The following is a 57,671-nucleotide window of genomic DNA, read 5'->3' on the forward strand; positions in this document are numbered from 1 at the left end:
ACAACCACCTTGAAAAACGCCGGCATGGCACGTTTGGTGATAGCGTGTGGGGCTTCTGAGGCTTTAGCATTGCTGCCGCCTCCGCCCAAATCGGCTTACGCCCATGGCTAAATTTTGTAGCACAGATCCACATCTGACAGCTGGCGGCGATTCGGACGCTACTAACTGATTGTGCCCTTCGATTTTACAAAATATTGATATGCGCCATTGTAACGCCACCATTTAGTGTTAGGATCCAAAATTTACCATGGATGGAACACACAGATGAAGGCGCTCATCGACGTTATACCTTCGGCTGAGCAGCTTGCGCTGTTCTCCCGAGTCACCTCTGGCGTTGATGTCATTCGAGGAGCTGCAGGAAGCGGGAAGACGACTACAGCCCTCCTCAAGCTGCGCACGAGCGTGGCGTTCTATTTGAATCGCGCGCGGCGGCAGGCCGAACCTCGACCTGTCAAAGTCTTGGTGCTGACATTCAACAGAACGCTTCGTGGCTACATAAACGAACTCACCGAACGGCAATTGGGTCAAGAGCCTCTCATTTCGCTAGAAATTGCCACATTCAACAAGTGGGCACAGCGCTTGACCGGCGCCCGGAACATTCTCGATCTGGAAGTTGCATCAGCCCATCTCCGACGACTCGCGGCTGCCGCAGGGCTTGAGTCTGAATTCGTTGTTGAGGAAGCTCAGTACGTTCTTGGTCGTTTCCACATTGATGAATTGGACGACTACTTGTCTGCACGTCGAGATGGACGAGGCGTGACGCCTCGGATGGAACGTCCGGCCAGGCAGCAGCTCCTTGAGCTCGTCATCCGACCCTATATTGAATTCAAAGCAGAGCATGAACGGGTAGATTGGGGGGATCTGGCGTGCGACCTAAGCAACACCCAGCTTGAGCAATACGACGTAATCGTGGTGGACGAGACCCAGGATTTCTCGGCAAATGAGGTACGAGCGGTGCTCAATCAGCGCTCGGCGGACGCCTCAGTGACCTTCGTACTCGATAGTGCTCAACGCATCTATTCACGCAACTTCACGTGGGTTGAGGTCGGGGTAAACCTGCGCCCGGAAAAGAGCCATACCCTGCAGACCAACTACCGGAACACCCGTCAGATTGCTCAGTTCGCGAGTGCCATGCTCACAGGGCTCCCGATCGACGACAACGGGACGATGCCAAATTACGCCACCGCAAGGGCTGATGGGCCAAAACCGATCGTCTTGAGAGGCTCGTACCCGAATCAGGTACGCGGAGCGATAGAGTTCCTTCGCGACATTGATCTCACCCAACAATCTGTAGCGTTTTTGCACTACAAAGGCTGGTTTCGGGATCTGATACCCGCTCTGAATCGTGCGGGTCTGCCCTTCGTCAATCTGACCGGCTCTCCTATATGGCCAGATGGGCCTGAGAACATTGCATTGTGTACGCTGCACTCCAGTAAGGGCCTGGAGTTCGATCACGTCATCATGATAGGCCTAGACGGTTCTGTTCTTCAGGTAGACATGCCTGATGATGAGGATCAAATCGATGTGGCAGAACACGAACCATCAGCGCGACTGCGCCGCCTGGTCGCAATGGGCGTGGGAAGGGCCAGGGAAAGCGTCCTGATTGGATTCAGGCCATCCGACGCGCCGGACATTATGCATTTCGTAGATGATGATCTGTATGAGGGCCGGGACGTATGACTATTCAGCAGCTTATTGCGGAGCGCGGCATCGAGTCCATCCTCCACTTCACCACCAATCGCGGCTCCCTTGGGCTCTTTGCATCAAGGGCGCTCAAATCTCGCCAGCGCCTTAACGCAGATCAACAGCTTAAGCACATCTTCCAACCTAATGCGCGCTACCGAGACAAGGATCGGGCCTGGCTGGATTATGCCAACCTTTCCGTCAGCCAAATCAATACTGCGTTCTTCAGAACGTGCTCCGGTAGCTGGCACAGGGAGAAGGATTTTTTCTGGTGCATTCTGGATTTCACGCCTGAAATACTGCTTCACGATGATGTCTGGTTCACGACGACGAACAACATCTACACCAACGTCGAGCGTGCAAAGGGCCCTGAAGGGTTGGAAGCCATATTCCAGACCCCAATTCATCAGTACCTAGCAAATTACTCACATCGTCTCGCCAATCATCCGAGTAATCTCCCGACCTGCAACCAAGCCGAGATCCTGTACCCCCAAGAACTGTCGACAGACCATTTGCAACATATCTACGTGCGTTGCGACAATGACAGTGACGAGCTAGCGGGTCAGATGGCTGCAACGGGGCATTCCCCTGTCAACGTAGTGGTTAGGCCAGAGCTGTTTGAAGGGATCAGGTGAGTAGAGCAATGTCAGAAAATAGGCTGCAACGCACAATTTCATCGGCGCTATGGGCAGCCTACGGCGACGCCATGGGATTCCCGACGGAGCTCGCTTCCGAAAACCTTGTCAGCGAACGACTCAGTCAGCCACGCTCAACCAGAACGGAGCAATGGCAGAGGATTATCGGCGGAAGATTCGGCGCTCAGGTCGTCCTTCCCGCAGGAAGCTATTCAGACGATACTCAACTGCGTCTTTCGACCAGTCGCGCGATCTCAGGTCAAGGATATTTTGATGTAGAGGCATTTGCCAAAATAGAACTGCCTATTTGGCAGGTCTATGCGCTGGGAGCCGGACGAGGAAGCAAGTCAGCAGCGAGCTCACTCTGCAATCGGAGCACGAACTGGTTCAGCAACTTCTTCAACGGGTATGTGAATGGCGGCGGCAACGGTGCAGCGATGCGCGTCCAACCTCACGTATGGGCCGCTGCAGACGTTTCAAACAAGCCTTCGTATCTGGTTGATGTCATCCGTAACGCCATTTGTACTCATGGCCACATGCGGGGTATCGCGGGGGCTGTTGTGCATGCAGTTTCTCTAGCTCACGTATTCCAACACGGGCGTGTGCCCAGTGAAACAGAGTGGTTCCAATTTACATCCGATATCCGGAGTATCCCTTCTCTGATCAGAAGCGATTCGGAGCTCGCAACGTTCTGGGCGCCTACGTGGGAAAAGGCTAGTAACACGTCGCTTCAAATTGCTGTGGATCAGGTTGCGGCTGAATGGGAAGCTTCTGTTGGTAACGCGGTTAATTGCCTGGACAACAAATCGGCATCACCTGCTGAGCTTTATGTTGAGATAGTCACCAGCGACAAGGGACTGAGCGCCGAAGAAAGAGGCTCAGGACTCAAATGTGCCCTGTTCGCTAACGTCGCAGCACTTCTGGGCCAGCGAGTAGGCTCCCAAGAGATCATTGAGCAGGTAGTCAATTTGCTTAACAGCGATACTGATACGATCGCGACCATGGCGGGTGCATTGATAGGCGCTGCACACCCAGATGTCAGATGCTTGGGTGAAATCCAAGATGATACTTACCTGCGCCAAGAAGCAAAGCGCCTATACGCTATCAGTCAAGGTGGACGTGCTGAGAGCTTCACCTACCCAGACATGCTCTATTGGCAAGCCCCTAGGGCTGTTATTGATTCGTTGGAAGCCACGCCAGCAGGCCTCGAACTCTTGGGCTTGGGCAAGGTTAAACCGTCTGGCCGAATCTTCTCCGGCAAACAAAAGTCGGCAGTGTGGCAATGGTTTACGGGTGATTGGGGTCAGACATTGCTCATTCGCCATCGCCCTGCACTGTTAGGTAACGAAGATGCCGTAGTCGACACTCGGAAGGCATCGCGCCCGGTGAGTAATACGGTCGACATGTTTGATGAGCCCACTACGGTCAGTGAGAAACAACCAGCCGTTGAAGCGCCTATTCAACGTCACAATGTATTGCCCGAGGTGAGTGCTCCTCCTTTAGAGTCGGTACAGCCTGTACAATCGATACAGCCCGTACAACCGATACAACCCACGGCGCATGCTGACTACGTCGCTCCGCGCGAGACGGGATCTCTTGAGCCTGGCAGTCACCACTACGGTGGCCAGCCACAAGAGAGCATCGCCCCGCCCGACCTGGATGCACTGACCAATGAGGCGATCAAGACATTTGATCCAACGGTCATAGGCCAGCACCTGTTAGACCTTTCTGAATTCCCCAACGGAATTTATCTCTGTGTGGCCTACTCATCGATCATCGCGAAGGCACGTGTGGCGCGTCTGCGCAGCAAACGTAAAGAGCAGGTCTGACTGACTCAGGAAGAATTCGTTGGGGATCCTCGTCATTGGGGATCCAGGTCATCCAGGATGCGAATGCTGGATGACCTGAGCAGGATATGGAGCGCGCCACGAATACACCGGTACGTGTCACATTTCCTGCGGATCTTCCCCCTATCCGGAATGAGTTCTGACAAGTCGAAGCGGGGAAACCGGTATGTTCAGCAAATACCGTCCTCTGACCCATTCAGGCGTCAGTCCCGATGCAACCAGCACCCTCCTCCAACTGGCGTAGTCGAGCAAGTCCAAAGCCCGCTGGACGAGCATGGGAGCCTCCAATGGGAGAAGATCGTCGTACTCTTCAAACTTGGTAAATCCTTTGCGACTGAGGTGGGTGAACCCTGATTTCGCCTGCTCAGCAGTGAGCAGATCAAGCGCCCTACCCCGATAAATCAGCGCCTTGAAACTCACCTTCCAGCGTAACTTGAGTTCCTTCAAGGCATGCCAGTTCAGGTACCGACCTCGCATTGCAGGGAATTCAGAAGCAAAGCTTGCTCGCGGCATCAACAGCGCACTTGCGAATTGGTTCGCCTGGTCTTCGGTGTGTCGGCAGCCGGTCTCGATGCCTTGATGCATCACCAGATGACCGAGTTCATGAGCCAGATCAAAGCGCTGGCGGCCTGGGCTGCTTTTGGCAGTGCTACGAACGATCAAGGGCCGTTTGTTGAACAGTGAAAACGCATCCACACGCTCGTCGACATCGGCGAGATTGACGACGAGGACACCCACTTTTTCCGCCAGCTTGGTCATGCTGGATATAGGGCCTAGGCCCAGGCCATGGTCGCGGCGAAACTTCTCAGCGATTCTCTCAATCTCGTCTGCCGGAGGCGTCGGCCCGTCGTAAGGTTTGAAACTTACAGGCGGGAAGGCAACCTCCTTCTCAAGCTCATCGACCAGTAGCTCAAACATTTCCACCTGAGCGGCAACGGTCTTCTTCAGCGTTTGGGATGAGGAACGCACGCTACGAAAATGGCACTGTTCAAGGTCTACGGAACCCCTGCGTGTAGTGAAAAAAAATCTCTCATCAACGCCCAGTAGATCGCTCAGCTGCTTGAGCTGAGTGGGAGAAGGAATCGCATTGATTTCAAGCTTGTGAGCGTACTGCCGGGTGACATCGAGCAGGTCGCCGATTTCAGCCAGTGAACGGCCCGCAGCACATCGCGCGAGCCGAAGCTTGTCTGGGGAGAACTCATCCCCAAGCGGCAAAAAGCCATTCCTATCATTCATCGATCTGGTCAGCGTCTATCGGTACATTCCGGTTGGCATCTTTGTCCCTGCGAGTAGGGAATTGTTCCGGGATATCCACTTCCTCGGGCAAATCGATCGTGCGAACGGACTGAAGTGGTGTGTAGTCATGCATCCATTGGCAAACGACATTTAGATTGGTATCAAGTCCGAGCACCGTCACCGTGAGCTTTGGATCTTCCATATTGCCATCACTGTCGACGTATAGGCGCCAAGTCAGATTGCTATCGTTCGAAGGGCCCAGCAGACTCGCTTGATACAGCTCGACTCGACTAGCCACCATGCGGTGCGCTTTCTTGCGCACATCAGGATCATCCATAACGACCTGCATCAGCACACCATTGACGCTCGGGGTGTAATCCATCGTGCTGTTGGCGAGCCGAAACCATGGCAGCGACTTATCGCGATGCATGGTTTTGAAACGACCATGCACACGCCCGTAAAGCAATGTCCCAACCGTCCAGTTCGTGTCGTCTTCCGTTGATGCCGCTGCCAAAGCGCGATAGGCCGCTTGGAGTACGTTCTGGCATACGATCCCCAGGTATTCGGAGGTCAACTTAGGTTCGAAATCACTTGGATGTTGGGTTTGGGGCATGCATAACACTCCTAAAAGCGTGCAGATATGGATGACTGTCAACCGGCATTTTTGTGCAAAAATCCGAATATGTCAACTGCATTGACATCGAACGCTGGAGGCTAAAGATAAGGCTACTGCTATAGCTGGGCTACGTGCTGCGGAGACTCAGTCGAGCGGACTTAGACGACTGAGCGTTCAGGAGCACTCAATGCACATACCAGCCAGTCGCGACTGACCAGCTAGTGGTTTTAGGTACTCAGGAAAGTTGAGCGAAGGCCCGCGAGCCCGACAGGAGCCGCAGCTCGAAATCGCGGTCCACAGTGTCGAACATCGTGCTGGAGGCACCCCAGGCATGTTTCTGGACGACATCATCCTAAAGTCGCCAGATATAGCAACTTTCCAGATCGTATATCTGACCCGGAATACCCTCGCCGAAACATGCGAATTTTTGTAACCTGTAGATGCCCAACTCCGCACTTGACACGTTTGCCAACATCAGGACATAAACACTTGACAAGCGGCGACTGATCGCTCCTGCTAAGCTATTAGCACAACGAAGTAATTTTCCACCGAAAATTCTAGGTGATAAATGGAACTGAGAACATACATCGATACCCTGATAGACGCCGAACTTGAAAAAAACATCGCCTTGTTGGGCCCAACGGAAGTAGCTCTAAATTTTTTGTTAGAGCTGGTAGAACAGCAATACAGTCATGGAAACTTTGAAGCAGGTGAGACTTTACGTCCCGCTCTTGATATTTATACGCCAAAAATCATTAATGGCCTCAAACCTGAACCCGCTTCCACGGGCCTTACGACGCTGGATTGGCCTAAGATTTTTTCGTTTTCTTCAGCGTATTATCATATACGCGATCTTATCTATTTGTCGTTCGACAACCCAGAAGCTGTTGAATGGTCTAAAATTGATTCTACGATAAGTATAAAACTGCGAGATACTAGTTTCTCTGAGCAAATTGTATATGAGCACCAGCTATTTGCACTCAACTCAGCAGAACTCTTGGACGAAATATCTTTGTCAGAAGACGAGTTCCACGAATTACTCAGCACCACTGGGCGCTGGGACTATCACAACCCCAACATGGAAAAAATACTTACCGAAATCACTTTCAGAACCAACAAGAAAATACAGGGATTTTTCTCTTACATCTCAGAGGATAGCGAAGCCAGCCTGGGGACTTATAGCTACAGCGAATTCTATAAGGTTTATCACAGCCTACTGACATTCGCCATGTACGAAAGATACCACGCCTCAGCTAATAAATTATCATGTGTCATCACCTTGACCGAAGCCGAAATCAGCCACGAAGTAAGCAATATCACCAATGTCTCACTCGAAAAATGTTCAACTATTTTGAAAGACATCGCCATCAGCTCGCGCGGAACTTTCAACCACATACCCAAAAAAAATAAATATTTCTTATTACCTTTCAGCTTTTCTTTGAAGGATGGCATTTCGTCGATACTGAAGCACTGCGCTGGCAGAAACGCCGATCATTTCTCTGGCCAATTCGCCGGCATAATCGGCGACGCTTTAGTAGAGGAAGTATCTCAACTATTTTCTCAGTTCAGAAATTTTAAAACTGAAAAAGAAATTCTTCTTCAAAGCTACGACACATCCCTGCCCGACATCGACGTTCTCGCACTATCTTACGAGCCATCGCTGGGGTTTCATGCATTTGCTTGCGAGGTGAAAAACAATCTACCCGCTACGTGGGCCAAAGAGTATTTAAAATCAAAAGGTAAGAAAGGCGCCATAACAAAAGCGCTAGAGCAAACTGAAAAATTAAAGGATTTCTTGCAAACAGCTCCGGGCATTGAGCTTTTGCAAGTGTTAATCCAGAAAAACTTTGCTCATCTCGACTTCAACAGACTCTTCCCAACAGGCTATTGCATCACGGTCGACTTCTTGATAGTCACATCCCAAAGCATGGGGGCTTTTTTCCAGGATCGCGCAACCGCCATACTTAACAACACGATGCTGAGACATATCGTATCTCGAAGCGATGGCGATACAAATTTTATTTTGAGCCATCTCTGGGATATGCAGCGCTACATCAGATCTACCTACGAAGAAAAAAGTGAGTCAATTGATTTAGAAGCTACCACCGTCAAATTTAGCACCCCATGTATCAAAGCTTACATGAAGATTGAGCAGCACAAGTACCTTTCAGACGGAAAACTTGAGAGTCTCGAAGATAAGTCACTAAGTTCAGGCTATCGCTTCATTGACACTCTCGGCCTCATTGACATAGCCGAGCATCAGAAATTCTTTATCACCATTCGTTAGCACGCGAACATACACTGAGGACGAACCACGGACTCATGAGCTGATTTCTGCTGGTGATGGCGCTGAAATCTGTCCATCTAATTATCAACGGGACAGATCACAGGCTCAATGAGCATGACCCAACCTAACTGGGCTCGCAGCTGGGCCATATCAATGAACGAAATGCCACTCCCAAGCTGCACCTAAGTTCGCATTGGAAAATGCGGCTAAAATACCAGTTAAAGAACTTATTTTAATGATTTCAAAGGGGCGTAAGACCATTCATCCTTTACACAACTACACACCACTAAGTAATTCCACCGGAGTAATGGTTCGATTCCCTCTACCCGCTCCATATCACCTCAGTTCAAGCACCTCATTTCCGAGCCTCCAATCAGCGGTACTCAACCTTGCCCTGCCCAAGGCAACTGCGGCTTGCCCCCTTCTGTGTAGAGGTAGCGTGCAGTGTTGCTCACCAGGAACCGTCGAAGCTGTATCAGGGTTTGCGGATCACCGCTGATCCCTTCCGGGACCGCGGCGAAGTGCTGACCTTGCCACTACTTGTAATATTGTTCAAACACCGCCAATTGTTCGGGCCTGATCAACTGAAACGGCACCCATACATCCGTTTCTACAGGCTCTCCCTTGATCATCTTGAGCGCTGATTGCACCGCGCTGGTCGCCTGGGCTCTGGGATCCTGGAATACCGAAGCGACCAGCATTCCGCGTCTGATTGCCGCCAGACCGTCAGGCAAACCGTCGATTCCGATAATCGCAATCTCGCCCTTGGCTTTACCGGCCTGTTGCAACGCCATAGCTGCACCGATAGCCATCTCGTCGTTGTTGGCGACGATGGCATCGAAACGACTACCAGCCAGCAACCAGTTGCTGGTCAGGTCCATCCCTTTGTGGCGTTGCCATTCAGCACTTTGCTGCTCGACAATCTTGATCCCTGGATATTCCTTAAGTACCTGTTTGACGCCTTCGGTGCGGTCGCGGGTGGCGTTTTGCGCCAGATCACCCATGATGATCGCGAGGCTGCCTTTGCCTCCAAGCTTTTCAGCCAGGTACCGCATTTGTAACTGCCCGGCCTCAATGTCATTAGAGGCCACTGTAACGACGCCTTTGGGCAGGTTGCGCTCGTCCGGGTGACGGTTGACGTAAACCAGCGGTATCTTCGCCTCGACCGAGGCGCGCGTGATGTTCGCCGTAGCGGAGGTGTCCACCGGCAGGACAATAATCGCGTCGACTTTCTGGTTGAGAAAGCCTTGGACCTGGTTAAGTTGGCGCACTACATCGCCTTGGGCGTCTTCAAACTGAATCTGCACGTTTTCCTTTTTAGCGGCGTCAGCCAGCCCGTTACGTACGTAGGTCATGAAGTTGTCGTCGACTCTGGCGATGCTTACGCCGATGCGATAGTCGGCGACGGCCCATTGACTTAAAAACACTAGCAGGGTGGCGAACAGCAGTGTGCAACGACGCATGATGGTTTTCCTTTTGTTGTTATAGGTTGAAACGTCATCAAGAGATAAAAATGTGTAATGCTTACGAGCGGTATTCGTTGAAACGATGGGGTTACCCTTCAAGCGTAAAGGCCTGTCTGAAACGCTCAAGCGCGACCTCGCTATCACCGCTGGCCCAGCTTTCAAGGCCGACAACACCGCTATATCCCATGCCGAACAAGGCCCTGGCAATCGCGGGATAGTGTATTTCGCCGGTGCCGGGCTCCATGCGCCCAGGGACATCGGCAACCTGTATTTCGCCGATGGCACTGCCGGCGCGCTGAATCAGTTCGATCAGGTTTCCCTCGCCGATCTGTGCGTGATAAAGGTCAAGGTTCATCTTCAGATGCGGGCTGCCCACGGCCTCGATCAACGCCAGGGTATCGTCAGCGCGAGCGAACGGCGTGCCCGGATGATCAACTTCAGTGTTGAGGTTTTCCAGCAGGAACACCCGACCCGCGTCTTCGCCCAGACGAGCGATTTTTTCCAGCGTCTGGCATGCACTCAGCCACATGCGCCCGGTGGTCTGAGTGACCGGTTTAACCGGCAAGCCCTGGTCACCGAGACCTGTGCCATGCAGGTTAAGACTTGGGCAACCCAGCTGAGCGGCAACCGCCAGGGACTCCTGTGCGCTGTCCAGCAGGTGCCGGATACCATCAGGCTCGGTCAGGTTGCCGGAGATGTAGCCGGTCATGGAGGTGAAGTCCGCGCCGGTCGCCGCAAGGGCCTGAATGTCTTTGGTCGTCCAGTTCCATATCTCAACGCTGAAACCCAATGCATGGATACGTTTGACGCGCTCGATGAAGGGTAAATCAAGAAAGACCATCTCGGCGCTGATCGCCAGTTTGAACGGTGTCAAACTCATGAAAGAGCTCCTTGCACACGCACCGTTTTGCCCTGCTGAAAGGATTCGATACAGGCGCGGGCGATAGCCAGTGCCGCTCGTGCGTCTTCGCCGCTAGCCAACGGTTTTTCTCCGCTACGAACACAGTGAACGAAGTGATTGAGCTCGGCTACATACGTATCACGCAGCAAGTCGGTGTCCATGCGCCGGGTGTCGGCCTGGACCCCATTGGCCAGGTACCGTAGCAGGTCAGAGTCGTTGACATTCCCCATCGTCAGCATGCCTGCGCTGCCGAACACTTCGCCCCGAACATCGTAGCCATAGACCGCCTGGAAACTGGCTTCGGCAGTGGCGATGGCACCATTGTCGAATCGGATCGTGACCACCGCCGTATCGAGAAATCCTCTCTCCTTGTAGCTTGGTGCGATCAGGGCATCAGCCATCACAAAAACCTCAACCGCTTCGGCACCTGGATTCAGATAGCGCAGAGTGTCGAAGTCATGGATCAGGGTTTCCAGGAAAATCACCCATTGCGGTGACGCTGCCGGATTGTTCAGAGCAGGATCGCGGGTCAGCGAACGCAGCAGTTGTGGCGTACCGATCCGACCGGCAACTACGTCCAGATGAGCGGTGCGGAAGCTCTTGGCAAAGCGACGGTTGAAGCCGACTTGCAGCGTCACTCGTGCATCGGCTGCGGCGTTGATCGCGCGATCAGCCTCGTCGAGGGTGATCGCCATCGGCTTTTCACAGAAGACACCTTTGCCGGCGCGGGCCGCACTGATGACCAGTTCGGCATGGCTGCGGGCCGGGGCGGCGATCAGCACGGCGTCGATATCCGGGTCATCGAGCAATTGCTGGGGGTCGGTGTAGACCTTCTGCACACCAAGTTCTGCCGCAAGGCGTTCAGCCTGGCCGGGGGTAGGGTCAGCGATGGCGGTAAGGTTCGCGCCGGGAACATGACGGGCGGCGCTAAGGCCGTGAAAGCTACCCATGCGGCCAGCGCCGATGAGACCAAGGCGGATGATTCTGGTTGCACTCATGAAAAAATGACTCCCTTATTGTTTTTATGACTCGGCGGTAAAGTCCTCGTCTGGTTATGCAGGGAGCAATCACTGTGCCAATAAATAATTCATTGATATTTAAGGTTTTATTTATTTATCTGGATTGAGCAGTGTTCATTTTGATGACATGTCTATACTGGCATGTCAAAAATATCGACATAGAGTTGAGTGATGAATCAGCCACCTGCCGCATTGAGTGCCGAAGACCGAGATTACCTCACAGCACTAGGCCCAGCTTCTTTGAATGCAGGACCGGGCAGCGCGCTGGATCAAGCCTGGCAAGCGTGCTTGCAGGGGGCGATCGATCGTCCTCCAGGCGTCAGGCAGGTGGTTTGGGAGTCCTGGTTGCGCAGCGTCAATGCCGGGCTTGATCCAGAGGATGGTAAATACCGTTTTGTGACGCCCGCCGAGCTGGATGCAACGCAGTCAGCCAATCGGGTGCTGATAACAGTAGCGGCACAAGTCATGCGAGGTTTACTTGCCTATAACCCCAAAGGCCATATCAACCTGACCGATGCCGAAGGCACGACATTGTATTTCTGTGGCCTTGACCTGACCCCCGTAGGCAGTCGATTGCTGGAGTCGGTGCAGGGCACCAATTGTACCGGGCTGGCGATAATCGAAGATCGCTTGGTCTATGTGCTCGCCGAGGAGAACTTCGGGCTTGGCCTGCGCCAGCGCCGCATGCATTGCGCCGCCGCGCCAATCCGTGATGCCCAAGGCAGGACGCTGGGTATGTTGACCTTGACGGCAGAGCCAGGCTGGTTTCATTTCCATACGCTGGGTACTGTCCAGTCTGCCGCAGAGGCGGTTTCGCGGCAGATGGCGCTGCAAGCCTTACTGGAAGAGCAACAGACTGTGCTTGAAGTGCTCAACGAGGGCTTGGTGGTACTGGATGATCAGGGCTGTATCAAAGCGCTCAACCATTACGCCCGACAGTTGTTCCGCGTTGGCCGCGACCTGCTCGGCAGTCCATTCAAAAGCCTGGGGCAGAGCGAGTTAACCGACTCAGTCCTGCTCGGCAGCCAGGAAGGGGTGCGGGACCTGGATTGCACTTTCGAGCTGCACGACCGTAGTCATCTGGCGTGCCTGGTGTCGGTCTGCCCGCTAGAGCAAGGCGGGCGGATTGTATCGTTGCGCGAGAACCGACGTATTCGGGAAATCACCCGGCGAATCATTGGCACCCAGGCCAGCTACACCTTCGAAACCATCCTGGGCCGCTCTCAGGCGATTCAGAATGCAATGCATCTGGCCCGCATAGCCAGTCGCAGTGATTCGACCACGCTGATTCTCGGTGAGAGCGGCACGGGCAAGGAACTGTTCGCCCAGGCAATCCATAACGCCAGCGACCGGTGTGGGGGCCCTTTCGTGGCGGTCAACTGCGGAGCCATTCCCCGCGAACTGGTGCAAAGCGAGCTGTTCGGTCATGTAGAAGGGGCTTTCACCGGCTCGGCTCGGGGTGGCTCGGCAGGCAAGTTCGAATTAGCCGACGGAGGGACGATCTTTCTGGACGAAATCGGTGACATGTCCTTTGATGCGCAGGTCAGCCTGCTGCGCGTGCTGCAGGAAGGTGAAGTCACACGCGTGGGGGCAAAAAAATCTCTGCGGGTCAACGTTCGCATCGTCGCCGCCACTCACCGCAACCTGAGCCAGGCGGTGGCCGAGGGCGCCTTTCGTGAGGATCTTTACTACCGACTCAACGTGCTGAATCTGACGGTGCCGCCATTGCGGATGCGCCGCGAAGATGTGCCGCTGCTGGCACGGCATTTTCTGGCGCGTTGTGCCCGCTCGTTGCGCAAGTCGATGCAGGACCTTTCACCAGCAGCACTGGATATTCTTGGCACCTATCACTGGCCGGGCAATGTTCGCGAGCTGGAAAACGTCATTGAGCGAGCGACCAATCTGGCGATGACCGAATTGATAGAGCCGAGCGATCTGGCGCTGGAAATCAGGCAGAGTGGGCGACCCTCGACGAGGGGAATGGCGCCCGAGCCCCGAATGGCTCAGGACCTCGGCACGCATGAGATGAATGCGATCATTGCCGCCCTGAAAGACACGCGCGGAAATATCCGCCTGGCTGCTCAACGGCTGAATGTATCGCGCGGCGGGTTGTACAACAAAATGGGCCGGTTTGGACTCAACGTTGATACGTTCCGTTCTTGTGAGTAGCAACAAGGCTCGGGGCTTCATATCCCCTGGCTCAATGCCGCTGCCCGGCGCGCACCTTATCTCTCCAGCGCGCTGATCATCTGCGTAGGGGTGTATGTGGGCATCCACGGCTGGAACGGCCTGTATTCGTGAGATGACATCATGTTCGAGCTGACCAGTTATCTGGGTCTCTTTTTAGTGGCATTCGGTGCCGCCACGCTGCTGCCCTTGCAGTCTGAAGCGGTGTTAGTCGGCATGCTCCTTTCGGAGCGCTACGTGACCCTCCTGCTTTTGCTGACCGCTACGGCGGGCAATGTTCTAGGCTCGGTGGTGAACTGGTACCTGGGCCGCTCGATTGAACGCTTTCGCCATAAGCGCTGGTTCCCCATCAGCGAGCGTCATCTCGACAAGGCGCAAACGACGTATCGTCGCTATGGCCGTTGGGCATTACTGTTCAGTTGGGTGCCCATCATCGGCGACCCGATTACCATGATCGCCGGTGTCATGCGTGAGCCACTGTGGAGTTTCCTGCTGGTTGTCACACTGGCAAAAGCCCTGCGTTATCTGACACTGACAGTGATCACGCTGGGCTGGGCGCTGTAGGTGCCAAACACGACTGAGACTTCCACAAAGACTGTGTCGTAATCACCGATCCAGGCCTCATTCATAAGCCTTTTATAAAACACACAATCACGCGCATTTATTAACACATTATATTGCGTGTACTCGTATTTGCGCTGCTAGAAACTCGCATTGAATTATTAACTGCAAAAATCTCTAACTCATTGAAATTTAATACCAAACTGAGGCAAACGCGCATGAGTGCACTTCTAGATCGAGCTGAGCAAGCAGTGTCAGCTACAGCTATGGTTCGCGGCTTCAGTGCGAAACTGAAGAAAGTCACCAGCGGAGAAGTTTCGCATTTGGTGATATTCAAGGACAACGAACCAGCCGCAGTTTTGGTAGGTGTTGATGCCTATCAAGCCCCTGCAGGACGAGCTTGAAGACCTTCGCGCCGAGCGCTTAGCCATTGAGCGTCTGTCCACGCTGGATGAAAAGCATACTGTGAGCCTTGAAGACATGGAGGCTCGCTATAGATAGGCCCTACGATGAAATGGAGCGTCCGCTTTCACCCTGATGTTGATCAAGACCTCAAACAGCTGGGAACGGCTGATGCACGAAGGATCCTGAAAGTCATACGCGAACGGATTGCACAAGGAGAGCCTGACAAGATTGGAAAGCCGCTTCGCGGAGCGCTATCCGGTTTTCGCCGGGCACGAACGGGGGATGTTCGCATCATTTATCACGTCAACGGCACTGAAATCGTACTGGTTCTGTGCGTGGGTGCTCGACGTGATGACGAGTTTTACGAAGCCGCTTATCGGCGAGTCTGACTTCAAAGAACCGCTTAGGCTTTTTTTTGATTTCAGTTTTGTGGAAAACTGAAATCAAATCTCTGCCCAGTACATACCCCGTCTCAAATTTCAACAAATTTGAAATTATGACCACATCACCTTTCATCAACCCTCCCCACCCCCGCCTCCTCCGGCACCCGCGCCCTGGCCTCTTCCGCCGACACCGGCACCACCAGATACTGCCGATACGCCCGGAACGCTTCTAAAGCAGAGGCATCCTGCGGGCGATAATCTTCGCCACTCGACTGTTGCCGATTCGCGACACATGCCCTGCCGATCACACTCGTACAGGCATCGCTCGTGGCGACTGAAGCCGAATCGAACAGGGCGAACGCCGTGCCCGGTTGATCCACATAATTGAACAGCGGATGAGCCACGTTATCGAAGTCATTTCCTTCAACCAGCAACAGTGAAGACGACGTCCGCGACATGATTGCGCCTTGATAAGTCATGCGCTGGAAGACGTTGTTGACCAGTTGCGCACGAACTTGCGCATGGTTCATTCCTCCGGAATGAGGCGTTCTGCCGGAGGTATCGTGAACGTAGTTTCTCGACAGCGTCAGCGTGTCCTGGCTGCCGAGGAACAGCCAGACCCAGTAATGATGACCGTCGCAGGTAGACGAGTATGGCGTACGGCCATCGAATTCATTATTGGAGATGGTCACGTGGGACGCCGCTCCCCAGCCTGTCACGATCATCTGTCTGCCGACGCGTGCGAAGGTGTTGTGATCGATCCATACGCCATCGGCCTTGTTCAGGGTGAGTGCATCGCCGCCCCAAACGACACTTGGATTGATATCCGAAAGCGTCAGGTTGCGAATGATCACGTTATGCGCGCCGCCACCAATGAACAGCCCAGCGCCCTGAATGCCTGCCTTGTCGCCGACTCCGATCAGCGTCTTGTTCGAGCCGACTTTCAGGGGCTTCAACCCGGCGTTGTCGTAGGTCACTATGGATGGCGGCCTTGAGTGGCAGAAGTTATTGGCACCATTGAGTGCAAATTGCTCACCGCCCTGCGGGCAGGGTTTCACGATGCAGCCAGGCTCGGTGGTTTCGGCAAGGCCATTAACAATCACACTTCCGCGAAAATCGAACAGGTGGTCCAGGACAATCACTCGCGGCGTATCATCGGTGCAGACACCACGCGAGTTGCGAGATGCACAGAGCGCTGATCGAAGATCATCCAGGGTCGCGGGATGCACGGCGGCGGCAGAGCCACCGCCGGTTACCTCTTTGGCAAAGCCTTCCGGTTTGTCTGCTGCCTGCACGTACGACGCACCTGACAGGATAAAGGTGAACGTAACGGCGCATCTCACATAGCCGCAATGCAAAAGAGCGCGCAGTGGCCTCATCGGTTGACCTTTCAGACAGGTTCGCGGAAATCGCGAGGATGGGCTGAATGCTAAACGCACAGTGGCGTGACGTACTCGGGTTTTATGACTTTTGTCAGCTTTCGTTCAGGCATCTCGCTTACAAAAACGTCAGCTCCATCCTGAGGCTGTCAATCCCGCAACCATGCCCGTCGGCTTCCACCGAAACCACGGCAAAGCCCAGACTCGAGTAGAACCCCTGAACATGCTGGCTGGTGTTGATGTAAGCGCGGGTGACACCCGGCAAAGCACTCATGACGTCAAGCCGGGCCTGGGTGAGAAACCTGCCTAGGCCGCTGCCGTGGCGACTGCTGTCGACCATGCCCCAGGTCAGTTCAGCCACCGACGGGTCTGACAGCACCAGGTAGCCACCGCACGCCACGACCTCGCCATCTCGCTCGACAACGAAGTAGTGACCCAGCGGCGCCATCAGGAAACAGGCGAATTGCTCGCGCTCTGCCGGATCAAAATAACGCGGGACGTTGGTGTCGAAGATATCCAGACAACGATCCCGATCTGTTAGGGTCTGTTCCCGTTTCANAACGGGAACAGACCCTAGGGTGTAGGGCCGAAGCATGTCCATTTACAAGCCTGTACGGTGTCGATAATCAAAGCGCCTGGCGAAATATATCCTGAATCTGTTCAAGATCCGCCGGGCGCGGGTTGGTCAGCCCGCAGGCGTCTTTCAGCGCGTTGGCAGCAAGCATCGGGAAATCCTCTTCTCTGACGCCCAGCGCCGTCAGGCCTGGCGGAATGTCCACGTCGGCAGACAACGCACGGATAGCCTCAATGGCCGCCTGAGCGCCTGCTTCCGGAGACATGCCGCGACTGTTGGCGCCCATCGCATGCGCGACGTCAGTCAGGCGCGCAGCACTGACGCTGGCGTTGAAGCGCTGAACATGCGGCAGCAGAACAGCATTGCACACGCCATGCGGCAGATCATAGAAGCCACCCAACTGGTGCGCCATCGCATGCACGTAGCCCAGCGACGCGTTGTTGAAGGCCATGCCAGCAAGAAACTGGGCATAAGCCATGTTCTCGCGAGCCACGATGTTGGTCCCATTGTTAACGGCTTCACGCAGGTTGTTGGCAATCAGCGCCATGGCCTGCAACGCACAGGCGTCAGTGATCGGGTTGGCGGCGGTAGAGACGTAGGCTTCGATGGCGTGGGTCAGCGCGTCCATCCCGGTGGCAGCCGTGAGCGATTTGGGCATCGCTACCATCATGTTCGGGTCGTTTACCGACAACAGTGGTGTGACGTTGCGGTCGATGATAGCCATTTTCACGTGACGGGCTTCGTCGGTGATGATGCAGAAGCGTGTCATCTCGCTGGCGGTGCCAGCGGTGGTATTGATGGAGATCAGCGGCAATTGCGGTTTGGCCGAACGGTCGACACCTTCGTAATCGCTGATATGCCCGCCATTGCTGGCGCACAGCGCAATCCCCTTGGCGCAGTCGTGGGGTGAGCCGCCGCCCAGAGAGATCACGAAGTCGCATTGCCGCTCTTGCAACAGCGCCAGACCAAGCTCGACGTTTGCGATAGTCGGGTTGGGCCGGGCACCGTCATACACCACCGAGTCGATACCCTGCTCCACCAGCAATCCAGCTACCTGACTCGCCACGCCGGCCTTGGCCAGCCCGACATCAGTGACGATCAGGGCCTTGTGAAAGCCGTACTTGCGGATGGCTTGCATCGCTTCATTTATACAACCGGTGCCGATGATGTTCACAGCGGGGATGAAAAAGGTGCTGATCATGACGGACCTCGTGGCAGGCGCGGGTGCCTGGGTAATAGCCCAAGCATCCGCCTTGCGCGAGGTACAACCATTGATCCAGAGCAATGAAGCCGTCATTCGAAGAACCGCTGGTCGCAGACTGTCGGCCGCGACCGCTCTCTTCAGTCCGGATACTCTTCAGTTCAAGAACCCATCGGCCCGAAGCAGGGTTTCCAGGCAGTGCTCAGTGATGCCGTAAAACGTCTTGAGTTCTTCGATGCGCGCCAGCAGCGAGGCCGGTGTTTCAGGCCCGGCGCGTTTGACGGCGAGGATCATTTTGTTCTTGTTGGTGTGTTCCAGGGAGATGAATTCGAACACTTTGGTGTCGTAACCGCAGGCTTCCAGCAACAGCGCACGCAGGCTGTCAGTCACCATTTCCGCCTGCTGGCCCATGTGCAGACCGTATTGCAACATCGGCTTCAACAGCGTCGGGCTCTGGATCTGCAAGCGGATCTGTTTGTGACAGCACGGCGAGCACATGATGATCGAGGCGCCGGAACGAATGCCCATATGAATGGCGTAGTCTGTCGCGACATCGCAGGCGTGCAGCGCAATCATCACATCCAGCGCGCTGGGTGCCACAGTGCGCACATCACCATGCTGAAAAGTCAGGCCGGGGTATTCGAGCGCCGCAGCAGCGGTATTGCACAGCGTCACCATGTCTTCACGCAGCTCGACGCCGGTCACCTGGCCTTTGGCTTGCAAGGTGTTGCACAGATAATCGTGGATGGCGAAGGTCAGATAACCCTTGCCCGAGCCGAAGTCTGCGACCTTGATCGGCTGATCGAGCTTCAGCGGCGATGAACTCAGCGCATGGGAAAACACTTCGATGAACTTGTTGATCTGCTTCCACTTGCGCGACATGGCCGGAATCAGCTCATGCTGCCTATTGGTGACGCCAAGATCGGTCAGGAACGGCCGGGTCAGCTCCAGATAGCGCATCTTCTCGCGATCATGCCCTGCTGAAGGAGCCTGACGCTCCTGCTGAGCCTTGCTTTTGGCCAGCATGGTCTTGCCCTTCTTGCTGAATTCCAGCTGGACTTCGTCGCTCAATGACAGCAGGTGCGCGTTCTTGAACGATTCAGGTATCAGGCTGGCAATAACAGCCACCGCCTCGGCAAGCGAAAAGTTCTTGGTGATATCGCGCGTTTTGTAGCGATACACAAAGCTCAGGCACGGCTGCTCCTTGACCGTCAGCGGCTTGATGATGATCCGCTGCAAGTCGGTTTCGCTGCCCACGTATTTGGCCAGGACCAGCTTGATCAACGAGTTCTGCGACAGGCTGGTGTCCAGCAGGCCAAGGAACTGCGCACGGTGGTCGTACGCAGCGACGGATGACGTGGGGGTAATCACTGACATTAAAAATGTGCCTCAGGCGTCCCGTCCGGGACTCGAAAAATCAGACCGGCATTTTAGGCGCGTCAGCCCATCATGGGCACCCCTATTTTTCAGCGACTACACACACTGTTCGCACTGCCCTACACGCCAGGGCGAAACGCACACAATCGGTAAAATAATCCGTACCGAAAACCACGGGCCACTACTTGTACCGCACAAAAACATCTTTATAGTCGCCCTGACTGATTACACGTAATCAGATCACACCTCTGGAGACTAGTTACTCCAACAGAATAACCCGCACAAGGAACGTGCATTATGTTGAGTCAAGCAGCACTACTGGAAAACGAAGACATCGCACGGGTTACGTTAAAACCCGTAGAGTACTTGAGCGCCCTACTCGAAGCTAAAATAGAAGGCGGCCGGAGCGATGCACTTATTGTCACCAAGGAAGACATCCTCAGTCTGAAGCGTTACGAGCGTAACGCCCTGAATATTCCCACCTCGCTTACTCGTGTCGAACAGCAATTGGGTTTTAAGAGAAGTGGCATTCCCGGGCTTGAGCCTAAAGATATGCTGGTGACTTACCGGGCAATCAATAATCATGGCAAGAGCTGGCGGGGTATCGAGGATGCCATCAAACGTAGCGGGTTCGCCATTGACATGTTTGCCTCACAATTCCCGGGGCAGGGCCAACAGATCATCAACTACATCGAAAAGATGGACTTTGCCAGACAAATGGATCTGAGCATTGCCGACTTGACCATTGAAGAGGTTCGCGAAATAACGCCGTCTCCATTAGGTGAAACCGACCAAAGGGTCTGTATCGCGCTGGCAGAATTCCTGAAAAGAATCGCCTCTCAGATAAAGGATCACCAGCACGCCGCAGCAACGCTCACGCACAACATCGACACGTTCAGCAACGTCCTGAGCGTGCAACTCATTCCCGGTATCAACGACAAGGCAAAATTGGCAGCGCGCTCGAACCTGAGCGAGCAGATCAAGGAGCTGGAAAACGATATCGAGCAACTGACGACGGAAATCGAGCAGAAAAACAAAGAGTATAAAAACGCAATAATAAATATTGCCGCGGGTGGTTTAGGCGGGCCCATCGGGATCGCTATCTCGGGGGGTATTTTTGGCGCCAAAGCGGAAAAAATCCGAAAAGAAAAAAATCGGCTGATCGCTTCCAAGAATCAGAAAGTTGAAACACTCAAGGAAACAGTTCCTTTGGTCGCCGCCGTGCGCAGCCTGCAACTACTGTTTGAAGATATGAATATTCGTATGTTGGGCGCTCACCAGAGCGCCACCAATCTAAGAGACCTCTGGACCCTGCTGGCCGCGTACATCGACAAATCTGCAAGTGATTTGGCGGCGATCACGGATGATCAGAAACTTTTAAACTTCACCCTGACGTTCCAAGGCGTCATCACACCCTGGCTGACAATAAAAGGCATGACGACTCACTTACTGAAAGTATTTAACGATGCGCTGGATCAGTTTAAACGTGAACAACAACCCGGCATTACAGGACGATAAGCATGAGCACTGAAACCTTGGGTGAGGCATTGATTCTGACCCCTCCCAACACTGAAATTATGAATGCCGCCCGCCAGAACATTCTTGCGCAAGTCGCCGCGCTGAAGCTGGATTTTCTGCCGGTCATGAAAGAAAAAATGCGGCCGCTTCAAAACGCATTGATGAGTGCAGACAAGGCCTATCGCCAAGCGCTGGCAACCATCACCGTACAGTTGAATAGTGTCAACCTGAAGCCCATCGATCAGAAACAACAGCTGATTGAGGCCGATGCAAGGCTCAGCGACACACAGAAACGACAAGCGATCAGCATGCTGAACGGGCACCGCATTCGGCAGATATCGAATCTCACTGCCGAGGTGCGCCGCAGCGCTCAAACCATTGCCGAACACAGCGATGATATGGCGCAGATCAACCTGAAGCTGGAAGGCAATCGTTTGCTGGAAACACTCCAGCAACAGATCGACAGCATGACCCAACGCTCGGCCAGGCTGGAAAGCGCGATGGCTTTAATTGCTGAAGACCGACGCCTGCTCGACACCACCATCAAGACATATGAAAAATACAACCTTGCCGACGTGTTCAAGGAAATGTTGCCCACTGCCGAGGAGCTCAAGCTGGTCACCATGCCATCGCCAGAACTCGCACTGGTCACTGCCGGGATTGCCAGACTCGGCAAACTCCTCGACAAGGTCAGCAGCGCTCTGAAGTACCTTGATCTTATTGAAGAACGCGACAGGCTGAGGCTGCGCTATAACGCCATGCTTGAAGAGTCCCGCACTGTCAGTCAGGAAGCAAAGGCTACGGCGGAAAAACTCGATGAGTTGACTGAACTCGCGGGCGTCAGTCAGAGCAAAATGCTTTGGGTAGAAGAAGCGAAAAAGGTATACCGATCGTTCTACAACTTTCTGGATCAGATCAACTCGCAAGATGACTCGTCGGCGTTGATCAGCCAGCAGGTCGAACAACTGAGGACGTATATGAAATCGTTCTACGACGTAAAACGCGTCGTCTGATATAAGCTTTCAAAAAAGGCAGGTGCCGATCTTGTCGGCGCCTGCCTTCTTTGCTTCTAGCCCAGCACGACCAGTCTGTTGGGCAGTTCGTTCTTGCCGTGGGTCACTGGCACGTGGTCGGCGAGCAACTCGCCACAGGCGTGAATACACCCCAGAAACCCCTGCAGGATCTGCCCGTCCCGGACCTGTTGAGTAAACACATCGACCATCGCCTTCCACGTATCGTCGTGCAAACGGTTGGCGATCCCGTGATCAACCAGAATTTCGACATAACGCTCGGCTTCGCTGACGAACACCAGAATGCCGGTGCCGTCGTGGGTCTTGTGCAGGTTTTGCTCAAGAAACTGCCGACGGGCGAGATTGCCTGCACGCCAGCGCCTGACTGATACCGGGACCAGAAAAGCGGTCACTTTCGGCACCCGACACACCAGCGCCACGACAATGAACGTACTCATCTGCGCGAGCATCAACTCATCCGCGCTCAGCCACTGCAGGCAGTAGTTGATCGTGCCTGGCAGCAGCAGACCGATCAGGCCGGCCCAGATCAACGGCATGTATGCGTAATCATCCGCGCGCGCTGCCAGTACCGTGACCAGCTCGGCATCGGTGCGCTGTTCGACGCGATCTATGGCCTCGGCGACCTGTCGCTGTTCTTCTTTGCTCAATAACGCCATGGTTCCCTCATTCCTGAAATGCCCGATTACCAGTTCCCTGAAGCGCCCCCGCCACCGAATCGGCCGCCAGCCTCACGGCTCGCACCACCTCGCGCAGGCCGACCAGCGGAACCGCGCCTGATGCTGATGACCACGATGCCCAGCACGATGAGGGTCAGCACGATTGCGATCAGCCATACCTGATCGTCGTTGACCTGCTCTTCATTAACTGCCAACTGCTCCGCAGGTTCGGGGTGGTCGGGTATCTGCCCACCCAATGCAGTGATGATTGCCTGAGCACCTCGTTCTATGCCGGCCGCAAAATGGCCATCGTCGAACTCGGGCATCATCAGCATATCGATGATCAGTGCGGCCTGAGCTTCATTGAGACGATCTGCCAGCGCAGCGCCCACCTCCATGGATACCTTGCGCTTGTCGCGGTAGACCATCAGCAAAACACTTTTGGCGGCACCGTGCTGCCCCAGCCCCCAGGCAGTGCCGAGCCTGGAACCGAATTCTTCGATGCTTGCGCCTTGCAGATCAAGCAGGGTAACCACCACCACGCGTTCGCCGGTCGCCTGTTCATGGGCGCGCAGCAGCCTGGCCAGGCGCACTGCAGTCTGACTGTCGAGCATTTGTGCAGCATCCACCACGCTGCCTGTCATAGGCGGAAACACCAGCGCGGGCTGGTCTGCCTCGGCCCGAAATATCCCTCCAAACAGAATTACCACGTACAACACCAGCCGTGAAACACCCTTCAAAACCAGACCTCCAGTGCTTTTTTGTCTCTGTTGAAACGACGCGCCTTAGCCAAAACACAAGTTCCCCGGCATAATCCACCCGCGACGCCGCGTACCGGTCAGTCGCTGAGCAGACAGGGTTTGTACAAAAATCCATCAATCAACCATTTTCGTACATACCTTGGGGGAAACTTCGTACAGTGATGCGGATAGCCACTATCCTTGCGCCCTGCCCGAACCATAACGCCAAAGGTCCATAACCCAAAAACTGGCTGTCGACATTAAACGCGAGTTACCGACAAAAGCCTTGAGAAATTATTCATGAATAAGCTGTGTTTATTAAGTTTGCTGGTCGGCATGGCCAGCCAGTCAGTGGTGGTGGTCCAGAATGCCGCCGCTGCCGACAATACAACGCTTCAGGCCAAGAATGCTTTCATCGGCAAACTGATGAAACAAATGACTCTGGACGAAAAGATCGGTCAGCTGCGACTCATCAGCATCAGCTCGGAAATGCCTCAGCCGCAGATTCTCAAGGAAATTGCTGCCGGAAGAATCGGCGGCACGTTCAACTCGATCACCCGCTCTGAAAACCGTCCGTTGCAGGAAGCGGCGGTCGCCAACAGCCGCCTGAAGATTCCGATGTTCTTCGCCTATGACGTGGTTCACGGTCACCGCACGATTTTCCCGATCAGCCTGGGCATGGCCGCCAGCTGGGACATGGACGCAATCGCGACAATGGCCCGGGTTTCCGCCAAAGAAGCCAGTGCCGACAGTATCGACATGACGTTTGCGCCGATGGTCGATATTTCCCGCGACCCACGCTGGGGCCGCAGTTCCGAAGGTTTCGGTGAAGACACTTACCTGGTGTCTCGTATCTCCGACGTGATGGTCAGGTCGTTTCAGGGCAAAAACGTTGCCGCCAACGACAGCATTATGGCTGCGGTCAAACATTTCGCCTTGTATGGCGCAGTGGAAGGCGGACGTGATTACAACACGGTGGACATGAGCAAAACGCGCATGTACCAAGACTACCTGCCGCCCTACAAAGCCGGTATCGATGCCGGTGCTGGCGGCATCATGGTCTCGCTCAACTCGATCAACGGCATCCCGGCGACCTCCAACACATGGTTGATGCAAGACCTGTTGCGCAAGGACTGGGGCTTCAAGGGCGTGACCATCAGTGACCACGGCGCGATCAAGGAATTGATCGAGCACGGCGTGGCCAAGGATTACCGCGAAGCCGCCAAGCTGGCGATCAAGGCGGGCGTCGACCTGAGCATGAACGACGTGGCCTACGGCGAGCAGTTGCCGGGGCTGGTGAAGGACGGCGAGGTTTCCATGAAGGAAATCGACAGCGCCGTGCGTGAAGTGCTGGGTGCCAAATACGACATGGGCCTGTTCGCCTCGCCTTACGGGCGCATTGGCGTTGCCGCCGATGATCCGGCCGACACCTATTCCGATGACCGCCTGCACCGCGCCGAAGCTCGCGACGTGGCCCGCAAGACGCTGGTCCTGCTGAAAAACCAGAACGACACCCTACCGCTGAAGAAACAAGGCACCATCGCGGTCATCGGCGGACTGGCCCAGAGTCACCTCGATACGCTCGGCAGCTGGTCGGCAGCGGGTCGTCCCAACCAGTCGGTCACCGTGTACGAAGGCCTGGCCAACGCCGTCGGCGACAAAGCCAAACTGGTCTATGCCCGTGGCGCCAACGTCAGTGACAACGAGCACGTCCTCACTTACCTTAACTTCATCGAGAAGGAAGTGGAGATCGATCCACGTCCGGCGCAGGAAATGATCGACGAAGCGGTCAAGGTTGCCGAACAGTCCGACGTCATCGTTGCCGTCGTGGGCGAGTCGCGCGGCATGTCGCACGAATCGGCCAGCCGCAGCAGCCTGAATATTCCGGGCAAGCAGCGTGATCTTATCAAGGCGCTCAAAGCCACTGGCAAACCGCTGGTCCTGGTGCTGATGAACGGTCGTCCGCTGGTTCTGGTCGACGAACAGGAACAGGCCGATGCCATGCTCGAAACCTGGTTCCCGGGCACTGAAGGCGGCAATGCCGTGGCTGACGTGCTGTTCGGCGATTACAACCCGTCGGGCAAGCTGGCCATGTCATTCCCGCGCTCGATTGGCCAGTTGCCGGTCTACTACGCTCACCTGAACACCGGTCGTCCGTATCATGAAGGCAGCCCTGGCAACTACACCTCGCACTACTTCGAGGAGCCGAACGGTCCGCTGTTTCCATTTGGTTATGGCTTGAGCTACACGCAGTTCGATGTCTCGGACGTCAAGCTGTCGAACGCCAATATGCAGCGCAAGGGCAAGCTGACGGCCAGCGTTACGGTGAAGAACACCGGCAAGGTCGCGGGCGCCACCATTGTGCAGCTGTACCTGCGCGATATCGCGGCGTCGATCAGCCGTCCGGTGAAAGAACTGAAAAACTTCGAGAAAGTCATGCTTGAGCCAGGCGAGGAAAAGGTTGTCACCTTCACCCTCAGCGAAGACGACCTGAAGTTCTACAACACTGAACTCAAGTACGCCGCAGAGCCGGGCGAATTCAAGGTCATGATCGGCCTCGACTCGCAGACGGTGAAAGAAGCGACGTTCACTCTGTTGTAACACCCCTCCAAGGCGTATTGGCCAGCACCCGCCTGCCAGTACGCCTGTGGATTCCGTTCAGGCTGCACCATGACGATCAAGCATCGCTACTGGCGACTTTCTCTGTACGTGCTGCTGATTCTGGCGGGTGCCGCCCTGTCGGCCAGTCTGGCGATGCGTCAGGCGCAGCGCCACGCACTGTCGGAAGATGCCGTACGCGGCAGTGGGCAACTGGCGTTGTACGCCAACACCCTGCACACCCTGATCGAACGCTACCGCGCCCTGCCCTCGGTGCTGGCACTGGACCCGGAAATTCGCGCAGCGCTAAGCCATCCGGTGACCGAAGACGTGCAACGTGCACTCAATCTCAAACTGGAAAAAATCAACAGCGCGGCCCACTCGTCGACCCTCGAACTGCTTGATGCCAACGGGCTGGCCATCGGCGCGAGCAACTGGCGCACGCCCAACAGCTATGTCGGTCACAACTACGGCTTTCGACCTTACTTCCTGCAAACCCGCGCCAATGGGACCGGGCGCTTCTACGCGGTCGGCGTGACCACGGGGATTCCCGGCTACTTCCTGTCCAGCGCAGTGGTGAACGATGCAGGCGTCTTCAGTGGCGCGATGGTCGTGAAACTGGAGTTTCCGAACCTTGAGCAGGAATGGGGTCAGGGTGACGACCTGCTGCTGGTCAGCGATGAAAAGGGCATCGTGTTTATCGCCAATCGACCCGACTGGCGTTATCACGAACTGCTGCCGATCTCCGTTGCTGGCCGGGCCGATCTGCTGCGCACTCGCCAATATGACAAAAAGCCTCTGTCTCCGTTGCGCAGCCGGGTTATTGATCGCTTTGGCATCAACAGCCACTTGAGCCGTGTCGAAGGACCGGATGGCACGGCTGACTACCTATGGCAATCACTGCCGCTGCCCGACGAAAACTGGACCCTGCATCTGCTGCGCAAGCCAGCGGCCGCCAGCGAGGACGTGCGCAATGCCGGTCTGGCCGCAGCGGGCATCTGGCTGGCACTGGTGTTTCTCGGCCTGTTTCTTTACCAGCGCTGGCGGCTGGCGCGATTGCGCGAACGCAGTCGGGACGAACTGGAGCGCCTGGTGCAGGAGCGCACCCGCGACCTGCAAACCGCGCAGGACGGGCTGGTGCAGTCGGCCAAGCTGGCTGCACTGGGACAGATGTCGGCAGCGCTGGCCCACGAAATCAACCAACCGCTGACGGCCCAGCGCATGCAACTGGCAACCCTGCGCCTGCTGCTCGATCAGGGCCGCATCGACGAAGCCTGCAAGGCGCTGAATGCAGTGGACCAGCAACTGACGCGCATGGCGGCCCTGACCGGCCACCTGAAAACCTTCGCGCGCAAAAGCCCGAGCGGTTTGCGCGAGCGGCTGGACCTTGCCACGGTGGTCGATCAAGCCTTGCTGCTGCTGGAACCACGCTTGCGCGAAGAAGCTGTCGACTGCGTGCTGCACCTGTCGCGTCCGGCCTGGGTGCGCGGCGATGCGATCCGTCTGGAACAGGTGCTGATCAATCTGCTGCGCAACGCACTGGATGCCATGCGCGATTGCAGCACACGCCGCCTGGAAGTCCGTATCGATGCGCGCGACGCGCAGTGGCTACTCAGCGTCAGTGACACCGGGACCGGCATCGCGCCGGAAAACCTCGCCAGTATTTTCGATCCGTTCTTTACCACCAAACCGGTAGGCGATGGTCTGGGCCTCGGTCTGGCCGTATCGTACGCCATCATTCATCAACTGGGCGGGCAACTGAGCGCAGAAAGCCATGCCGACGGCGCGGTGTTCTGGTTCTGCCTGCCCAATGACGCTCTGGAGACCTGACCCGGCATGTTGAACTCGGTCATCGTGGTAGACGACGAAGCGCCCATCCGGCAAGCCGTCGAACAGTGGCTGAGCCTGTCGGGTTTCGAGGTGCAGGTGTTCGCCCGCGCCGAAGAGTGCCTGAACAGCCTGCCGGAACACTTTCCCGGCGTGGTACTGACCGACGTGCGCATGCCGGGCATGAGCGGTCTGGAACTGTTGAACCAGTTGCAAGAGCTGGACCGGGACTTGCCGGTCATTCTGCTGACCGGGCATGGCGACGTGCCGATGGCGGTCGAGGCCATGCGCGAGGGCGCGTATGACTTTCTGGAAAAGCCGTTCAGCCCTGAGACCCTGATCAGTAACCTGCGCCGCGCCCTGGAAAAACGCCAGCTGGTGCTGGAAAACCGGCGTCTGCATGAGCAGGCCGACGCCAGGACACGCCTCGACGCGACCCTGCTCGGCACCTCGCCCAGCCTGCAAACCCTGCGCCGACAGGTGTTGGAGCTGTCGCAACTGCCGGTCAATGTGATCATCCGGGGCGAAACGGGCAGCGGCAAAGAACTGGTCGCCCGCTGCCTGCATGACTTCGGCCCGCGCGCAGGCAAACCTTTCGTGGCACTCAACTGCGCGGCCATCCCGGAACACCTGTTCGAAGCCGAGCTGTTCGGCCATGAAAGCGGCGCGTTTACCGGCGCGCAAGGCAAGCGCATCGGGCGTCTGGAGTACGCCGACGGCGGCACCGTGTTTCTCGATGAAATAGAGAGCATGCCGATGGCGCAGCAGGTCAAGCTGCTGCGCGTGCTGCAGGACAAGCGCCTGGAGCGATTGGGCTCGAATCAGAGCATCGAGGTCGACCTGCGGATCATTGCGGCGACCAAGCCTGATCTGCTTGAAGAGGCACGTGCCGGGCGCTTTCGGGAAGACCTCGCGTATCGCCTGAATGTAGCCGAACTGCGCTTGCCGCCCTTGCGCGAACGCCGGGAAGACATCCCGCAACTGTTCAGCCATTTCGCCAGAACCGCCGCCGAACGCCTGAGCCGCGAGGCACCGCCCCTCAGTGTCGCGCGCCTGAGCCAGTTGCTCAGCCATGACTGGCCCGGCAACGTTCGCGAGCTGGCCAATGCGGCCGAGCGTCAGGCACTCGGCCTGGAGCTGACGCCTTCCGAGCCTGACAGCCCGACGCATGGGCAATCACTGGCGGCCCGTCAGGAAGCGTTCGAAGCGCAATGCCTGCGCGCCTCGCTGACCCTTCACAAAGGCGATATCAAGGCCGTGCTGGGCGAGTTGCAACTGCCGCGCCGGACTCTGAACGAAAAAATGCAGCGTCATGGCCTGACGCGGGAAATGTTTCTCAACTGAAGGTTCCAGGCACTGCGCACGTCTTCTTCAGGGCAGAACCGAACATTTCGGTTTGCACCGGGTCTGCTTACTGATCGCGGTCGCATTCGATAGCGGTCGCTGAGTCAGACAAGGCATAATGACACCATTCCTGCTTTAACCATTCAGCTCACTTTGGCAGTCCGAAAGATGGGGCATTTTCTACCGTGAATACTCCCCTCGACCTCCCACTGGGAGGCGGCGAAATGGGCCGATTTATCCGCGAGACCGACTGGTCGACGTCTGCGCTGGGGCCAAAGCATGCCTGGCCTGCTGCTTTATTGTCGTCGATGAACCTGATGCTCAGTTGCCCGGACAGCATGTACTTGCTCTGGGGGCGGGACTTCATCCTGTTTTTCAACGATGCCTATTGCCCGGTTCTGCCCGTCGAGGTGCAACAGGCGCAGGGGCAGCCTATCGCCTCTGTATGGGGCGATGCATGGGAAGCGGTTCGACCGCTGGCCGAGCAGGCGCTCGCCGGTCACAGCTGCCGGTCGGACGATATTCAGCGCACCGTCGTGCGCGGTGGCAAATCCGTACAGACCTGGTGGTCGCTGTCCTACTCACCACTTTATGGTGACAGCGGTCTGATCGAAGGCGTTTTCAGCCGGGTTAACGAAACCACCTCTCAGGTTCTCGCCGAAGCCCGGCAAAATGAAAACGAAGCGTTTACTGACCGGGTTCTGTCGAGCATCAATGACTGCATCAAAGTGCTGGATCTCGACTCACGTCTGACGTTCATGAGCGAAGGCGGTCAGCGGATCATGGAAGTCAGCGACTTCAACGCCATTCGCGGCTGTCCGTGGCCGGATTTCTGGCAAAACCAGGGCAATCTGGACGCCATCGCCGCAGTCGACGCCGCCCGCGCCGGTCGAAGCGCCAGCTTCATGGGCTCGGCGCAGACGCTGGGCGGCAACGTCAAATGGTGGCATGTGCAGGTCAGCCCGATTTTCGGCAAGGACGGCAAACCGGAGAAGATCCTCTGCGTCTCCAGGGACATGACCCAGCTCAGGGATGCGGAAGAAGCGTTGTTGTCGCTGAACGAAACCCTCGAACAGCGCGTTATCGAGCGCACCCAGGACCGCGACCGCATCTGGCGGCTGTCGACCGATCTGATGCTGGTTGCGCAGTTCGACGGCATTATTTCGGCGGTCAATCCGGCCTGGACCCAGGCATTGGGCTGGTCGGAAGAACAACTGCTCGACAGGCAATTCCTGATGCTGGTGCACCCTGATGATATCGACAGCACCCTGGCCGCGATGAGCGGGCTGGAGAACGGTCAGAGCATCCCTCATTTCAAGAACCGTTACCGTCACAAGGACGGCTCGTACAGGACCATCGCCTGGACGGCGGTGCCGGACAAGCAGTTCATTCACGCCGTCGGTCGTGATATTCAGGCCGAAGAAGCCGCCAACGAAGCGCTGAGGGTTTCTCAGGAAGCGCTTCATCAAGCCCAGAAACTGGAAGCCATCGGCCAGTTGACCGGTGGCGTGGCACACGATTTCAATAATCTGCTGACGGTTATCCGCTCGTGTAGCGACTTGCTGAAGTCCACCAACCTCGATGAAACGCGCCGCATGAAATACGTGGAAGCGATTTCCAGCACCGTCGACCGCGCGGCGCGCCTGACCGGCCAACTGCTGGCCTTTGCCCGCCGCCAGGCCTTGCAGCCGGAAGTCTTCGATGTCTGCAAAAGCGTGGCGCGCATCGGCGAAATGATGGATACCCTGACCGGCTCACGCATTCAGGTACACATCGATCTGCCGCCAGAGCCGTGCTTTATCTTTGCTGATGGCAGCCAGTTCGACACCGCGCTGGTCAACATGGTGGTCAACGCCCGCGATGCGATGGCGGGCTCCGGCCGTCTGACTATCAAGGTCGAATGCTCGGCCTGCTCTTCTGCCGAACTGGCCCCTTCGCTCAGCGAGGGCGACTACGTGACGGTGTCCTTGACCGATACCGGGTCGGGCATCCCCAAGGACAAACTGGGGCTGATCTTCGAGCCGTTCTATACCACCAAAAGTATTGGTCAGGGCACCGGGCTGGGCCTGTCTCAGGTGTTCGGCTTTGCCAAGCAGTCGGGTGGTGAAGTGCTGGTCGAAAGCGAACTGGGCAGCGGCAGCCGCTTCACGTTATGCCTGCCCAGCGCGCAGGACCATGAGCCGGTTCCGGAAGACGAGAACTGCGAGCTCAATGCGCCCTCCGGCCTGTGCGTATTGATGGTCGAAGACAACCAGGACATCGGCACCTACACCCGGCCGATGCTCGAACAACTCGGTTTTCAGGTGCTCTGGGTATCGAGCGCCCGCGAAGCCCTGCAAGAGCTGTCCGGCAACCCTGAAAACTTCCACGTGGTGTTTTCGGACATTGCCATGCCGGGCATGAGCGGACTGGAGCTATACGCAGAAATCGAAGCGCGCTACCCGTGGATGCCGGTGGTGCTGACCACAGGCTACAGCACAGAATTTGCCACGATTGCTCAAGACGAAACCCATCGCTTCGATCTGTTGCAAAAGCCCTACTCCAGGGAAGATCTGGCCGCGCTTCTGCACAAGGCCGTGTGCCGCAACGGGGAACCGAAGCACTGATTACTCGTTTACAGGCGGCACAGACCGCCTTGATTTAGAATCACGCCAAATTTGAGGCAGGGAGCATTTTTGAGATGATCGTCGGAATTGACCTGGGCACCACCAACAGCCTGGTCGCGGTATGGCGCGACGGCAGCAGCCACCTGGTTACCAATGCCCTGGGTGAAACGCTCACCCCGAGCGTGGTCGGGCTGGACGATGAAGGGCATATTCTGGTCGGCAAGGCGGCACGTGAACGTCTGCAGACCCATCCGCAACAAACCACGGCGCTGTTCAAACGCTACATGGGCAGTGCCCAGGAGATTCGTCTGGGCGCCGAGACCTACCGCCCGGAAGAACTGTCGTCGCTGGTCCTAAAGAGCCTGAAAGCCGACGTCGAGCGCGCGTTCGGTGAATCGGTAACCGAAGCGGTGATCAGTGTTCCCGCATATTTCAGCGATGCTCAGCGCAAGGCAACGCGCATCGCCGGTGAGCTGGCCGGCCTGAAAGTCGAAAAACTGATCAACGAGCCCACCGCCGCAGCGCTGGCGTACGGGCTGCATCAGAAAGAAGGCGAAACCTCGTTCCTGGTGTTTGACCTGGGCGGCGGGACGTTCGATATTTCGATTCTCGAGTTGTTCGACGGTGTGATGGAAGTGCGCGCCAGTGCGGGTGACAACTTTCTCGGCGGCGAAGACTTCGATCGGTTGCTGGTCGACCACTTCCTGAACCTGCACCGCGACGAAAGTGACTTCCCGGCCAAGGAACTGGTCACCCCGTCGCTCAAGCGTGAGGCCGAGCGTGTGCGCAAAGCGCTGGGGCAGGAAGACAGCGTTGACTTCGTGCTGCGTCATGCTGATCGGGAGTGGCGCAAAACCATCACCCAGGATGAGATGACCGAACAGTTTGCACCGCTGCTGGCCAGGCTGCGTGCACCGATCGAGCGCGCCTTGCGGGACGCGAAAATACGCGTCGCCGATCTCGACGAGATCCTGCTGGTGGGCGGCACGACGCGCATGCCTTTGATCCGCAAACTGGCGGCCGGGATGTTCGGGCGTTTTCCGGCCATCATCCTCAACCCGGATGAAGTGGTCGCGCAAGGTGCTGCGATTCAGGCCGCACTCAAGCAGCGTGATGCCGCGCTGGAAGAGGTCGTGCTGACCGACGTATGCCCTTACACATTGGGCATTGAGACCACGCAATACGTGTTCAATGGCTATCAGCCGGGACATTACCTGCCAATCATAGAGCGCAACAGCGTGGTGCCGGTCAGCCGGGTGCGCACGGTTAAAACGGTGACCGACAATCAGGAACACGTGCTGCTTAAGATCTTTCAAGGCGAAAGTCGTCTGGTCAAAGACAACATCGCCTTGGGCGAGCTGAATATTCCCGTCCCGAAGGCCAAGGCCGGCGAAGTCGAGCTGGACGTGCGCTTCACTTACGACAACAACGGTCTGCTGGAAGCCGACGTCCTGATCCAGATGACTGGCGAAAAGCACAAGCTGGTGATCGAGAACAACCCTGGCGTCATGACCCCTGCCGAGATCGAGGAACGCCTCAAGGTGCTGGAAGCGCTCAAGGTTCATCCGCGTGAACGGCAGGTCAATACTCACCTGACAGCCCGCCTGGAACGGCTCTATCAGGAGTATCTGGGCGAGGCTCGGGAAACCATCGGTGTCTGGGCGGCGCAGTTCCAGCGGGTTCTGGAAACCCAGGATGACCGGCAAATCAGTGAAATGCGCAAGCAGCTCGAACAGGAAGCCGACCGTTTTGAACGGGGTGAGTGGTGATTGCAATGGATTGCTGGGGCGTACTGCAACTGCAAGACGACGCCGATGAACGCAGCATCAAACGGCAATACGCCAGACTGCTGAAAACCACTCGGCCGGATGATGATCCTGTCGCGTTCCAGAGGCTGCGCGATGCGTATGAGCAGGCGCTGGAGCGGGCCCGGAATCGTATCGAATACGACAGCCAAGGCGACGAAGCATGGTCGTTTGCAGGTCAGGAGTCGCCAGCTCTGGATACACCCGCACTGCGGGTACAGCCGCACGATCAGGCGCTCTCCAGCTTCGACGGCACCAATGCTCCGGTGCGCCCGGCGATAGAGCTGAACTGGTATGAGCAAGCGTCTCGAACCACGCCGGACAACCTGCATTCACAACACCAGCTCGCCAGGGATCAGGGCTGCGACGAGGTGTTCCAGCAACACCTGGCGCGCCGCTGCCTGCTGGACCCGGAAGACAACCTGCCGCTGATAGAAGCCGCGGTAGAGCAGCTGCACTGGCTGACACCCTGGCAGAAGGTGCAGCTCAGGGCGCACCAGTCAAACCGACTGACTCAGGCACTGCTGGAAAGCTCGGTTCAGCCCATGCACGCGCTGCTCGAAAGCAACGAAGAGCGCGCCTTTCTCGATGCGTTGAAGACACTTCAGCAGCAACCCTGGCTGGCTTCTTTTGATCGGCAGGAGCAACTGGAGCAGTGGACCATGACGCTGCTGCTCAACAACCATCACTGGTCGCCCGCCCTGTTCGAACGTCTGACCCATCTGTTCGACTGGGACAAGAAGCACGATGTGCATACCGGGCCGATGTCGCTGTGGATGAACCTGGTCCGACGCTGTGAAGAGAAAGCCTTTATCGCCCGTCAGTATCAACTGCTCGCGGGGCCGCCAGACACGCCGGAAGCGGCCGCAGCGCACCTGATTCTGCAGCCGCCGCCGCTGAATGAAAGACTGCGCATGGCAAGGCTGGGTGATCAAGCGCTTTGGCAAGCCTGCGAAGCACTCGCGTCTGATCTGATTCATCGCTTTCCGGAGGCCATACATTGGTTTCCAGAGGTTGATGTGCAGTCGTGGCGAAAATTGCCGAAGCAGGTGTCGTTCAACACTAATCTCAGAACGTACCTGTTCAGCGCATTGGCGACGTTGACGACAGTCAATCTGAATCCTCCGACCACAAAAGATCGATGGAACGAAATACTTTCCGTTGTACTTACCGTCCCCGTTTTCACGATACTGGCTGTCGCCGTTTTCATGCGCGCCTGGCGCCCTGCTTCTGCAATGTTCAGCTCAATCGATATTCGCTACAGCAAACGCCTGCTTCCCGACTTCCTGAGCTGGCCCGGTCATCAGGCACTGCTGCTGCGCCACGGACTGCCTCTAGCGTTGTTTGGCGCGGCGTTCATATCATTAGGACCGCTGATTGCTCTCTTGTATCTATCCATCGTAGCGCTATGGATCATTCTGTCGCCTTACCGAATGTCCCTGTTTCAGGATGCGGTTTCCCGGCGAACCGGTGGCTGGCAGGGCATCAATGCCTTCGCCGCCCGGAACACCTTCACAGGCATTATGGTCCTGATGGGCGTAATGCTCGCCTTTGTTGGGGCAGTGATTATTTTCAAGGCCGTACACGGCAATTAGCTCCTTGCGCCCCTCCATCAGCAAGAATCCGCCTATTCGTTCGGCACCTATAAGCGGATTCTTGCTCATCGAAAAATCGCAACCCCTCTGGCACGGGCTCTCAGGGTGTGGCACAGCTCCTGCTATGGAGCTGGTCAGGGCATCGAATGCCTCTTCCTAAAAATAATGAATTCAAGGAACACCATGGACACCCCAAATCCCGCCTCCAATGGGTCAACGGCTCCTGCCGTTGGCCAAAAAACCACTTCCAGCCGTCTCAAATCGATCTTCAGTGGCTCGGTCGGCAACATGGTCGAGTGGTACGACTGGTACGTCTACGCCGCTTTTTCGCTGTACTTTGCCAAAGCGTTCTTCCCCAAAGGCGACACCACTGCGCAACTGCTCAACACCGCCGCCATCTTTGCGGTCGGCTTTCTGATGCGGCCGATCGGCGGCTGGCTGATGGGGCTGTATGCCGACTACAAGGGCCGCAAGGCCGCGCTGATGGCCTCGGTGCTGCTGATGTGTTTCGGCTCGCTGATCATTGCACTGACACCGGGCTATGAAAGCATCGGCGTAGGCGCGCCGATCCTGCTGGTGTTCGCCCGATTGCTGCAGGGCCTGTCGGTCGGCGGCGAATATGGCACTTCGGCGACTTACCTCAGTGAAATGGCGACCAAAGAGCGTCGCGGCTTCTTCTCCAGCTTCCAGTACGTCACGCTGATTTCCGGCCAGCTCATCGCACTGGGTGTGCTGATCGTGCTGCAACAGACGCTCACCACCGAACAGCTGTATGCCTGGGGCTGGCGCATCCCGTTTGTCATCGGTGCCTTGTGCGCAGTGGTAGCGCTGTTCCTGCGTCGCGGCATGGAAGAGACCGAATCGTTCACCCGCAAGAAGAAGGAAAAGCGCAAGGAAAGCCTGATGCGCACGCTGATGCGTCATCCCAAGGAATTGATGACCGTCGTCGGCCTGACCATGGGCGGCACCCTGGCTTTCTATACCTACACCACCTATATGCAGAAATATCTGGTCAACACGGTCGGCATGAGCATCACCGACTCGACCTCGATATCGGCTGCGACGTTGTTTCTGTTCATGCTGTTGCAACCGGTGGTCGGCGCGCTGTCCGACAAAGTCGGTCGCCGCCCGATCCTGATTGCCTTCGGCGTGCTGGGTACGTTGTGCACGGTGCCGATACTGACCACGTTGCACACTATCCAGACCTGGTGGGGCGCGTTCTTCCTGATCATGGCGGCGCTGATCATTGTCAGCGGTTATACGTCGATCAACGCCGTGGTGAAGGCCGAACTGTTCCCTACCGAAATCCGCGCACTGGGCGTGGGGCTGCCGTATGCGCTGACCGTGTCGATCTTCGGTGGCACGGCGGAATACATTGCGCTGTGGTTCAAGAGTGTCGGCATGGAAACCGGTTATTACTGGTACGTCACCGCCTGCATTGCCTGCTCGCTGCTGGTCTACGTGTTCATGAAAGACACGCGTAAACACTCGCGGATCGAGACTGACTGATCGGGTAAGGTTCACCACGACTTTCGTGATCATGCTCCGCGTTGGAATACAGTTTTTGACGCGGAGCATGATGAGCGGGAGGTGTGCGAACTCATGTTTTTCTGTGCGTACCCAGTGCTCCGCGTCACACGCAAACCTGACCTGTCATTACAAGCATCATCATCGGCCGCATTAATACAACAGCCTTAATCCCTCCTTTCTCTCACAAAGCACTTGAAACAAGACGTTTCAGAACGGTGCGATTTTTTGATGTTTTTCAACTTTAAGCTGTTGAAAATAATTCATTTATATTTTGTCAAGAGGGTTTATTACAAGATTTTTCAACAATTGCACCACAACAAAGCAGCTCTGCCTGCAAGGCCCGAAATCAGCGCGTTGCGGCCTACTATCATTTTTAGCGATGATCGCTAGCACTCCTATTAACTTCTTAAAAAACTGCTGGCGCGTAGCATTGCCTCCATACCGGGATGACAACTCACCCGACGCAACTTGGAGACACCCTCATGAAAACCAACACACTGATCTTTGGCCTGGCCTTCTCTGTTCTGGCATCGAGCGCCTTCGCTCTTCCAGCAGTCGATACCGTCCACAACGAAATGTCCAAGGCAACCGTCGTTGCTGAAGGCGGCACCAAGCACACTAATGTCGGCTCGATCCGTGTAGCCGCTGATGGCGCAGATCGTGTTGGTCCGAACCGTCAAGCTGCCGATGGTGCTGATCACGTCGGTGCAAATCGTCTGGCCGCTGATGGCGCAGATCGTGTCGGTCCGAACCGTCAAGCTGCCGATGGTGCTGATCACGTCGGTGCAAATCGTCTGGCCGCTGATGGGGCTGATCGTGTCGGTGCAAACCGCCTGAGCTGATCACTCATGCAACACCCCAAGGCCCGGCTATGCCGGGCTTCTTTGTTTCTGGCTCAGACCGAAACACAGACTGCTCTGGCATCCAGCGCCAATGCGCAGCACTATGTTCACATCTAACAGTGAGCCATCAGGAATCGAGCATGTCAGACGCTATTCACTCCTACGAGCCATCCAAAGGTCACGGCCTGCCGCACGATCCGTTCAACGCAATTGTCGGCCCGCGCCCGATTGGCTGGATTTCCTCTCAGGATGCCAACGGCAAGCTGAACCTTGCGCCGTACAGTTTTTTCAACGCGTTCAACTACGTGCCACCGATCATTGGCTTTTGCAGCGTCGGGCGCAAAGACAGCCTCAATAACATCGAGCAGACCGGCGAATTTGTCTGGAACCTGGCAACCCGCTCGCTGGCCGAAGCCATGAATCAGAGCTGTGCTCCCGTGGCCCCGGACGTGAGCGAATTCGAGCTGGCGAACCTCACACCGCTGGCATCGCATATTATTTCGGTGCCACGCGTGCAGGAAACGCCCGTGTCCTTCGAATGCAAGGTCACGCAGATCATTCAGCTGCAACGGGCAGACAAGGAGCTGGTGTCGAGCTGGCTGATTCTGGGCGAGGTGGTTGCGATCCATATCGACAAGTCGCTTCTCAAGGACGGCATTTACGACACCGCTGCGGCCGAGCCGATTCTGCGCGGTGGTGGCCCGGCGGATTATTTCCAGCTTGGGCCAGAAGCCTTGTTCAAGATGTTCCGTCCGGGCGCCTGATCAGAAAGCCCACACCGGCTCGCCCTCTGGGTCCACGTCGATCAGCCGCTCCAGTTCCTGGACTGCGGCCAGATCGGCGTCGTGCGCGGTCTTGAATGTCTGTCCGGGTAATATCGCGTGGAAGCGCGGCGCGCCCCCGGCAGCCAGCGCCTTGACGGCAACGGCTGCGCTGTAACCCTTCTGTTCTAAAGGTACGACCGCCGAAACCACTTCAAACCCGTTGTATTCCTTGCGTGCCATCTGTCTCGAACCTGCAGTCAGTCAAAACGCGGATTCTAACGCTTCATTACCTCCCTGTGCGGCACGGATATCGTCCGGCCCGAAGCGCTTTCTTGTCCTACACTTCAATCAGTTCTTTCAAGCTGCTCTAGTAGGTAAAGCAAGGAGTGCGTCATGAAAGTAATAACAAGAAGATGTATGGCTGCCGTCGGCATTATCACGGTACTGGCGGTGTACGCAGCGGGTGCCTACCGCAACGAATTGTCTCGACAGAACCCTGCGGTCGGCAGTTGCACGTTTGGCCATTGCGTGCCGACCGACGCTACTTTCAGCGCCTTGCGATGACGCTCACGCCTGGCGGGTTGTATCGCCATTAAGCAAAGGCGGCTATCGATTAGCAAGCTATCGGATTAGACTGGCCAGACTTCTCCCGCCGCCCTTGCGGCGGGTCAACACTGCCATCGGGTTCTGCCTTGACCAGTCTTACTCAAACGCCACCGGCCATTCGCAGCATTTTGTTCGCGCTGATGATGGCCGTCCTGCTCAGCGCGCTGGATCAGACCATCGTCGCGGTGTCGATGCCAGCCATTTCCGCCCGGTTCAGGGACATCGACCTGCTGGCCTGGGTCATCTCCGCGTACATGGTCGCACTGACCGTGGCAGTGCCCATCTACGGCAAGCTGGGCGACCTCTACGGGCGACGCAAGCTGATGCTGTTCGGGCTTGGCCTGTTTACGCTGGCCTCGCTGTTCTGCGGTGTCGCGCAAAGCATGGAGCAACTGGTGCTTGCGCGCGTGCTACAGGGCATCGGTGCTGGCGGCATGGTGTCGGTAAGTCAGGCCATCATCGCCGACATCGTCCCGCCTCGTGAGCGAGGTCGCTACCAGGGTTATTTCAGCAGCATGTACGCCGTCGCCAGCGTCGCAGGTCCGGTGCTGGGCGGTTTGATGACAGAATACCTGTCCTGGCGCTGGGTGTTTCTGATCAACCTGCCACTGGGAGCCGCTGCGCTGATCGTCGCCTACCGGACCTTGAACGGCCTGCCCATTCCACAGCGCAAGCCGGTGATCGACTATCTGGGCACCGTGCTGATGATCATTGGCCTGACCGCGCTGCTGCTGGGTATCACCGAAATCGGTCAGGGGCTGACGCTGGGCCACGCTCAGGTTCAGTCACTGCTGGGCCTCGCCTTGCTGGCGCTGGCAGTTTTCGTCTGGTACGAACGTCGCGCGCCAGAGCCGTTGCTGCCCATGCATCTGTTTACCAACCGCAGCGCAGTGCTCTGCTGGTGTACGGTGTTCTTCACCAGTTTCCAGGCTATTTCCCTGATTGTGCTCATGCCGCTGCGTTACCAGACTGTCACCGGCGGTGGCGCTGACAGTGCCGCGCTGCACATGCTGCCTCTGGCTATCGGCATGCCAATGGGCGCTTATTTTGCCGGGCGACGCACAGCGCAGACCGGCCGCTACAAACCACTGATTCTGACTGGCGCGCTGCTGATGCCTATCGCCATTCTGGCCATGGCCTTCACGCCGCCGCAGTCGGTTCTGCTGATGAGCCTGTTCATGATTCTGACCGGCATCGCGACCGGCATGCAGTTCCCCACCTCGCTGGTCGGAACCCAGAACGCAGTGCAGATCAGAGACATGGGCGTCGCGACCAGCACCACCAACCTGTTCCGCTCACTGGGTGGCGCAGTCGGGGTAGCGCTGATGTCGGCGCTGTTGCTGGCGATGCTGCAACATTCGGGTATGGGCCTGACGGAAACCGGCGTAACTGGCGAAAGCGGCTCAGGCAACGTTCTGCTCGACAGCCTCAATACGGCAACCGGGCCGGCACTGGATACCTTGCGTGCCGAACTGGCGCTGACGTTCAGAAACCTGTTGATCACCAGCGCAGCCATTTCGCTGCTTGGCCTGGCCGCGGCCTGGGCCATGCCCGACACATTACTGCGTGGCCGGGACTGAGCGGCTATTCAGGCTTACGACAATCCGGCCCAGAACCATTGGGTCTTCTTGTTTTTTACATGGGCGAAAGCAGGCATGATTTCGCCCTCGTCGAAATGCCGCCGAGAGCCAAACTGTGCGCTGCTGAACCAATAACCCGAGCGCGGACAGGCTTGCCCGGCATCGACGGGCGGCAGAGGTTTTTCATCGAACCGCGCATACCACTGCGCTGTGGTCTCTTCAGTGAAACCGAGGGCTGGCGCGAGATAAGGATGAAGATTGCCGGTGTCCTGCAAACGGATCGGCTTGATCAGTCTGTTGACCGTCACGTAAGACTGCGGTGGCGGCAGCCCGCTGCCACCCAATTCTGGCGCCACGCCAGCACGAATCAGCAGGCCGCTGCGGTAACTGTGAAACACGATGTCGCTGTGCGCGCTCATCTGCCCGCGCAACCGGTCGCTCCCGCCCAGTTGCCTGACGAATGAATCCCCCAGCACGGTGTACCAGCTCACGCCCTTGATGCGGTCCAGCAAACGCAGGCTTTCTATGTGCGGCCCCGGGTCGACCATCAGCCCGATGTATTCCTGCGCCAGACGATATTCCCACGGCAGATACTGGTGACCATCGCAAGGCAGTACACACGCCAGCCCGCCGTAACCATGCTCGGCCTGCACTTCGCTGCTCAGGTACCTGATCCAGGTTTCGTAGTTTTTCAGCCCGTCAGGCTCATTCAGGTACGACCAGGGCAATACCATCTTCAGGCACGAACGATCATTTTCGGCCTGGCTCTGCGGGGTGTTCATCACAAACAGGCTGTACATCGCGACCTCGGCCTGGGTAGCGCTGGCAAGCGACCAGATGAATTGCTCGTCTGGCGGACTGTCCACAACCTGCCTGCACGTTGCGGAAAACGCCGTCGACGTCAGGCGCCGCATGCGCTTGAACAACTGCCATTTGAGCTTGGACCTGAAGGTTTCGTAAAAACGCGCGAAACAGCCTTCTATCCGCCGCTTGACCTCCGGGCTGTGACCGTTACGGAAGTACAAGGTGGTGATCAGGCCCAATCGTATGACCGGCGTGCCCGATAACGAATCGACCGAAACAGGTCCGGATTGCTGTCCGATACTGTTCAGAAACCTTACAACATCAGATCCGCTATCCGGCATGATCGGCCCTCCTTTCAGGCCTTTGGTGGATCGGGTGGCGCCATTGCCTGAAGCGGCCTTACGCGTTTCTGTTACCTGCTGTGTGCGTCGGTTCTCGCGACAGCCACGACCGCTCCCGCCCTGCTGAACAACGGCGTATTTTTCATTGTTTTCGTGACACATAGGCGCAAGATTCGGCAAAAGCATGCAACCTTCCTCTCTTCTGTTTTTCCAGGAAGCGAAGAGTGAAGGGAGTTTTCCCACAGAGCAATAGTCGGAAATTACTTTGGGAAATCAGCTACATGTATCAGGAAATGTCCTACCTGATTCCTACAAAATCTTTGTAAGTCGCAGGTCAATGAGTCGTAATAAACGGACGCAGTAAGGCGCGACAGGTAAACAGTCGGTAAATCTGCTGTCTATCAGGCAAGGAATGGCGTTAGCCTTTGTGCGAAAGGTCGGCACCAAAAAAACCGGCAGGCATCGCGCCCGCCATCTTTCAGGCCGCGACCGTTTTTACTCTCAAGGAAGGGCTGTAGCGAAGCATGTCCAGACACACATCGACCATCTGCTCGGCCTCTTCAGGCAACGAAAAGCTGTCGGGCACCAACAGCCATTGATAAATGATGCCGTTGATGTGGGCAAACATGGCGACGGCGGCACGTGCGGTGTCCAGGCCTTGCGGAAGCTGCCCCTGGCGCACCGCATTGCGCAGCCCCAGCGTGATCCGCTCGTGGCACTGAATCGCGTTTTCCTGGCGTTGACGACGAAAATCACACATCTCGTCAGTAAACTCGCACTTATGGAAAAGGATCTCATTGATACGACGGGTTTTCGGGTCCCGTGCCAGCTCATGAAACAAGTGAATCAACAGGTTCCTCATGCATCCGAGCGGGTCTTCTTCCTCCTCGCTCTGACTGGCCTGGGCCATTTCATCGAGCGGTTCCTGAAGGCTGTCGAGCATCGCCTGCACCAGATCGGCCTTGTTATTGAAATGCCAATAGATGGCACCGCGCGTCACACCGGCAAGGGTCGCAATGTCAGCCAGCGTGGTACGGGCGACGCCTCGCTCATAAAAAGCGTGTTCGGCGGCCTCCAGTATCTGGCTGCGGGTAATCTGGGCTTCCTCTTTGGTGCGACGAACCATGGCAATAAAACCTCAAGAAAATCACCCCAGGCACCTCGTTGGCTGCATGCCTGGATACATAACCGGGCGGCATTTGTCTCGCCTTGTCCCGAATTGGCTGTCGGCACGCTGGATAGTGGCCGAATGCGCATCGCGGGTGTTTACAAACAACCGCGAATGTAAGTATATTCCTTAGCATGCTACTAATCTAGCCGAAATATTTTTTTACACTTCAACGTATTGTTGAGATAACAGGCTCCTGCCCCCGAGGATCTTCATGCAATTCAAGCCAGCTGTTACCGTTCTGGTCACTGCCGTCGCCCTGGCCACCCTGCTCAGTGGCTGTAGCAAGAAAGAACAGGCGGCCCCGCCTGCGCAAACCCCTCAGGTCGGTGTCGTTACTCTCAAAGCGCAGCCTTACACCCTGACGACCGAGTTGCCGGGCCGGACCACCGCATTCCGCGTGGCCGAGGTCCGCCCTCAGGTCAATGGCATCATTCTCAAGCGTCTGTTTACCGAAGGCGGCGACGTCAAGGTCGGTCAGCAGCTGTATCAGATCGACCCTGCTATCTATGAAGCCAGTGCCAACAGCGCCAAAGCGACCTTGCAGTCGGCCAAATCGATGTCCGATCGCTACAAGCAACTGGTCAGCGAACAAGCAGTCAGTCGTCAGGAATACGACACCGCACTGGCCTCGACCATGGAAGCTCAGGCAGCCTTGCAGACCGCTCAGATCAACCTGCGTTTTACCAAGGTGCTGGCGCCGATTTCCGGCCGTATCGGTCGCTCTGCGGTGACCGAAGGCGCACTGGTAAGCAGCGCTCAGACCGACGCAATGGCGACCATTCAGCAACTCGATCCGATCTACGTGGACGTGGTGCAGTCATCCGCTGACATGCTCAAGCTGCGCAATGACCTGGACAGCGGCAAGCTGCAGAAGTCAGGCGACAACTCGGCCAAGGTCAAGCTGACGCTGGAAGACAACAGTACCTACGCACAGGAAGGCAAGCTGGAGTTCTCCGAAGTCTCGGTTGATCAGACCACCGGCTCCGTGACCCTGCGCGCCGTGTTCCCGAACCCTGAACACCGTCTGCTGCCTGGCATGTTCGTTCATGCGCAATTACAGGCGGGCGTCAATTCGAAGGCCATTCTGGCACCGCAACAGGGCGTGACGCGCGACCTGAAAGGCACACCGACCGCCATGGTGGTCAATCAGGACAACAAGGTCGAGATGCGCACGCTGGTCGCCAATCGCACCGTGGGCAGCGACTGGCTGATCGAAGACGGCCTTAAAGAAGGTGATCGCGTCATCACTGAAGGCCTGCAATACGTCAAACCAGGTGCAGAAGTGAAAGTCGCCGAAGCGACCAACGTTAAAGGAGCAAACCCGGCGCCTGCCCCGGCCACTGATAAAGCCGCAGGCAGCAAAGGGGAGTAACCCATGTCGAAATTTTTTATTGATCGACCCATTTTCGCCTGGGTTATTGCCCTCGTGATCATGCTGGTCGGTGCGCTGTCTATTTCCAGCCTGCCGATCAACCAGTACCCGAGCATCGCACCGCCTGCCATCGGCATTCAGGTGACTTACCCGGGTGCCTCTGCACAGACCGTGCAGGATACCGTGGTGCAGGTCATCGAGCAGCAGCTCAATGGTATCGATAACCTGCGTTATGTGAGTTCGGAAAGTAACTCCGACGGCAGCATGACCATTACCGCGACCTTCGATCAGGGCACCAACCCGGATACGGCGCAGGTTCAGGTACAGAACAAGCTCAACCTGGCCACCCCGCTGCTGCCGCAAGAAGTGCAGCAGCAGGGTATCCGCGTGACCAAGGCGGTGAAGAACTTCCTGATGGTGATCGGCCTGGTATCTGAAGACGGCAGCATGGGCAAGGAAGACCTGGCCAACTATATTGTGTCGAACATGCAGGACCCGATCTCGCGGACCTCCGGTGTGGGTGACTTCCAGGTGTTCGGTTCGCAGTACGCCATGCGCATCTGGCTCGACCCGGCCAAGCTGAACAACTTCCAGCTGACCCCGGTGGACGTGCGAGACGCGATCACTGCACAGAACGTGCAGGTGTCTTCCGGTCAGTTGGGCGGCCTGCCGTCAATCAGCGGTCAGCAGTTGAACGCCACGATCATCGGCAAGACCCGTCTGCAGACGGCTGAGCAATTCGGCAATATCTTCCTCAAGGTCAACACTGACGGCTCGCAGGTTCGCCTCAAAGACGTCGCCACCGTTGGCCTTGGCGCAGAGAACTACAGCACCGACTCGCAGTTCGACGGCAAACCGGCTTCCGGTCTGGCGATCAAGCTCGCGACCGGCGCCAACGCGCTGGATACGGCCAAGGCGATCCGTGCGACCGTTTCGTCGCTGGAGCCGTTTTTCCCGCCTGGCATGAAAGTGGTTTACCCGTATGACACGACCCCGGTCGTGAGCGAATCGATCAACGGCGTGGTTCACACCCTTATCGAAGCCATCGTGCTGGTGTTCCTGGTGATGTACCTGTTCCTGCAGAACTTCCGCGCGACCGTCATTACGACCATGACCGTTCCGGTGGTATTGCTGGGTACGTTCGGCATCCTCGCGGCCTTCGGTTTCACCATCAACACCCTGACCATGTTCGGTATGGTGCTGGCCATCGGCTTGCTGGTGGACGATGCGATTGTGGTGGTGGAAAACGTCGAGCGGGTCATGGAGGAAGAAAAGCTCTCTCCGCGTGACGCCACGATCAAATCCATGACACAGATTCAGGGCGCGCTGGTCGGTATTGCGCTGGTGCTGTCGGCGGTGCTGTTGCCGATGGCGTTCTTCGGCGGTTCCACCGGGGTGATCTACAAACAGTTCTCGATCACCATCGTCTCGGCCATGGCCTTGTCGGTCGTGGTTGCGCTGATCTTCACCCCGGCGCTGTGCGCCACCATGCTCAAGCCCATCGACGAGAAAACGCACGGCCAGCCCAAGCGTGGCTTCTTCGGCTGGTTCAACCGCACCTTCGACCGCAGCGTTCTGAGCTACGAGCGCGGCGTCGGCAACATGCTCAAGTACAAGTGGCCCGCGTATCTGGGTTACATCCTGATCTGCGCGGGCATGGTCTTCATGTTCATGCGCATCCCCGCAGCGTTCCTGCCGGAAGAAGATCAGGGCGTTATCTTCGCGCAGATCCAGACCCCGGCCGGCTCCTCGACCGAGCGCACACAGGAAGTCATCGACAACATGCGTGACTACCTGCTGACCAAGGAAAGCGGCGCAGTGAAGTCGGTGTTCTCGGTCAACGGCTTCAACTTTGCGGGCCGCGGTCAGAGCTCGGCGATTGCATTCGTCATGCTCAAACCGTGGGAAGAGCGTGACGCCGACAACAGCGTCTTCAAACTGGCCGAGCGCGCTCAGGGCTACTTCTTCAGCCTGCGCGACGCGATGGTGTTCGCCATCGTGCCGCCGTCGGTACTGGAGCTGGGTAACGCAACAGGCTTCGACGTTTACCTGCAAGATCAGGGCGGCGTCGGTCACGAGAAACTGATGGAAGCGCGTAACCAGTTCCTCGGCATGGCGGCGCAGAGCAAGATTCTGGCAGGCGTACGTCCGAACGGGCTGAACGACGAACCGCAATATCAGCTGCTCATCGACGACGAACGCGCCAGCGCGCTGGGTATCACCCTGTCGGACATCAACAACACACTGTCCATCGCGTTGGGTGGCAGCTACGTCAATGACTTCATCGACCGTGGCCGTGTGAAGAAGGTGTACATCCAGGGTGACGCAGGCGCTCGTATGACGCCTGAAGACCTGAAGAAATGGTACGTGCGCAACAGCTCGGGCGAAATGGTGCCGTTCTCGGCTTTCGCCAGTGGCAAGTGGTACTACGGTTCGCCAAAACTGTCGCGTTACAACGGCGTGGCGGCTGAGGAAATTCTCGGTACTCCGGCACCGGGCTACAGCAGCGGCGATGCAATGGCCGAAGTTGAAGCGCTGGCCAAGAAACTGCCGCAAGGCATCGGCATCTCCTGGACCGGTCTGTCCTACGAGGAGCGTCTGTCCGGTTCGCAGGCCCCTGCCCTCTACGCCCTGTCGTTGCTGGTGGTGTTCCTGTGTCTGGCAGCGCTGTATGAAAGCTGGTCGATTCCGATCGCGGTCATCCTCGTGGTGCCGCTGGGGGTTATCGGTGCGCTGATGGCAACCAGCCTGCGCGGACTGTCCAACGACGTGTTCTTCCAGGTCGGGCTGCTGGTGACGGTAGGCCTGGCGGCGAAAAACGCCATTCTGATCGTCGAGTTCGCCAAAGAGCTGCATGAACAGGGCAAGAGCCTTGCCGATGCAGCCATCGAAGCGTGCCGCATGCGTCTGCGCCCGATCATCATGACGTCCATGGCGTTCATCCTCGGCGTTGTGCCGCTGGCGATTTCGTCGGGCGCAGGCTCGGGCAGTCAGCATTCGATCGGTACCGGCGTAATTGGCGGTATGATCACGGCGGTTATTCTGGCGATCTTCTGGGTGCCCCTGTTCTTTGTCTCGGTTTCAGGGCTGTTCAAGGGCAAGCAGAAACATATTTCACACGATGAGGCTGGCCAATGAGCAAGTCATTGATCTCTCTGGCAGTTACCGCGTTCATACTCGGCGGCTGCTCTTTGATCCCCGATTACAAGCAGCCGGAAGCCCCGGTCGCCGCCCAATATCCGCAAGGTCCGGCCTACACGCCGGCCGAGGCGGCCAAAATGGCCGCTGCGGAGCAAGGCTGGCGCCACTTCTTCAATGATCCGGCGTTGCAACAGTTGATCGAGACCGCACTGCTCAACAACCGTGACCTGCGGGTCGCAGCGTTGAACATCGACGCCTATCGCGCCCAGTACCGCATTCAGCGCGCGGACTTGTTCCCTGCTGTGTCCGCGACCGGCAGCGGCGCTCGCCAACGCGTGCCTGCCGATCAGTCGCAGACCGGTCAGTCTGCGATCACCAGCAGCTATTCGGCTACGCTGGGCGTCAGCGCCTATGAGCTGGACCTGTTCGGTCGAGTGCGCAGCCTCAGCGAACAGGCACTGGAAACCTACTTCGCCACGGAAGAAGCGCGTCGCGCCACCCAGATCAGTCTGGTGGCCAACGTTGCCAATGCCTACATGACGTGGCAGGCCGACAAGGAACTGCTCAAGCTGACGCAGGACACCCTCAAGACCTACGAAGAAAGCTTCCGCCTGACTTCGCGCAGCAATGAAGTCGGTGTTTCTTCGGCGCTGGACTTGAGCCAGTCGCGCACTGCTGTCGAAAGCGCCCGCGCCAGACTGGCCCAGTACCAGCGTCTGGTCGCTCAAGACCAGAACAGCCTGGTGCTGTTGCTCGGCACCGGCCTGCCGGACAACCTGCCGGCCAGCCAACTGCTGGATTCCGACATGCTGACCGAAATGCCGGCCGGGCTGCCGTCCGACCTGTTGCAGCGTCGTCCGGACATTCTGCAAGCCGAGCACACGCTCAAGGCTGCCAACGCCAACATCGGCGCGGCGCGTGCAGCGTTCTTCCCGAGCATCAGCCTGACCGCCAGTGCCGGGACCGGCAGCACCGAGCTGTCCGGCCTGTTCAAGGGTGGTTCGGGAACCTGGCTGTTCCAGCCGAGCATCAACATCCCGATCTTCAACGCTGGCAGCCTGCGCGCCAGCCTGGATTACTCGAAGATCCAGAAAGAAATCAGCGTCGCCAACTACGAGAAGGCTATTCAGACGGCATTCCAGGAAGTGTCCGACGGCCTGGCTTCGCGCAAGACCTACGACGAGCAGCTCCAGGCACAGCGTGACTTTGTCACCGCCAACCAGGATTACTACCGTCTGGCCGAGCGTCGCTACCGGATCGGCATCGACAGCAACCTGACCTTCCTCGACGCCCAGCGCTCGCTGTTCAGCGCGCAACAAACGCTGATCACTGATCGCCTGTCGCAGCTCACCAGCGAGGTCAACCTGTACAAGGCCCTCGGCGGCGGCTGGTATGAAAGAACCGGGCAGACCGAAACCATCTCCAAAGAGAAACCTTCGGTGCAACTGTTCTAAAGGCAGTGTTCTAATCGCACTGCGATGATTGCAACGCATAAAAAACCCACCTGATCAGGTGGGTTTTTTTTGACTGCAACAAACCTGCGATCAATGATCCTGATGCAGGTACTTCGGCTCTTTCGGCAGCCGCAGGCTGAACAGGAACGCGATCGCCATCATGACCGTCACGTACCAGTAAAAGCTGTTTTCCATCCCGGCGCTCTTGAGTTTCAAGGCGACCCACTCGGCCGAACCGCCAAACATCGCGTTGGCGACCGCATACGCCAGCCCTACACCCAGCGCACGCACCTGAGGCGGAAACATCTCGGCTTTGACCAGCCCGCTGATCGAGGTGTAGAAGCTGACAATCGCCAACGCCAGGGTGATCAGCACGAAGGCCATGAACGGGTTGGTGGTGGTTTTCAGGGTCATCAGGATCGGCACCGTACACAGCGTACCCAGCGCGCCGAACAACAACATCGAATTACGTCGGCCGATACGATCCGCAAGCATGCCGAAGAACGGCTGCATGCACATGTACAGGAACAGCGCGCCGGTCATGATGTAGCTGGCCGTCTTGGCTTCCATGCCGCCAGTGTTCACCAGATATTTCTGCATGTAGGTCGTGAAGGTATAGAAAATCAGCGAGCCACCGGCGGTGTAACCCAGCACCGTGATAAACGCAGCCGTGTGATTTCTGAACAGCGCCGTGATGCTGCCTGCGTCCTTGTCCTGACGGCTTTCGGCGGTGGTGGTTTCATTCAAGGTGCGCCGTAGCAGCAAGGCGATGACAGCGGCCGCCGCGCCGATCACGAACGGGATGCGCCAGCCGTAGTCGCGCAGCTCTTCGGTGGTGAGAAACTGCTGCAGGATGACCACGGTCAGCACAGCCAGCAACTGACCGCCAATCAGCGTCACGTATTGGAACGAGGCGTAGAAACCGCGCTGGCCGCGCAACGCCACTTCACTCATGTACGTTGCCGTGGTGCCGTACTCGCCACCCACCGACAAACCTTGAAGCAAACGCGCCATCAACAGCAGCGCCGGTGCCCAGGCACCAATCGATGCGTAGGTCGGCAGGCAGGCGATGATCAACGAACCGGCACACATCATGGTGACCGAAATCAGCATCGAGTTCTTGCGGCCGTGCTTGTCCGCCACGCGACCAAACAGCCAGCCGCCAATCGGGCGCATCAGAAAACCTGCAGCAAACACGCCTGCGGTATTGAGCAACTGAACGGTCGGATCATCGGAAGGAAAGAAAGCGGGCGCGAAATAGATCGCACAGAAGGCGTAGATATAAAAGTCGAACCATTCGACGAGGTTCCCGGAAGACGCGCCGACGATCGCGAAAATTCTTTTGCTTCGCTCCTCGCCCGTGTAGTGCGGTGCTTTTGCTGTTGTCGTCATTGTTTTCCCCAAAGCAGAACTTTCCATAAGCAACAATCTGTAACACTGTCTTTAATCGAGCACAATCACTCAGGCCAATTCAGCCAAAACCACCCGGCGGGCATCTGTACTCAAATCGCACAACAACCCGGATCACTCGCCTGTCTTTTCGTGGAGACGGACGGATGAACCGGGTTGCTGAACAACGGGTTGGGAAGCGCCTTGAAGCAGAAAAGCTTAACGCTCGATGGCCAGCGCCAGGCCCTGCCCTACGCCCACGCACATGGTCGCCAGGCCTTTGCGCCCGCCGGTTTTTTCCAAATGGTGCAGCGCCGTCAGGACCAGCCGTGCGCCGCTCATGCCCAGCGGGTGTCCGAGTGCAATCGCGCCGCCATTGGGGTTGACCTGTGGCGCATCGTCCGCCAGACCCAGCTCGCGCAAGACCGCCAGGCCCTGGCTGGCGAAGGCCTCGTTGAGCTCGATAACGTCGAAATCGGTAACCGCGATGCCCAGCCGCTCGACCAGTTTGCGCACCGCGGGCACAGGGCCGATGCCCATCACCCGTGGCTCGACGGCTGCGCTGGCCATGCCCAATACGCGAGCGCGAGGGGCCAGGCCATGCTTTTTGACCGCTTCGGCCGACGCCAGAATCAGCGCCGCCGCACCGTCGTTGACGCCTGACGCATTGCCAGCCGTCACGGTCTGGTCCGCGCCGTTGACCGGCTTGAGTTTGCTTAGGGTTTCCAGGCGGGTATCGGCGCGCGGGTGTTCGTCCTTGTCCACAATGGTCTCACCCTTCTTGTGCGCGACCCGCACCGGTACGATTTCTTCCTCGAAAAAGCCTGCCGCCTGGGCAACGGCGGCGCGTTGCTGGCTGCGCAGCGCAAAAGCGTCCTGATCGGCCCGCGAAATTTTGAAGTCAGTGGCGACGTTGTCGCCGGTCTCGGGCATGGAGTCCACGCCATACAGCGCTTTCATGGCCGGGTTGACGAAACGCCAGCCGATGGTGGTGTCTTCCAGCTTCATGTTGCGCGAAAACGCCGCATCGGCCTTGCCCATCACGAACGGCGCACGCGACATCGACTCGACGCCACCGGCAATCGCCAGCTCCATCTCGCCTGACGCAATGGCCCGGAATGCAGTACCGATGGCATCCATTCCAGACGCGCACAAACGATTGAGGGTGACGCCCGGCACGCTTTTCGGCAGCCCGGCGAGCAAGGCCGCCATACGCGCGACGTTACGGTTGTCCTCACCGGCCTGATTGGCGCAACCGAGGAACACTTCATCAACCTCTTCCCAATTGACGGTGGGGTTGCGCTCCATCAAGGCCTTGATCGGTATGGCGGCCAGGTCGTCAGCACGCACCGTGGACAACCCACCGCCGAAACGGCCGATCGGCGTGCGAATCGCATCGCAAATAAAGACGTCACGCATCACGCTTCTCCTGCAACCTGACCATGGGCTGCGGCGGTCCGGGCTTCGAGATCGCGCAGTGCCGTCAGCTCGACGTCAGTGGGTTCTTCCGAGACCACGACAGTGTCGGCAAAACGGATGTCCCAGCCCGTCGCGGCGATAACCTGCTCGCGGGTCACGCCAGGGTGCAGCGTGGTCACGACGAACTCATTGGTGTGCGCTTCCGGCTCCATGATGCACAAGTCAGTGATGATCCCCACCGGCCCGGCGCCCGGCAAGCCCAGACGCTTGCGCGAATCGCCGCCTTCGCCATGACCGACCGAGGTGATGAAATCCAGCTTGTTGACGAACGAACGTGCCGACTGCTTGAGAATGATCAGCACCGATTTCGCCGAACCGGCGATTTCCGGCGCACCACCGGCACCCGGCAGACGCACTTTCGGGTGGTGATAATCGCCCACTACAGTGGTGTTGATATTGCCGAAACGGTCCACTTGCGCTGCGCCGAGAAAGCCGACGTCGACCCGACCGCCCTGCAGCCAGTAGCGGAAGATCTCGCTGGTGGAAACCACTGTGTCAGCGGTTTCCGCCAGTTCGCCATCACCAATCGACAGCGGCAAAACGGTGGGTTTGGCACCAATCGGCCCGGATTCGTAGATCAGTACGACGTCGGGCGACGACGTCAGGCGTGCCAGGTTCGCCGCCTTGGAAGGCAGGCCGATGCCGACAAAGCACACCGAGCCGTTGCGCAAACGACGGGCAGCGGCGACGGTCATCATTTCACTGGTGGAGTAAGTCATTAGTTGGCCTCCGAAGCGCGAGCCAGCTTGCTCTGGAATTCGCTGAAATCTGCTGTGCCGTGAATGTATTCGTCGATCCACGCCGTGAAGGTTTCGCGGTCGCGAGCAATCGGGTCCCACGCCTGATAAAACGGGTTGTCCCGCTCGTAGTAGCCATGCGCATAGGACGGATGCGCGCCGCCGGGCACCAGACACACCGCGCTCAACGCCCAGGTCGGCAACACGCAGGAGTTCATCGGTGCCTTGAGGTCATCGACTATCTCTTCCACGGTCACGATGCAGCGTTTAGCAGCCAGTGCGGCCTCTTTCTGCGCGCCAAGAATGCCCCACAGCAAAACGTTGCCTTTGCGGTCGGCCTTCTGCGCGTGAATCACCGTGACGTCGGGGCGAACCGACGGCACGGCAGCCAGCACTTCCCCGGTAAACGGGCAGGTGACAGTCTTGATCAGCGGGTTGACCTTGGGCAAATCGGAACCGGCATACGCACGCAGCACCGCAAACGGCAGACCTGAGGCACCGGCGACATACGCGTTGGCGAGGTCGGCATGGCTGTGCTCTTCGATTTCCATCGCGCGCGGCCACTGTTTTTCGACAGCATCGCGCAGACGGTGCAGGGAGCCGACGCCAGGGTTGCCGCCCCACGAGAAAATCAGACGTTTCGCACACCCTGCGCCTATCAACTGGTCGTAGATAAGGTCGGGCGTCATGCGTACCAGAGTCAGGTCTTTCTTACCCTGACGAATGATTTCATGGCCCGCAGCCGTGGGGATCAAATGGGTGAAGCCTTCAAGCGCAACGGTGTCGCCATCGTTGACCAGTTGCTTCACCGCATCGCGTAGAGAAAGAATATCTGCCATGAGGTGCTCCGAACCCAACATCACGTTCAAGGATCAGCGCGAAGACCTGCGCCGGAATGAAAATGAGGTTATGCCTGAGCCACACGGCAAACAATCCGATAATCGACTAACCGTTCGGTAACCGAACAAATTCACCTGCAACGAGGGCGCTCAATACATCAGGTGAACAGCTGGGTACTCAAGTCCCGGCTGGCATCCAGCATGATTGGCAGAAAGCGCTGCTCCAGCTCGCTACGTGCCACACGCCCGGCACTGGTGCTGACATTCAGCGCGGCCAGCACCTGGCCCGACGCATCATAAACCGGGACGGCAATCGAGCGCAGCCCCTGCTCCAGTTCCTGATCAACGATACACCAGCCTTGTTGACGAACCAGTTGCAGGCATTCGAGCAAGGCTTCCGGCGTGCGAATGGTCCGGCTGGTCTTGGGCTGCAAATCAACGTGGTCCAGATATTCCTGCAACGACACATCGTCCAGCGCAGCCAGCAGGATACGCCCCATGGACGTGCAATACGCCGGCAATCGGCCGCCGACCGAAAGGTCGACCGAGATCAGCCGCTGAGTGGTTGCCGAACGCGCGATATAAAGAATGTCGTTGCCTTCCAGCGTCGCCATGTTGCACGCCTCGTGCAGTTGATCGCTCATGCGGTCCAGATAAGGCTGCGACGACGTTGCCAGCGGCGTCGACGACAAATAGGCGTGACCGAGGGTCAGGACCTTGGGCAACAGCGAATACGTGCGTCCGTCAGTGGTCGCGTAACCCAGTTTGATCAATGTATGCAGGCAGCGCCGCACGGCTGCGCGCGGGATTTCGGTACGGTGGCTGATCTGCGCGATGGTCAGGTGCCGCTTGCGCTCCTGAAAGGCATGAATAACGGCAAGCCCGCGCGCCAGTGACGTCATGAAATCCGGGTCGCCGGTCAGCGCCTGGATGCGCTTGGCAGGCGATGCCACGATAGGCGGTGCCAATGAGGCAAAAGAATTACGCAGTTCATCATTCATTGCCACACCCTCTGTAACACGTAATCAGGCCTTGTAAACCGGGGGGTTCGGATGATTTTCAAGAATATCTGCGCCCCCCGGCCTGTGCGATTATCGAACAGGTGGCCGATAATCGCAATTGACCCGTCGCACAGATGCTTATACCTTTAGCACTGCCATGAAGTGACTTCTTGGAAAATTACTGGTCAGGTACCCACTGAGAAGTCATAGGCAGCGGCCTTGCTTACCTAGCAAGGCCGTTTTCATTACGAAGCGCCCTCAGGCGCAGCAGTGCCGCCAGCCTCATCTGCCAGCCTCACACGCGCTTGATGACCCCGCCTTGATTACCTGGCAATACTTCAAGCCATCCCGGATATGAAACACGCTGAATTTCAGCATCGGAGTTTTGTCTGAGGCGGCAAAGAAATGTTTTATAAAAGTTCTTTCATATAAATGCCCGACTCAAACTTCGGAACCATCGTACAAAAAAAACAGATATGTGAACTCACGCAACGTCGGTTGTTGACGTAACACTACTTCTTGGAGATAGTATCTGGCAGTTGACAGGCCTTACACTCACGACGATTGCCCGGTGCAAAGCAGTTCTGCTTCGATAAGCGTTTCGATGCACGGCCTCGTCGCTTCGTCGTGATGGAACACGTTGCCATTCACCGGCAAGCCTGCCAACACAGGCCCAGTGCCTGAAATCAGAATGCATGTCGCTACGACAGCTATTTTCTCCGGTGTACGTAGCCGCAAGCATCCGCAAGATGCCCCGCACTCTCTGTTCGACCGCACGGCAAGGTTCTACCTGCTTGCACATTACAGAAAGGCGGAATGAGCCTGATTGCAATGTTTTGCGTTATCACCGGATCCCATTTGACTTGATCAGGTAATACAGTGACTAAAGATGAACTGCGCGCGGAACTTGAGCGCAAAGAGCAACGTTTCAAGGATGTCTACGGCGGGGAAATCACCACCTACGCCGCGCAGCCGGAGCCGGAACGCAAGCCTTGGCGTAAAAGAGCCAGCCTGCTGGACCAGGCGTTCAAGCAGGAATTACAGAAAATGGAAGAAGAACTGAAAGAAGAGCCGTGACATCACGGGCCTGAATGCCCCGCCACGCCTGCCTTGATGCGTCCGCACTACTTGCACCACGGCCCCATTGAGTCTTCAACGGGGCTGCGCTCATGCGTCTTTTTTTTGGTTTGAGGCGACACCGGTCAGCGACGACAGGTCGTTCTGTATTTTTTCTGTCATAATCGCGCCCCCTTCAGACCCGGTCAGAAAACCTACATGATCGATTTATTCAGCGGGCTTGATGCCTGGGTGCTTGTGAGCCTGTTGCTCGCCCTGGCTTTCGTCCTCACCTTCGAGTTCATCAACGGCTTTCATGACACCGCTAACGCGGTGGCGACAGTCATCTACACCAAAGCCATGCCGCCTCATCTGGCCGTGTTCTTTTCCGGTGTGTTCAACTTTCTCGGTGTACTGCTCGGCGGTGTGGGCGTTGCCTATGCCATCGTCCACCTGCTGCCGGTAGAGCTGTTGATCAACGTCAATACCGGACACGGCCTGGCCATGGTGTTCTCGCTGCTGGCGGCGGCTATTACCTGGAACCTGGGCACCTGGTATTTCGGGATTCCGGCCTCCAGTTCGCACACCCTGATCGGCTCGATCCTCGGTGTCGGCCTGGCCAATGCACTGATCAACGGCATTCCTCTGGCTGATGGCGTCAACTGGCAGAAAGCGATCGACATCGGCGCCTCGCTGGTGTTCTCGCCACTGGCCGGATTCATCGTTGCAGGGCTGGTGCTGATCGGCCTGAAATGGTGGCGGCCGCAGTCAAAGATGCACAAGACGCCGGATCAACGCCGCAAACTCGATGACAAGAAACACCCGCCGTTCTGGAACCGTCTGGTGCTGGTCATCTCCGCCATGGCGGTCAGCTTCGTGCACGGCTCCAACGATGGTCAGAAAGGTATCGGCCTGATCATGCTGGTGCTGATCGGTATCGTACCGAGCCAGTTCGTCCTCGACCTGACCAGCACCACCTACCAGATCGAGCGTACCCGCGACGCGACGCTGCATTTGAGCCAGTTCTATCAGCGCAACAGCAGCACGCTGGGCGAATACCTGGCAATGGGCAAGGCTGAAAAAGGCGACTTGCCGTCCAGTTCGGCGTGCAACCCGAAACAGACCGAGCCCACCATCGACGCGCTGCTCGACCGCCTGAAAGGCGTGTCCGACTACCATTCCTTGACGCCCGAGAGCCGCATCGAAGTGCGCCGCTATCTGTTGTGCCTGGATGACACGGCACGCAAGGTCGGCAAACTGCCAGACCTGAGCCCGCGTGAAAAGTCCGACCTCGAAAAGCTGCGCAAGGACCTGACCGCCACCACTGAATACGCGCCATTCTGGGTGATTCTGGCGGTTGCGCTGGCGCTGGGCATCGGCACCATGGTCGGCTGGAAACGCGTTGTACTGACCATTGGCGAGAAGATTGGCAAGCAAGGCATGACCTACGCCCAAGGCATGTCGGCGCAGATCACGACCGCCTGCGCCATCGGTCTCGCCAACGTGTTCAGCCTGCCGGTGTCCACCACCCACATTCTGTCTTCGGGTGTTGCCGGGACCATGGTTGCCAACAAGAGCGGCCTGCAAGGCGGAACGGTCCGGACCATTCTGCTGGCCTGGGTGTTGACCCTGCCTGCCACTGTCGCCTTGTCCGCCGGGCTGTTCTGGCTGGCATCTAAGGCGTTGTCCTGATCTGAGCCTGCTCAAGCGGTGCGCACCCTGCACCGCTTGAAGGCCCGGCGTCACTTGCGCTTTTTACTGCCCAGCAATGACCCCATCAAACCTCGCACCAACTCACGCCCTAAACGGTTGGCCGCCTGACGCATCACGTTTTTCATCGCCTGCCCGGCCAACCCACCCAGAAACTCTCCGGCCTTGTCGCTGAAACTCTCTTCCTGAGCACTTTTCGTGACATCCGCATTCTGCTGCTCAGGCGCGTCGACCTTGCGGGCGCTGAGCCTTTCATAGGCAGACTCTCTGTCCACCGGCTTGCCGTAACGATGACCCAGCGCGGACTGACTGATCAGACTGGCGCGCTCACTCTCGCTGAGCGGCCCGATACGCGATTGAGGCGGTGCAATCAGAACG

45 protein-coding genes and 2 pseudogenes (1 of these 47 running past the window's edge) are annotated in these 57,671 nt (G+C 57.2%); 27 read left to right on the forward strand and 20 right to left on the reverse strand.

The genetic code is table 11. The features are described 5' to 3' along the window. Positions 1-264: 264 nt before the first annotated feature. From ABJ99_RS16815 to ABJ99_RS16825, 3 genes are read left to right on the forward strand one after another with little or no spacing between them, the layout of a single operon-like run. Complete coding sequence (locus tag ABJ99_RS16815; RefSeq protein WP_054086780.1) at positions 265-1,680, forward strand: AAA family ATPase; 1,416 nt, start codon at positions 265-267, stop codon at positions 1,678-1,680. Next, positions 1,677-2,318: a DarT ssDNA thymidine ADP-ribosyltransferase family protein gene (locus tag ABJ99_RS16820; RefSeq protein WP_054086781.1), complete on the forward strand. Its 642-nt coding sequence runs from the start codon at positions 1,677-1,679 to the stop codon at positions 2,316-2,318. The genes ABJ99_RS16815 and ABJ99_RS16820 overlap by 4 nt, the downstream gene beginning before the upstream one ends. Before the next feature lie 8 nt (positions 2,319-2,326). Further along, positions 2,327-4,147, forward strand: a complete 1,821-nt coding sequence (locus ABJ99_RS16825; protein ID WP_054086782.1) for an ADP-ribosylglycohydrolase family protein — start codon at positions 2,327-2,329, stop codon at positions 4,145-4,147. Between the two features lie 141 nt (positions 4,148-4,288). Here ABJ99_RS16825 and ABJ99_RS16830 read toward each other — a convergent pair whose 3' ends face one another. Both ABJ99_RS16830 and ABJ99_RS16835 read right to left on the reverse strand, forming a co-directional pair. Continuing rightward, entirely contained in the window at positions 4,289-5,401 is a 1,113-nt protein-coding gene (locus ABJ99_RS16830) for a helix-turn-helix domain-containing protein (protein ID WP_054086783.1), read from the reverse strand. Then, the gene (locus ABJ99_RS16835; protein ID WP_054086784.1) at positions 5,394-6,014 is read right to left on the reverse strand and encodes a hypothetical protein; all 621 of its coding nucleotides are present in this window, start codon (positions 6,012-6,014) and stop codon (positions 5,394-5,396) included. The genes ABJ99_RS16830 and ABJ99_RS16835 overlap by 8 nt, the downstream gene beginning before the upstream one ends. Positions 6,015-6,585: 571 nt before the next feature. Between ABJ99_RS16835 and ABJ99_RS16840 the strand changes: the two genes are divergently transcribed. Beyond that, a complete protein-coding gene (locus ABJ99_RS16840; RefSeq protein ID WP_054086785.1) occupies positions 6,586-8,304 on the forward strand; it encodes a hypothetical protein in 1,719 nt (572 codons plus the stop codon). Positions 8,305-8,840: 536 nt separating this feature from the next. On the opposite strand, the gene ABJ99_RS16845 is transcribed toward ABJ99_RS16840, so the two are convergent. The 3 genes from ABJ99_RS16845 to ABJ99_RS16855 form a co-directional block, all read right to left on the reverse strand. Continuing rightward, positions 8,841-9,767: a sugar ABC transporter substrate-binding protein gene (locus ABJ99_RS16845; RefSeq protein WP_054086786.1), complete on the reverse strand. Its 927-nt coding sequence runs from the start codon at positions 9,765-9,767 to the stop codon at positions 8,841-8,843. A 91-nt stretch (positions 9,768-9,858) separates the two neighbouring features. After that, positions 9,859-10,650, reverse strand: coding sequence for a TIM barrel protein (locus ABJ99_RS16850; protein ID WP_054086787.1), 792 nt, complete (start codon positions 10,648-10,650; stop codon positions 9,859-9,861). Beyond that, a complete protein-coding gene (locus ABJ99_RS16855; protein ID WP_054086788.1) occupies positions 10,647-11,669 on the reverse strand; it encodes a Gfo/Idh/MocA family oxidoreductase in 1,023 nt (340 codons plus the stop codon). The genes ABJ99_RS16850 and ABJ99_RS16855 overlap by 4 nt, the downstream gene beginning before the upstream one ends. Before the next feature lie 192 nt (positions 11,670-11,861). On the opposite strand from ABJ99_RS16855, the gene ABJ99_RS16860 reads away from it, so the two are divergent. The 5 genes and pseudogenes from ABJ99_RS16860 to ABJ99_RS27335 all read left to right on the forward strand — a co-directional run bounded on the left by ABJ99_RS16860 (position 11,862) and on the right by ABJ99_RS27335 (position 15,232). Next, entirely contained in the window at positions 11,862-13,859 is a 1,998-nt protein-coding gene (locus tag ABJ99_RS16860; RefSeq protein ID WP_054086789.1) for a sigma-54 interaction domain-containing protein, read from the forward strand. A gap of 24 nt (positions 13,860-13,883) precedes the next feature. After that, positions 13,884-13,991, forward strand: a pseudogene (locus ABJ99_RS27330) (nickel/cobalt efflux protein RcnA); the annotation flags it as partial. 9 nt (positions 13,992-14,000) lie between these two features. Then, positions 14,001-14,441, forward strand: coding sequence for a YqaA family protein (locus tag ABJ99_RS16865; RefSeq protein WP_054086790.1), 441 nt, complete (start codon positions 14,001-14,003; stop codon positions 14,439-14,441). Positions 14,442-14,704: 263 nt separating this feature from the next. Then, positions 14,705-14,939: pseudogene (locus tag ABJ99_RS16870) on the forward strand (type II toxin-antitoxin system Phd/YefM family antitoxin). 8 nt (positions 14,940-14,947) lie between these two features. Continuing rightward, positions 14,948-15,232, forward strand: coding sequence for a type II toxin-antitoxin system RelE family toxin (locus ABJ99_RS27335; protein WP_080378192.1), 285 nt, complete (start codon positions 14,948-14,950; stop codon positions 15,230-15,232). Positions 15,233-15,348: 116 nt separating this feature from the next. On the opposite strand, the gene ABJ99_RS16880 is transcribed toward ABJ99_RS27335, so the two are convergent. The 4 genes from ABJ99_RS16880 to ABJ99_RS16895 all read right to left on the reverse strand — a co-directional run bounded on the left by ABJ99_RS16880 (position 15,349) and on the right by ABJ99_RS16895 (position 19,757). After that, positions 15,349-16,605 (reverse strand): pectate lyase family protein, encoded by a 1,257-nt coding sequence (locus ABJ99_RS16880; protein ID WP_054086792.1) that lies wholly within the window; start codon positions 16,603-16,605, stop codon positions 15,349-15,351. Positions 16,606-16,723: 118 nt separating this feature from the next. Beyond that, the gene (locus ABJ99_RS16885) at positions 16,724-17,206 is read right to left on the reverse strand and encodes a GNAT family N-acetyltransferase (protein WP_054086793.1); all 483 of its coding nucleotides are present in this window, start codon (positions 17,204-17,206) and stop codon (positions 16,724-16,726) included. 25 nt (positions 17,207-17,231) lie between these two features. Next, entirely contained in the window at positions 17,232-18,380 is a 1,149-nt protein-coding gene (gene yiaY / locus ABJ99_RS16890; RefSeq protein WP_054086794.1) for an L-threonine dehydrogenase, read from the reverse strand. A 156-nt stretch (positions 18,381-18,536) separates the two neighbouring features. Next, complete coding sequence (locus ABJ99_RS16895; RefSeq protein WP_054086795.1) at positions 18,537-19,757, reverse strand: class I SAM-dependent methyltransferase; 1,221 nt, start codon at positions 19,755-19,757, stop codon at positions 18,537-18,539. Positions 19,758-20,054: 297 nt separating this feature from the next. On the opposite strand from ABJ99_RS16895, the gene ABJ99_RS16900 reads away from it, so the two are divergent. Together ABJ99_RS16900 and ABJ99_RS16905 are read left to right on the forward strand one after the other, a co-directional pair. Continuing rightward, entirely contained in the window at positions 20,055-21,275 is a 1,221-nt protein-coding gene (locus tag ABJ99_RS16900) for an alpha-xenorhabdolysin family binary toxin subunit A (protein ID WP_054086796.1), read from the forward strand. Continuing rightward, positions 21,272-22,288 (forward strand): alpha-xenorhabdolysin family binary toxin subunit B, encoded by a 1,017-nt coding sequence (locus tag ABJ99_RS16905; protein ID WP_054086797.1) that lies wholly within the window; start codon positions 21,272-21,274, stop codon positions 22,286-22,288. The genes ABJ99_RS16900 and ABJ99_RS16905 overlap by 4 nt, the downstream gene beginning before the upstream one ends. A gap of 56 nt (positions 22,289-22,344) precedes the next feature. Here the strand turns inward: ABJ99_RS16905 and ABJ99_RS16910 are convergent, their stop codons facing one another. Then, entirely contained in the window at positions 22,345-22,962 is a 618-nt protein-coding gene (locus ABJ99_RS16910) for a TPM domain-containing protein (RefSeq protein WP_054086798.1), read from the reverse strand. A 26-nt stretch (positions 22,963-22,988) separates the two neighbouring features. After that, entirely contained in the window at positions 22,989-23,702 is a 714-nt protein-coding gene (locus ABJ99_RS16915; protein ID WP_054086799.1) for a TPM domain-containing protein, read from the reverse strand. Between the two features lie 300 nt (positions 23,703-24,002). On the opposite strand from ABJ99_RS16915, the gene bglX reads away from it, so the two are divergent. The 9 genes from bglX to ABJ99_RS16960 all read left to right on the forward strand — a co-directional run bounded on the left by bglX (position 24,003) and on the right by ABJ99_RS16960 (position 38,613). Then, complete coding sequence (gene bglX, locus ABJ99_RS16920) at positions 24,003-26,303, forward strand: beta-glucosidase BglX (RefSeq protein ID WP_054086800.1); 2,301 nt, start codon at positions 24,003-24,005, stop codon at positions 26,301-26,303. Between the two features lie 69 nt (positions 26,304-26,372). Then, the gene (locus ABJ99_RS16925) at positions 26,373-28,130 is read left to right on the forward strand and encodes an ATP-binding protein (protein ID WP_054086801.1); all 1,758 of its coding nucleotides are present in this window, start codon (positions 26,373-26,375) and stop codon (positions 28,128-28,130) included. A 6-nt stretch (positions 28,131-28,136) separates the two neighbouring features. After that, positions 28,137-29,471 carry a sigma-54-dependent transcriptional regulator gene (locus ABJ99_RS16930; RefSeq protein WP_054086802.1) on the forward strand — a complete coding sequence of 445 codons (1,335 nt, stop codon included), beginning with the start codon at positions 28,137-28,139 and terminating at the stop codon, positions 29,469-29,471. A 224-nt stretch (positions 29,472-29,695) separates the two neighbouring features. Further along, positions 29,696-32,077 carry a PAS domain-containing protein gene (locus ABJ99_RS16935; RefSeq protein ID WP_080378194.1) on the forward strand — a complete coding sequence of 794 codons (2,382 nt, stop codon included), beginning with the start codon at positions 29,696-29,698 and terminating at the stop codon, positions 32,075-32,077. 74 nt (positions 32,078-32,151) lie between these two features. Beyond that, positions 32,152-33,846: a molecular chaperone HscC gene (locus tag ABJ99_RS16940; protein WP_054086803.1), complete on the forward strand. Its 1,695-nt coding sequence runs from the start codon at positions 32,152-32,154 to the stop codon at positions 33,844-33,846. A gap of 5 nt (positions 33,847-33,851) precedes the next feature. Next, positions 33,852-35,477: a J domain-containing protein gene (locus ABJ99_RS16945; protein WP_054086852.1), complete on the forward strand. Its 1,626-nt coding sequence runs from the start codon at positions 33,852-33,854 to the stop codon at positions 35,475-35,477. Positions 35,478-35,660: 183 nt separating this feature from the next. Continuing rightward, complete coding sequence (locus ABJ99_RS16950) at positions 35,661-36,986, forward strand: MFS transporter (protein WP_054086804.1); 1,326 nt, start codon at positions 35,661-35,663, stop codon at positions 36,984-36,986. Positions 36,987-37,489: 503 nt separating this feature from the next. Beyond that, positions 37,490-37,849, forward strand: coding sequence for a hypothetical protein (locus ABJ99_RS27340; RefSeq protein ID WP_080378195.1), 360 nt, complete (start codon positions 37,490-37,492; stop codon positions 37,847-37,849). Between the two features lie 140 nt (positions 37,850-37,989). Beyond that, positions 37,990-38,613, forward strand: coding sequence for a flavin reductase family protein (locus tag ABJ99_RS16960; protein ID WP_054086806.1), 624 nt, complete (start codon positions 37,990-37,992; stop codon positions 38,611-38,613). Here the strand turns inward: ABJ99_RS16960 and ABJ99_RS16965 are convergent, their stop codons facing one another. Continuing rightward, positions 38,614-38,853 (reverse strand): hypothetical protein, encoded by a 240-nt coding sequence (locus tag ABJ99_RS16965; protein ID WP_054086807.1) that lies wholly within the window; start codon positions 38,851-38,853, stop codon positions 38,614-38,616. A gap of 153 nt (positions 38,854-39,006) precedes the next feature. Between ABJ99_RS16965 and ABJ99_RS28800 the strand changes: the two genes are divergently transcribed. Both ABJ99_RS28800 and ABJ99_RS16970 read left to right on the forward strand, forming a co-directional pair. Next, the gene (locus ABJ99_RS28800; protein ID WP_162839097.1) at positions 39,007-39,177 is read left to right on the forward strand and encodes a hypothetical protein; all 171 of its coding nucleotides are present in this window, start codon (positions 39,007-39,009) and stop codon (positions 39,175-39,177) included. 128 nt (positions 39,178-39,305) lie between these two features. Continuing rightward, on the forward strand, positions 39,306-40,799 hold the full coding sequence (locus ABJ99_RS16970; RefSeq protein WP_054086808.1) for an MDR family MFS transporter: 1,494 nt from the start codon (positions 39,306-39,308) through the stop codon (positions 40,797-40,799). A gap of 14 nt (positions 40,800-40,813) precedes the next feature. On the opposite strand, the gene ABJ99_RS16975 is transcribed toward ABJ99_RS16970, so the two are convergent. Both ABJ99_RS16975 and pmeR read right to left on the reverse strand, forming a co-directional pair. Continuing rightward, a complete protein-coding gene (locus tag ABJ99_RS16975) occupies positions 40,814-41,944 on the reverse strand; it encodes a DUF3396 domain-containing protein (protein WP_054086853.1) in 1,131 nt (376 codons plus the stop codon). A gap of 478 nt (positions 41,945-42,422) precedes the next feature. After that, complete coding sequence (gene pmeR / locus ABJ99_RS16980) at positions 42,423-43,070, reverse strand: auxin-lysine conjugate-binding transcriptional regulator PmeR (RefSeq protein WP_054086809.1); 648 nt, start codon at positions 43,068-43,070, stop codon at positions 42,423-42,425. 256 nt (positions 43,071-43,326) lie between these two features. On the opposite strand from pmeR, the gene ABJ99_RS16985 reads away from it, so the two are divergent. The 3 genes from ABJ99_RS16985 to ABJ99_RS16995 are packed head-to-tail and all read left to right on the forward strand — an operon-like array spanning position 43,327 to position 49,082. Then, positions 43,327-44,487, forward strand: coding sequence for an efflux RND transporter periplasmic adaptor subunit (locus tag ABJ99_RS16985; RefSeq protein ID WP_054086810.1), 1,161 nt, complete (start codon positions 43,327-43,329; stop codon positions 44,485-44,487). Between the two features lie 3 nt (positions 44,488-44,490). Next, a complete protein-coding gene (locus ABJ99_RS16990; RefSeq protein WP_054086811.1) occupies positions 44,491-47,625 on the forward strand; it encodes an efflux RND transporter permease subunit in 3,135 nt (1,044 codons plus the stop codon). After that, on the forward strand, positions 47,622-49,082 hold the full coding sequence (locus ABJ99_RS16995; RefSeq protein ID WP_054086812.1) for an AdeC/AdeK/OprM family multidrug efflux complex outer membrane factor: 1,461 nt from the start codon (positions 47,622-47,624) through the stop codon (positions 49,080-49,082). Before ABJ99_RS16990 ends, ABJ99_RS16995 begins: the two co-directional genes overlap by 4 nt. 90 nt (positions 49,083-49,172) lie before the next feature. Here ABJ99_RS16995 and ABJ99_RS17000 read toward each other — a convergent pair whose 3' ends face one another. The 5 genes from ABJ99_RS17000 to pcaR form a co-directional block, all read right to left on the reverse strand. Further along, on the reverse strand, positions 49,173-50,474 hold the full coding sequence (locus ABJ99_RS17000) for an MFS family transporter (RefSeq protein ID WP_054086813.1): 1,302 nt from the start codon (positions 50,472-50,474) through the stop codon (positions 49,173-49,175). A gap of 216 nt (positions 50,475-50,690) precedes the next feature. Then, on the reverse strand, positions 50,691-51,890 hold the full coding sequence (gene pcaF, locus ABJ99_RS17005; RefSeq protein WP_054086814.1) for a 3-oxoadipyl-CoA thiolase: 1,200 nt from the start codon (positions 51,888-51,890) through the stop codon (positions 50,691-50,693). Next, on the reverse strand, positions 51,890-52,669 hold the full coding sequence (locus tag ABJ99_RS17010; protein ID WP_054086815.1) for a CoA-transferase subunit beta: 780 nt from the start codon (positions 52,667-52,669) through the stop codon (positions 51,890-51,892). Before ABJ99_RS17010 ends, pcaF begins: the two co-directional genes overlap by 1 nt. Beyond that, positions 52,669-53,526 carry a CoA transferase subunit A gene (locus tag ABJ99_RS17015; protein ID WP_054086854.1) on the reverse strand — a complete coding sequence of 286 codons (858 nt, stop codon included), beginning with the start codon at positions 53,524-53,526 and terminating at the stop codon, positions 52,669-52,671. The genes ABJ99_RS17010 and ABJ99_RS17015 overlap by 1 nt, the downstream gene beginning before the upstream one ends. A gap of 158 nt (positions 53,527-53,684) precedes the next feature. After that, positions 53,685-54,527 (reverse strand): pca regulon transcriptional regulator PcaR, encoded by an 843-nt coding sequence (pcaR, locus tag ABJ99_RS17020; RefSeq protein ID WP_007248858.1) that lies wholly within the window; start codon positions 54,525-54,527, stop codon positions 53,685-53,687. A gap of 879 nt (positions 54,528-55,406) precedes the next feature. On the opposite strand from pcaR, the gene ABJ99_RS17025 reads away from it, so the two are divergent. Together ABJ99_RS17025 and ABJ99_RS17030 are read left to right on the forward strand one after the other, a co-directional pair. After that, complete coding sequence (locus ABJ99_RS17025) at positions 55,407-55,604, forward strand: hypothetical protein (protein ID WP_054086816.1); 198 nt, start codon at positions 55,407-55,409, stop codon at positions 55,602-55,604. 198 nt (positions 55,605-55,802) lie between these two features. Beyond that, positions 55,803-57,275 carry an inorganic phosphate transporter gene (locus tag ABJ99_RS17030; RefSeq protein WP_054086817.1) on the forward strand — a complete coding sequence of 491 codons (1,473 nt, stop codon included), beginning with the start codon at positions 55,803-55,805 and terminating at the stop codon, positions 57,273-57,275. 50 nt (positions 57,276-57,325) lie between these two features. On the opposite strand, the gene ABJ99_RS17035 is transcribed toward ABJ99_RS17030, so the two are convergent. Further along, a protein-coding gene (locus ABJ99_RS17035) for a helicase HerA-like domain-containing protein (protein WP_054086818.1) crosses the window boundary here: on the reverse strand, positions 57,326-57,671 show its 3' portion. It continues 1,142 nt past the right edge of the window; only the last 346 of its 1,488 coding nucleotides appear in the window; its start codon lies beyond the right edge, outside the window; it ends in the stop codon at positions 57,326-57,328.

It is taken from the genome of Pseudomonas syringae pv. cilantro, from assembly GCF_001293775.1.
GTDB lineage: Bacteria > Pseudomonadota > Gammaproteobacteria > Pseudomonadales > Pseudomonadaceae > Aquipseudomonas > Aquipseudomonas syringae_P.

What these genes read in the sequence shown, in the direction of transcription:
- ABJ99_RS16815 (WP_054086780.1), top strand. Translation starts at nt 265, where the DNA reads ATGAAGGCGCTCATCGACGTTATACCTTCGGCTGAGCAGCTTGCGCTG.
- ABJ99_RS16820 (WP_054086781.1), top strand. Translation starts at nt 1,677, where the DNA reads ATGACTATTCAGCAGCTTATTGCGGAGCGCGGCATCGAGTCCATCCTC.
- ABJ99_RS16825 (WP_054086782.1), top strand. Translation starts at nt 2,327, where the DNA reads ATGTCAGAAAATAGGCTGCAACGCACAATTTCATCGGCGCTATGGGCA.
- ABJ99_RS16830 (WP_054086783.1), bottom strand. Translation starts at nt 5,401, where the DNA reads ATGAATGATAGGAATGGCTTTTTGCCGCTTGGGGATGAGTTCTCCCCA.
- ABJ99_RS16835 (WP_054086784.1), bottom strand. Translation starts at nt 6,014, where the DNA reads ATGCCCCAAACCCAACATCCAAGTGATTTCGAACCTAAGTTGACCTCC.
- ABJ99_RS16840 (WP_054086785.1), top strand. Translation starts at nt 6,586, where the DNA reads ATGGAACTGAGAACATACATCGATACCCTGATAGACGCCGAACTTGAA.
- ABJ99_RS16845 (WP_054086786.1), bottom strand. Translation starts at nt 9,767, where the DNA reads ATGCGTCGTTGCACACTGCTGTTCGCCACCCTGCTAGTGTTTTTAAGT.
- ABJ99_RS16850 (WP_054086787.1), bottom strand. Translation starts at nt 10,650, where the DNA reads ATGAGTTTGACACCGTTCAAACTGGCGATCAGCGCCGAGATGGTCTTT.
- ABJ99_RS16855 (WP_054086788.1), bottom strand. Translation starts at nt 11,669, where the DNA reads ATGAGTGCAACCAGAATCATCCGCCTTGGTCTCATCGGCGCTGGCCGC.
- ABJ99_RS16860 (WP_054086789.1), top strand. Translation starts at nt 11,862, where the DNA reads ATGAATCAGCCACCTGCCGCATTGAGTGCCGAAGACCGAGATTACCTC.
- ABJ99_RS16865 (WP_054086790.1), top strand. Translation starts at nt 14,001, where the DNA reads ATGTTCGAGCTGACCAGTTATCTGGGTCTCTTTTTAGTGGCATTCGGT.
- ABJ99_RS27335 (WP_080378192.1), top strand. Translation starts at nt 14,948, where the DNA reads ATGAAATGGAGCGTCCGCTTTCACCCTGATGTTGATCAAGACCTCAAA.
- ABJ99_RS16880 (WP_054086792.1), bottom strand. Translation starts at nt 16,605, where the DNA reads ATGAGGCCACTGCGCGCTCTTTTGCATTGCGGCTATGTGAGATGCGCC.
- yiaY (WP_054086794.1), bottom strand. Translation starts at nt 18,380, where the DNA reads ATGATCAGCACCTTTTTCATCCCCGCTGTGAACATCATCGGCACCGGT.
- ABJ99_RS16895 (WP_054086795.1), bottom strand. Translation starts at nt 19,757, where the DNA reads ATGTCAGTGATTACCCCCACGTCATCCGTCGCTGCGTACGACCACCGT.
- ABJ99_RS16900 (WP_054086796.1), top strand. Translation starts at nt 20,055, where the DNA reads ATGTTGAGTCAAGCAGCACTACTGGAAAACGAAGACATCGCACGGGTT.
- ABJ99_RS16910 (WP_054086798.1), bottom strand. Translation starts at nt 22,962, where the DNA reads ATGGCGTTATTGAGCAAAGAAGAACAGCGACAGGTCGCCGAGGCCATA.
- bglX (WP_054086800.1), top strand. Translation starts at nt 24,003, where the DNA reads ATGAATAAGCTGTGTTTATTAAGTTTGCTGGTCGGCATGGCCAGCCAG.
- ABJ99_RS16925 (WP_054086801.1), top strand. Translation starts at nt 26,373, where the DNA reads ATGACGATCAAGCATCGCTACTGGCGACTTTCTCTGTACGTGCTGCTG.
- ABJ99_RS16930 (WP_054086802.1), top strand. Translation starts at nt 28,137, where the DNA reads ATGTTGAACTCGGTCATCGTGGTAGACGACGAAGCGCCCATCCGGCAA.
- ABJ99_RS16935 (WP_080378194.1), top strand. Translation starts at nt 29,696, where the DNA reads ATGGGCCGATTTATCCGCGAGACCGACTGGTCGACGTCTGCGCTGGGG.
- ABJ99_RS16940 (WP_054086803.1), top strand. Translation starts at nt 32,152, where the DNA reads ATGATCGTCGGAATTGACCTGGGCACCACCAACAGCCTGGTCGCGGTA.
- ABJ99_RS16945 (WP_054086852.1), top strand. Translation starts at nt 33,852, where the DNA reads ATGGATTGCTGGGGCGTACTGCAACTGCAAGACGACGCCGATGAACGC.
- ABJ99_RS16950 (WP_054086804.1), top strand. Translation starts at nt 35,661, where the DNA reads ATGGACACCCCAAATCCCGCCTCCAATGGGTCAACGGCTCCTGCCGTT.
- ABJ99_RS27340 (WP_080378195.1), top strand. Translation starts at nt 37,490, where the DNA reads ATGAAAACCAACACACTGATCTTTGGCCTGGCCTTCTCTGTTCTGGCA.
- ABJ99_RS16960 (WP_054086806.1), top strand. Translation starts at nt 37,990, where the DNA reads ATGTCAGACGCTATTCACTCCTACGAGCCATCCAAAGGTCACGGCCTG.
- ABJ99_RS16965 (WP_054086807.1), bottom strand. Translation starts at nt 38,853, where the DNA reads ATGGCACGCAAGGAATACAACGGGTTTGAAGTGGTTTCGGCGGTCGTA.
- ABJ99_RS28800 (WP_162839097.1), top strand. Translation starts at nt 39,007, where the DNA reads ATGAAAGTAATAACAAGAAGATGTATGGCTGCCGTCGGCATTATCACG.
- ABJ99_RS16975 (WP_054086853.1), bottom strand. Translation starts at nt 41,944, where the DNA reads ATGCCGGATAGCGGATCTGATGTTGTAAGGTTTCTGAACAGTATCGGA.
- pmeR (WP_054086809.1), bottom strand. Translation starts at nt 43,070, where the DNA reads ATGGTTCGTCGCACCAAAGAGGAAGCCCAGATTACCCGCAGCCAGATA.
- ABJ99_RS16985 (WP_054086810.1), top strand. Translation starts at nt 43,327, where the DNA reads ATGCAATTCAAGCCAGCTGTTACCGTTCTGGTCACTGCCGTCGCCCTG.
- ABJ99_RS16990 (WP_054086811.1), top strand. Translation starts at nt 44,491, where the DNA reads ATGTCGAAATTTTTTATTGATCGACCCATTTTCGCCTGGGTTATTGCC.
- ABJ99_RS16995 (WP_054086812.1), top strand. Translation starts at nt 47,622, where the DNA reads ATGAGCAAGTCATTGATCTCTCTGGCAGTTACCGCGTTCATACTCGGC.
- ABJ99_RS17000 (WP_054086813.1), bottom strand. Translation starts at nt 50,474, where the DNA reads ATGACGACAACAGCAAAAGCACCGCACTACACGGGCGAGGAGCGAAGC.
- pcaF (WP_054086814.1), bottom strand. Translation starts at nt 51,890, where the DNA reads ATGCGTGACGTCTTTATTTGCGATGCGATTCGCACGCCGATCGGCCGT.
- ABJ99_RS17010 (WP_054086815.1), bottom strand. Translation starts at nt 52,669, where the DNA reads ATGACTTACTCCACCAGTGAAATGATGACCGTCGCCGCTGCCCGTCGT.
- ABJ99_RS17015 (WP_054086854.1), bottom strand. Translation starts at nt 53,526, where the DNA reads ATGGCAGATATTCTTTCTCTACGCGATGCGGTGAAGCAACTGGTCAAC.
- pcaR (WP_007248858.1), bottom strand. Translation starts at nt 54,527, where the DNA reads ATGAATGATGAACTGCGTAATTCTTTTGCCTCATTGGCACCGCCTATC.
- ABJ99_RS17030 (WP_054086817.1), top strand. Translation starts at nt 55,803, where the DNA reads ATGATCGATTTATTCAGCGGGCTTGATGCCTGGGTGCTTGTGAGCCTG.